Annotated in this window: 54 protein-coding genes (1 of these 54 running past the window's edge); 18 read left to right on the top strand and 36 right to left on the bottom strand. The window is 66.7% G+C overall.

Annotated features, from left to right (window positions below; all coding sequences use genetic code 11):
- From AC07R7_RS02555 to AC07R7_RS02510, 10 genes are all read left to right on the top strand, one after another.
- Nucleotides 1-1646, top strand: the 3' portion of a protein-coding gene (locus AC07R7_RS02555) for a beta strand repeat-containing protein (RefSeq protein ID WP_492883135.1). 1177 nt of this gene lie to the left of the window's left edge; 1646 of the gene's 2823 nt are visible here — the last part of the coding sequence; its start codon lies off the left edge, out of view; its stop codon occupies nucleotides 1644-1646.
- A gap of 135 nt (nucleotides 1647-1781) precedes the next feature.
- Nucleotides 1782-3314, top strand: coding sequence for a methyltransferase regulatory domain-containing protein (locus tag AC07R7_RS02550; RefSeq protein ID WP_494634023.1), 1533 nt, complete (start codon nucleotides 1782-1784; stop codon nucleotides 3312-3314).
- Between the two features lie 327 nt (nucleotides 3315-3641).
- Nucleotides 3642-5372 carry a type I secretion system permease/ATPase gene (locus AC07R7_RS02545; RefSeq protein WP_494634021.1) on the top strand — a complete coding sequence of 577 codons (1731 nt, stop codon included), beginning with the start codon at nucleotides 3642-3644 and terminating at the stop codon, nucleotides 5370-5372.
- A 62-nt stretch (nucleotides 5373-5434) separates the two neighbouring features.
- The gene (locus AC07R7_RS02540; RefSeq protein WP_492883141.1) at nucleotides 5435-6745 is read left to right on the top strand and encodes an HlyD family type I secretion periplasmic adaptor subunit; all 1311 of its coding nucleotides are present in this window, start codon (nucleotides 5435-5437) and stop codon (nucleotides 6743-6745) included.
- Nucleotides 6746-6884: 139 nt separating this feature from the next.
- A complete protein-coding gene (gene gmd, locus AC07R7_RS02535; protein ID WP_494634019.1) occupies nucleotides 6885-7862 on the top strand; it encodes a GDP-mannose 4,6-dehydratase in 978 nt (325 codons plus the stop codon).
- A complete protein-coding gene (locus AC07R7_RS02530) occupies nucleotides 7862-8494 on the top strand; it encodes an acetyltransferase (RefSeq protein WP_494634017.1) in 633 nt (210 codons plus the stop codon). The genes gmd and AC07R7_RS02530 overlap by 1 nt, the downstream gene beginning before the upstream one ends.
- Nucleotides 8491-9606, top strand: coding sequence for a DegT/DnrJ/EryC1/StrS family aminotransferase (locus AC07R7_RS02525; protein WP_494634016.1), 1116 nt, complete (start codon nucleotides 8491-8493; stop codon nucleotides 9604-9606). The genes AC07R7_RS02530 and AC07R7_RS02525 overlap by 4 nt, the downstream gene beginning before the upstream one ends.
- 3 nt (nucleotides 9607-9609) lie before the next feature.
- On the top strand, nucleotides 9610-10647 hold the full coding sequence (locus AC07R7_RS02520) for a glycosyltransferase family 4 protein (RefSeq protein ID WP_492883149.1): 1038 nt from the start codon (nucleotides 9610-9612) through the stop codon (nucleotides 10645-10647).
- Nucleotides 10648-10657: 10 nt separating this feature from the next.
- Complete coding sequence (locus AC07R7_RS02515) at nucleotides 10658-11695, top strand: glycosyltransferase family 4 protein (protein WP_494634014.1); 1038 nt, start codon at nucleotides 10658-10660, stop codon at nucleotides 11693-11695.
- A 116-nt stretch (nucleotides 11696-11811) separates the two neighbouring features.
- A complete protein-coding gene (locus AC07R7_RS02510) occupies nucleotides 11812-13341 on the top strand; it encodes a TolC family protein (protein WP_492883153.1) in 1530 nt (509 codons plus the stop codon).
- Here the strand turns inward: AC07R7_RS02510 and AC07R7_RS02505 are convergent.
- The 5 genes from AC07R7_RS02505 to AC07R7_RS02485 all read right to left on the bottom strand — a co-directional run bounded on the left by AC07R7_RS02505 (nucleotide 13338) and on the right by AC07R7_RS02485 (nucleotide 18322).
- Entirely contained in the window at nucleotides 13338-14627 is a 1290-nt protein-coding gene (locus AC07R7_RS02505; RefSeq protein WP_494634012.1) for a glycosyltransferase family protein, read from the bottom strand. The genes AC07R7_RS02510 and AC07R7_RS02505 overlap by 4 nt on opposite strands.
- 704 nt (nucleotides 14628-15331) lie before the next feature.
- Nucleotides 15332-16081 (bottom strand): DUF599 domain-containing protein, encoded by a 750-nt coding sequence (locus tag AC07R7_RS02500; RefSeq protein WP_492883157.1) that lies wholly within the window; start codon nucleotides 16079-16081, stop codon nucleotides 15332-15334.
- Nucleotides 16082-16122: 41 nt separating this feature from the next.
- Entirely contained in the window at nucleotides 16123-17565 is a 1443-nt protein-coding gene (locus AC07R7_RS02495; RefSeq protein WP_494634010.1) for an MFS transporter, read from the bottom strand.
- 100 nt (nucleotides 17566-17665) lie between these two features.
- Entirely contained in the window at nucleotides 17666-17821 is a 156-nt protein-coding gene (locus AC07R7_RS02490) for a DUF3309 family protein (RefSeq protein ID WP_099580360.1), read from the bottom strand.
- Between the two features lie 105 nt (nucleotides 17822-17926).
- Nucleotides 17927-18322, bottom strand: a complete 396-nt coding sequence (locus tag AC07R7_RS02485; protein ID WP_492883161.1) for a DUF983 domain-containing protein — start codon at nucleotides 18320-18322, stop codon at nucleotides 17927-17929.
- 289 nt (nucleotides 18323-18611) lie between these two features.
- Here AC07R7_RS02485 and AC07R7_RS02480 point away from each other — a divergent pair, with 289 nt between their 5' ends.
- Nucleotides 18612-18782 carry a hypothetical protein gene (locus AC07R7_RS02480; protein ID WP_492883163.1) on the top strand — a complete coding sequence of 57 codons (171 nt, stop codon included), beginning with the start codon at nucleotides 18612-18614 and terminating at the stop codon, nucleotides 18780-18782.
- A 3-nt stretch (nucleotides 18783-18785) separates the two neighbouring features.
- Here AC07R7_RS02480 and AC07R7_RS02475 read toward each other — a convergent pair whose 3' ends face one another.
- The 4 genes from AC07R7_RS02475 to AC07R7_RS02460 all read right to left on the bottom strand — a co-directional run bounded on the left by AC07R7_RS02475 (nucleotide 18786) and on the right by AC07R7_RS02460 (nucleotide 22253).
- Nucleotides 18786-18923: an entericidin A/B family lipoprotein gene (locus tag AC07R7_RS02475; protein WP_099580356.1), complete on the bottom strand. Its 138-nt coding sequence runs from the start codon at nucleotides 18921-18923 to the stop codon at nucleotides 18786-18788.
- A gap of 81 nt (nucleotides 18924-19004) precedes the next feature.
- Complete coding sequence (locus tag AC07R7_RS02470; protein ID WP_492883166.1) at nucleotides 19005-19415, bottom strand: beta/gamma crystallin-related protein; 411 nt, start codon at nucleotides 19413-19415, stop codon at nucleotides 19005-19007.
- A 12-nt stretch (nucleotides 19416-19427) separates the two neighbouring features.
- Complete coding sequence (locus AC07R7_RS02465) at nucleotides 19428-20057, bottom strand: beta/gamma-crystallin (protein WP_494634007.1); 630 nt, start codon at nucleotides 20055-20057, stop codon at nucleotides 19428-19430.
- A gap of 93 nt (nucleotides 20058-20150) precedes the next feature.
- Entirely contained in the window at nucleotides 20151-22253 is a 2103-nt protein-coding gene (locus AC07R7_RS02460) for an acylase (RefSeq protein WP_494634006.1), read from the bottom strand.
- Between the two features lie 164 nt (nucleotides 22254-22417).
- On the opposite strand from AC07R7_RS02460, the gene AC07R7_RS02455 reads away from it, so the two are divergent.
- The gene (locus AC07R7_RS02455) at nucleotides 22418-23179 is read left to right on the top strand and encodes a class I SAM-dependent methyltransferase (RefSeq protein ID WP_494634004.1); all 762 of its coding nucleotides are present in this window, start codon (nucleotides 22418-22420) and stop codon (nucleotides 23177-23179) included.
- 117 nt (nucleotides 23180-23296) lie between these two features.
- Here AC07R7_RS02455 and AC07R7_RS02450 read toward each other — a convergent pair whose 3' ends face one another.
- On the bottom strand, nucleotides 23297-24385 hold the full coding sequence (locus tag AC07R7_RS02450; RefSeq protein ID WP_494634003.1) for a L,D-transpeptidase family protein: 1089 nt from the start codon (nucleotides 24383-24385) through the stop codon (nucleotides 23297-23299).
- A 44-nt stretch (nucleotides 24386-24429) separates the two neighbouring features.
- Between AC07R7_RS02450 and AC07R7_RS02445 the strand changes: the two genes are divergently transcribed.
- On the top strand, nucleotides 24430-25557 hold the full coding sequence (locus tag AC07R7_RS02445) for a D-alanyl-D-alanine carboxypeptidase family protein (protein WP_494634001.1): 1128 nt from the start codon (nucleotides 24430-24432) through the stop codon (nucleotides 25555-25557).
- Here the strand turns inward: AC07R7_RS02445 and AC07R7_RS02440 are convergent.
- Together AC07R7_RS02440 and AC07R7_RS02435 are read right to left on the bottom strand one after the other, a co-directional pair.
- Nucleotides 25487-26107, bottom strand: coding sequence for a glutathione S-transferase family protein (locus tag AC07R7_RS02440; RefSeq protein WP_494633999.1), 621 nt, complete (start codon nucleotides 26105-26107; stop codon nucleotides 25487-25489). The two genes, AC07R7_RS02445 and AC07R7_RS02440, sit on opposite strands and share 71 nt — an antisense overlap.
- Nucleotides 26104-26277 carry a hypothetical protein gene (locus tag AC07R7_RS02435; RefSeq protein WP_492836079.1) on the bottom strand — a complete coding sequence of 58 codons (174 nt, stop codon included), beginning with the start codon at nucleotides 26275-26277 and terminating at the stop codon, nucleotides 26104-26106. Before AC07R7_RS02435 ends, AC07R7_RS02440 begins: the two co-directional genes overlap by 4 nt.
- Nucleotides 26278-26340: 63 nt before the next feature.
- Between AC07R7_RS02435 and AC07R7_RS02430 the strand changes: the two genes are divergently transcribed.
- The gene (locus tag AC07R7_RS02430; protein WP_494633997.1) at nucleotides 26341-26910 is read left to right on the top strand and encodes a hypothetical protein; all 570 of its coding nucleotides are present in this window, start codon (nucleotides 26341-26343) and stop codon (nucleotides 26908-26910) included.
- 39 nt (nucleotides 26911-26949) lie between these two features.
- Nucleotides 26950-27726 carry a protein NO VEIN domain-containing protein gene (locus tag AC07R7_RS02425; protein ID WP_494634271.1) on the top strand — a complete coding sequence of 259 codons (777 nt, stop codon included), beginning with the start codon at nucleotides 26950-26952 and terminating at the stop codon, nucleotides 27724-27726.
- Between the two features lie 22 nt (nucleotides 27727-27748).
- Here AC07R7_RS02425 and AC07R7_RS02420 read toward each other — a convergent pair whose 3' ends face one another.
- The 7 genes from AC07R7_RS02420 to lepA all read right to left on the bottom strand — a co-directional run bounded on the left by AC07R7_RS02420 (nucleotide 27749) and on the right by lepA (nucleotide 35012).
- Nucleotides 27749-28624, bottom strand: a complete 876-nt coding sequence (locus AC07R7_RS02420; protein WP_494633995.1) for a hypothetical protein — start codon at nucleotides 28622-28624, stop codon at nucleotides 27749-27751.
- A 114-nt stretch (nucleotides 28625-28738) separates the two neighbouring features.
- A complete protein-coding gene (locus AC07R7_RS02415; protein WP_492883183.1) occupies nucleotides 28739-29518 on the bottom strand; it encodes an Eco29kI family restriction endonuclease in 780 nt (259 codons plus the stop codon).
- Between the two features lie 47 nt (nucleotides 29519-29565).
- Nucleotides 29566-30729: a DNA cytosine methyltransferase gene (locus AC07R7_RS02410; RefSeq protein WP_494633993.1), complete on the bottom strand. Its 1164-nt coding sequence runs from the start codon at nucleotides 30727-30729 to the stop codon at nucleotides 29566-29568.
- Nucleotides 30726-31139 carry a very short patch repair endonuclease gene (locus AC07R7_RS02405; protein ID WP_494633992.1) on the bottom strand — a complete coding sequence of 138 codons (414 nt, stop codon included), beginning with the start codon at nucleotides 31137-31139 and terminating at the stop codon, nucleotides 30726-30728. The genes AC07R7_RS02410 and AC07R7_RS02405 overlap by 4 nt, the downstream gene beginning before the upstream one ends.
- 12 nt (nucleotides 31140-31151) lie before the next feature.
- The gene (locus tag AC07R7_RS02400; protein ID WP_494633990.1) at nucleotides 31152-32171 is read right to left on the bottom strand and encodes a DUF262 domain-containing protein; all 1020 of its coding nucleotides are present in this window, start codon (nucleotides 32169-32171) and stop codon (nucleotides 31152-31154) included.
- 68 nt (nucleotides 32172-32239) lie between these two features.
- Nucleotides 32240-32983: an FRG domain-containing protein gene (locus AC07R7_RS02395; RefSeq protein WP_494634270.1), complete on the bottom strand. Its 744-nt coding sequence runs from the start codon at nucleotides 32981-32983 to the stop codon at nucleotides 32240-32242.
- A gap of 220 nt (nucleotides 32984-33203) precedes the next feature.
- Nucleotides 33204-35012: a translation elongation factor 4 gene (lepA, locus tag AC07R7_RS02390; RefSeq protein ID WP_494633988.1), complete on the bottom strand. Its 1809-nt coding sequence runs from the start codon at nucleotides 35010-35012 to the stop codon at nucleotides 33204-33206.
- 162 nt (nucleotides 35013-35174) lie between these two features.
- Here lepA and AC07R7_RS02385 point away from each other — a divergent pair, with 162 nt between their 5' ends.
- A complete protein-coding gene (locus tag AC07R7_RS02385; RefSeq protein ID WP_494633986.1) occupies nucleotides 35175-35915 on the top strand; it encodes a DUF1134 domain-containing protein in 741 nt (246 codons plus the stop codon).
- Nucleotides 35916-35974: 59 nt separating this feature from the next.
- On the opposite strand, the gene AC07R7_RS02380 is transcribed toward AC07R7_RS02385, so the two are convergent.
- The 14 genes from AC07R7_RS02380 to infC all read right to left on the bottom strand — a co-directional run bounded on the left by AC07R7_RS02380 (nucleotide 35975) and on the right by infC (nucleotide 51239).
- Nucleotides 35975-37552, bottom strand: coding sequence for a DUF4139 domain-containing protein (locus tag AC07R7_RS02380; RefSeq protein WP_494634269.1), 1578 nt, complete (start codon nucleotides 37550-37552; stop codon nucleotides 35975-35977).
- A 2-nt stretch (nucleotides 37553-37554) separates the two neighbouring features.
- Nucleotides 37555-38949 carry a DUF4139 domain-containing protein gene (locus AC07R7_RS02375; protein ID WP_492883195.1) on the bottom strand — a complete coding sequence of 465 codons (1395 nt, stop codon included), beginning with the start codon at nucleotides 38947-38949 and terminating at the stop codon, nucleotides 37555-37557.
- Between the two features lie 76 nt (nucleotides 38950-39025).
- Entirely contained in the window at nucleotides 39026-39616 is a 591-nt protein-coding gene (msrA, locus tag AC07R7_RS02370) for a peptide-methionine (S)-S-oxide reductase MsrA (RefSeq protein WP_492883197.1), read from the bottom strand.
- Nucleotides 39617-39671: 55 nt separating this feature from the next.
- Nucleotides 39672-39959 carry a hypothetical protein gene (locus AC07R7_RS02365; protein WP_492835177.1) on the bottom strand — a complete coding sequence of 96 codons (288 nt, stop codon included), beginning with the start codon at nucleotides 39957-39959 and terminating at the stop codon, nucleotides 39672-39674.
- On the bottom strand, nucleotides 39944-40240 hold the full coding sequence (locus tag AC07R7_RS02360; protein ID WP_125156234.1) for a hypothetical protein: 297 nt from the start codon (nucleotides 40238-40240) through the stop codon (nucleotides 39944-39946). Before AC07R7_RS02360 ends, AC07R7_RS02365 begins: the two co-directional genes overlap by 16 nt.
- Nucleotides 40241-40363: 123 nt before the next feature.
- Nucleotides 40364-40510 carry a hypothetical protein gene (locus AC07R7_RS02355; protein ID WP_492883199.1) on the bottom strand — a complete coding sequence of 49 codons (147 nt, stop codon included), beginning with the start codon at nucleotides 40508-40510 and terminating at the stop codon, nucleotides 40364-40366.
- A gap of 287 nt (nucleotides 40511-40797) precedes the next feature.
- Complete coding sequence (pheT, locus tag AC07R7_RS02350; protein WP_492883201.1) at nucleotides 40798-43236, bottom strand: phenylalanine--tRNA ligase subunit beta; 2439 nt, start codon at nucleotides 43234-43236, stop codon at nucleotides 40798-40800.
- Nucleotides 43237-43359: 123 nt separating this feature from the next.
- Nucleotides 43360-44433, bottom strand: a complete 1074-nt coding sequence (gene pheS / locus AC07R7_RS02345) for a phenylalanine--tRNA ligase subunit alpha (protein ID WP_492883204.1) — start codon at nucleotides 44431-44433, stop codon at nucleotides 43360-43362.
- Between the two features lie 120 nt (nucleotides 44434-44553).
- Nucleotides 44554-44913 (bottom strand): 50S ribosomal protein L20, encoded by a 360-nt coding sequence (gene rplT / locus AC07R7_RS02340; RefSeq protein ID WP_099580311.1) that lies wholly within the window; start codon nucleotides 44911-44913, stop codon nucleotides 44554-44556.
- A 15-nt stretch (nucleotides 44914-44928) separates the two neighbouring features.
- On the bottom strand, nucleotides 44929-45129 hold the full coding sequence (gene rpmI / locus AC07R7_RS02335) for a 50S ribosomal protein L35 (RefSeq protein ID WP_018061454.1): 201 nt from the start codon (nucleotides 45127-45129) through the stop codon (nucleotides 44929-44931).
- A 130-nt stretch (nucleotides 45130-45259) separates the two neighbouring features.
- Entirely contained in the window at nucleotides 45260-46492 is a 1233-nt protein-coding gene (locus AC07R7_RS02330; protein WP_492884368.1) for an MFS transporter, read from the bottom strand.
- The gene (locus AC07R7_RS02325; RefSeq protein WP_492883207.1) at nucleotides 46489-48537 is read right to left on the bottom strand and encodes an alpha/beta hydrolase family protein; all 2049 of its coding nucleotides are present in this window, start codon (nucleotides 48535-48537) and stop codon (nucleotides 46489-46491) included. Before AC07R7_RS02325 ends, AC07R7_RS02330 begins: the two co-directional genes overlap by 4 nt.
- Nucleotides 48538-48647: 110 nt before the next feature.
- Nucleotides 48648-50579: an alpha/beta hydrolase family protein gene (locus AC07R7_RS02320; RefSeq protein WP_494633981.1), complete on the bottom strand. Its 1932-nt coding sequence runs from the start codon at nucleotides 50577-50579 to the stop codon at nucleotides 48648-48650.
- Nucleotides 50580-50717: 138 nt separating this feature from the next.
- Nucleotides 50718-51239 (bottom strand): translation initiation factor IF-3, encoded by a 522-nt coding sequence (gene infC, locus AC07R7_RS02315; RefSeq protein ID WP_099580303.1) that lies wholly within the window; start codon nucleotides 51237-51239, stop codon nucleotides 50718-50720.
- Nucleotides 51240-51492: 253 nt separating this feature from the next.
- Here infC and AC07R7_RS02310 point away from each other — a divergent pair, with 253 nt between their 5' ends.
- On the top strand, nucleotides 51493-52092 hold the full coding sequence (locus AC07R7_RS02310; RefSeq protein ID WP_494633979.1) for a YitT family protein: 600 nt from the start codon (nucleotides 51493-51495) through the stop codon (nucleotides 52090-52092).
- A gap of 8 nt (nucleotides 52093-52100) precedes the next feature.
- Here the strand turns inward: AC07R7_RS02310 and AC07R7_RS02305 are convergent, their stop codons facing one another.
- Together AC07R7_RS02305 and AC07R7_RS02300 are read right to left on the bottom strand one after the other, a co-directional pair.
- On the bottom strand, nucleotides 52101-53072 hold the full coding sequence (locus AC07R7_RS02305) for a glycosyltransferase family 9 protein (protein ID WP_494633977.1): 972 nt from the start codon (nucleotides 53070-53072) through the stop codon (nucleotides 52101-52103).
- On the bottom strand, nucleotides 53069-54241 hold the full coding sequence (locus AC07R7_RS02300; RefSeq protein ID WP_492883215.1) for a glycosyltransferase family 4 protein: 1173 nt from the start codon (nucleotides 54239-54241) through the stop codon (nucleotides 53069-53071). Before AC07R7_RS02300 ends, AC07R7_RS02305 begins: the two co-directional genes overlap by 4 nt.
- 54 nt (nucleotides 54242-54295) lie before the next feature.
- On the opposite strand from AC07R7_RS02300, the gene AC07R7_RS02295 reads away from it, so the two are divergent.
- Nucleotides 54296-55168, top strand: a complete 873-nt coding sequence (locus AC07R7_RS02295; protein ID WP_494633976.1) for an alpha/beta fold hydrolase — start codon at nucleotides 54296-54298, stop codon at nucleotides 55166-55168.
- A 4-nt stretch (nucleotides 55169-55172) separates the two neighbouring features.
- Here AC07R7_RS02295 and AC07R7_RS02290 read toward each other — a convergent pair whose 3' ends face one another.
- Nucleotides 55173-56033, bottom strand: a complete 861-nt coding sequence (locus tag AC07R7_RS02290; protein WP_492883219.1) for an SDR family oxidoreductase — start codon at nucleotides 56031-56033, stop codon at nucleotides 55173-55175.
- Nucleotides 56034-56196: the final 163 nt, after the last annotated feature.

Below are 56196 nucleotides of genomic sequence, written 5' to 3'. Positions count from 1 at the left end.
ACACCATCGTCACCCAGACGATCACGGGCGCTGGCGCCACCTCGGTCGACGTTTCGGGCAACACCCAGAACACGTTCGGCAACCTGGCGATCGACACCTCGGGCGGCACCGGCACCTCGCTGACGCTGCGCAACACCGGTTCGGCCGCTGCTACCGTCAGCACCTTGAAGGTCGGCTCGGCTGTCGCCACCCTGAACGTCGCCGCCACCAGCGCCATCACGCTGAACGGCACGTACTCGAACACCGTGTTCGCCAACAACGGCGCTTCGACCCGTGACGGCGTCGGCATCGTGGAAACGACCGCCAACACCCTGGCCACCGTGAACGTCACCGGCGTTGGCGCCGTGAGCCTCGGCACCATCGGCAGCACCGCGCTGAAGACCGTCGACGCTTCGGCTTCGACCGGCGGCCTGACGGCTACCCTGGCCAGCTCGGCTCTGACGAGCGTCAAGGGCAGCTCTGCCGCTGACACCCTGACCCTGACGGGCACCCTGGGCGCCACCGCCGTCGTCGACCTCGGCGCCGGCGCTGACACCCTGGTCCTGTCGAACGCTCCGACCGCCGGCGCCACGATCAACGGTGGTGACGGTACGGATACCCTGGGCCTCAACGCCGCGGGCATCGTGACTGCCGGCAACAAGGCTCAGTTCGTCAGCTTCGAAAATGCCGCCATCAACGGCGCCAACTACGACGTCGGCGTGCTGACCTCGTTCGCCAACATCAACGTCACGGGCGGCACTGTCGTTCTGACGGGCATCGGCGCCAACGCGACCTTCAACGCCACGACCGGTACGACCGCTCTGACCACCACCCTGACCACGGCCACGGGTACGTCGGACGTCATCAACCTGAACCTGGGCACCGCCGGCAAGGGCGGCGCCACCGTGACGGGTTACACCGCCGCGGGCGTTGAGACGGTCAACATCAACTCGCTGGCTGGCACCTCGACCTCGACCAACAGCCTGACCTTCGGCGCCGGCTCCGACGCTCTGAAGCAGGTCAATGTGACGGGTAACGGTACGGTCACCGTGAACGCCGCCGCCATCACCAGCGGCACGATCGGCATCGACGCCAGCGCCAACACCGGCGGTCTGACGGCGACGGGTTCGACCACGAAGATCACGAACATCATCGGCACCGCTGCGAACGACACGATCACGGCCGGTGGCGCTGGTGGCACGATCAACGCGGGCAAGGGCGGCGACGCGGTCACCCTCGGCGCCGGCAACGACATCGTGAACCTGAAGGCTGGCGACTCGACCTTCGACGCCACCAACGCCGCTGGCGTTGGCAACAAGGGCACGATGGACACGATCACCGGCTTCAACGGCGCTGGCGTCGACAAGCTCGACCTGACCCAGATCGCGGGCTTCGTCGGTTCGGCTCAGGGCGTTGCCAACGCCACGGTCGCTGACATCGCCGCGGTCGGCACCTACCTGACCAGCACTGCCAACCTGTTCAAGGACGGCGGCGGTCTGGTGCGCGGCGTGCTGGACATCCAGCTCACCGGCACCGCGACGACCCACTTCGTGGTTGTCGACGTCAACCACGATGGCGCCTACACCGCCGGCACCGACATGGTCGTCCAGCTGGTTACCGGCCCGGGCACCGCGCTGGTCGCCACCGACTTCAACTTCGGCAGCTAATCGCTTCCCAAGTTTGAGTTGAACTAAGGGAAAGGCCCCCGGAGCAATCCGGGGGCCTTTTTCGTTTTGGTGATCTTTGGGCTTTGGACCGTCGAAAACCCACGCTATGCGAGAGGCTCATCAAGGAATCCGCGCATGTCCTGGAACGCCGGCTACGTCACCGACGTCAACTACACCTTCGGCTACTATCCGGATTTCAACCCGGTTCGAACGAACTACGGCCTGGCGATGGCCGGGGCGGTGGCCCCGCCGCTGCGCAATGCGTGCGAACTGGGTTTCGGCCAAGGGCTGTCCGTCGCGATCCACGCCGCCGCCCAACCGGGCGTGCAATGGTGGGGCACCGACTTCAATCCGGCCCAGGCCGGTTACGCCCAGGAACTGGCGGCGCGCAGCGGTTCGAACGCGCGGCTCTATGACCAGGCGTTCGCGGAATTCTGTGGTCGCGACGACCTGCCGGAGTTCGAGTTCATCGCGCTGCACGGCATCTGGTCGTGGATCTCCGACGAGAACCGCCAGATCATCGTCGACTTCGTGCGCCGCAAGCTCGCCGTCGGCGGCGTTCTCTACATCAGCTACAATACCCTGCCGGGATGGTCCGCTGCCGCGCCGTTGCGCCACCTGATGAAGCAGCACGGCGACCAGAGGGGTTCGCCATCGACCAAGGTCACCCAACGCATCGATGAGGCCTTCGCCTTCATGGATCAACTTGTGGCCGCCGATCCGGCCTACATCCGGGGCAATCCGGGGCTAACCGACCGGTTCGACAAGCTGAAGGGGATGAATCGACAGTACCTAGCGCACGAGTACATGAACCGTGACTGGAAGCCGATGTACTTCTCGGAAATGTCCGAGTGGCTGGAGCCGGCCAAGGTTTCCTACGCGTGTTCGGCGAGTTTGCTCGACCAGCAGGACAGCATCAACCTGACCCCTGCGCAGATCCAGCTGGTCGCGGCGCAAGAGGATCCCGTCTTGCGCGAGACGGTGCGAGACTTCCTGACATCCCAGCAATTCCGACGCGATCTCTGGGTGCGCGGCGCCCGTGTCCTGTCCTCGCTGGAGCAGGCCGAGTTCATCCGAAGCCAGCGTTTCCTGCTCACCACGCCCCGCGCTGACGTCAAGCTGAGCCTGAGCGCCGCGCAGGGCGAGGTGAGCCTCCATCAGAACGTCTATGGTCCGCTGCTGGACTTCCTGGCCGACCACCAGATCAAGACCTTCATCCAGATCGAGGTGGCCGGGCAGGCGGCGGGCCTCAGCCTGCCGCAAGTCGCAGCCGCGATGGCCATCCTAACGGGCGCCGGAACGGTGACCGTGGTCCAGGACGACAAGACTATCTCTAAGGCCAAGTCCAACGTCGAGAAACTCAACGCCTTCCTGGCGCATCGGAGCCGGTCGCGATCGGAGACCGGTTATCTGGCCAGTCCCGTGACCGGCGGGGGCGTGGCTGTCGACCGCTTCGAGCAGCTGTTCCTCGTGATGCGCGGTCAAGGCCGCAAGACGCCGGCCGACTGGGCCAAGGGCGTACACGACCTCCTGGCCTCACAAGGGCAGCAGCTTCTGAAGGACGGGCGCACCCTGACGACGCCGGAGGAAAACCTCGCCGAGCTGTTCGAACGCGCGACCGCGATGGAGAAGCGTCTGCCGATCCTGCGCGCTCTCGGCGTCGCCTGAGGCGCGATCCGGCTTGGACGCGGCTTGAGGTTCGCCTATGACACCGGCCTTACCCGGCCACGCGGCGCGTGGCGGCGGACGGAGGTCAGGATGGTTTCTCCTCGCAGCCGTGTCCGGCAGGACGCAACGGACCCGCCGGGAGGCCAAGGCGACCTTCGCAAATCGTGGCGCCAAACCCATCCCGCCGCAGGTGACGCAAGGTCGGAGGTTGCGTTTTTGCTGTATGAGCCTGTAGTGCTTAGTTCGGCCGCATTTACATGATCATCCCGCGCCCAAGCGTTGTTTTCTGTTCCGACGCACGCCCGCGTTCACTCTTCAAGGCAAGCCATGGCCAGTAAAATCGTTGCAGCTCAGACGCCTCTAGACCGAGCTGTAGAAGTCGCCAAACCGGCGGTGATCACCGCCATGGTGTTCAGCTTCTTCATCAACATCCTGGCGCTGGTCAGCCCCTTGTACATGCTGCAGGTCTATGATCGCGTGCTCTCCAGCCGCAACGTCGCGACGCTGGTCGTGCTGACCTTGATCTGCATCTTCCTGTTCGTGATCTATGGCCTGCTTGAGGCGCTGCGCACCCAGGTGCTGGTGCGGGGCGGACTCAAGTTCGACGGCCTGGTGCGCGATCCGATCTTCCGGGCGGTGCTCGATTCGACACTGAATCGCCGCGGGCAGGGCGCCCAGGCGTTCCGCGACATGGACAGTGTGCGCGAGTTCATGACGGGCGGCCTGATCGCCTTCTGCGACGCGCCCTGGACCCCGGTGTTCATCATCGTGTCGTGGATGCTGCATCCCTTTTTCGGCGTCCTGGCCATCATCAGCTGCATCATCATCTTTGGCTTGGCCGTGATGAACGATCGCGCCACCAAGGAGCCGATCCAGATGGCCACCATGGCCTCGATCGCCGCCCAGAACGACGCCAGCTCCACCCTGCGCAACGCCGAGGTCATGAAGGCCATGGGCATGTGGGGCGGCCTGCAGGCGCGCTGGCGCATTCGCCGCGACGAGCAGGTGGCCTGGCAGGCTTCGGCCAGCGACGCCGGCGGCGCGGTGATGTCGGGCATCAAGGTGTTTCGCCAGGTGGTCCAGACCCTGATCCTGGGCGGCGGCGCCTATCTTGCCATCCAGGGCAAGATCTCGGCCGGTTCGATGATCGCCGGCTCGATCCTGGTCGGCCGCGCCCTGGCCCCGATCGAAGGCGCCGTGGGCCAGTGGAAGGGCCTGCTGGGCGCGCGCAGCTCGTGGGATCGCCTGCAAGCGATGCTGCGCGAGGAACGCGACACCAGCGATCACATGCCGCTGCCCGACCCGCGCGGCGTACTTTCGGCCGAAGCCGCGTCGATCCTGCCGCCCGGCGCGCAGACCCCGACCCTGCGCCAGGCCAGCTTCCGTATCGACGCCGGCACCTCGGTCGGCATTGTCGGTCCCAGCGGCGCGGGCAAGTCCTCGCTGCTGCGCGGCGTCGTCGGCGTCTGGCCCTGCACCGCGGGCGTCATCCGCCTCGACGGCTACGACATCAAGCAGTGGGACCCGGAAAAGCTCGGACGCCACATCGGCTATCTGCCGCAGGACATCGAGCTGTTCTCGGGCACGATCGCTCAGAACATCGCCCGCTTCACCGAGTTCCAGCCGCAGGAAGTCATCGAGGCGGCGACCCTGGCCGGCGTGCATGAACTGATCCAGACCCTGCCCAACGGCTACGACACGCCGATCGGCGAGGGCGGAGCGTCCCTGTCGGGCGGCCAGCGCCAGCGCGTGGCCCTGGCGCGCGCCCTGTTCCGGATGCCGGCCCTGATGGTCCTCGACGAACCGAACGCCAGTCTCGACCAGCTGGGTGAAATAGCGCTGGCCGAGGCGATGAACCGTCTCAAGGCCGCCAAGCGCACCGTGATCTTCGCGACGCACAAGGTGAACCTGCTGTCCCAGGCCGACTACATCATGGTGGTCAACCAGGGTGTCATCGCCGACTTCGGCGAGCGTGACGTGATGTTGGCCAAGCTGTCCGGCGCCGCGCCGCCCCAACCGCCGTCGCCGGCGCCCACGCCGATCCAGAGCGCCCACTAACCGTCGTTCGTCCTTTTCCCAGAGGCGCGCCAGCGGGCGCGCCCAGCAGGCCCAAGAACAAGATGAAGCTTCCCACGATCAAGCGTCCGACGGACAACTACAAAGGCGTGGCCAGGATCGGCTACGGCGTCATCCTGGTGACCTTCGTGGGTCTGCTGGGCTGGGCCGCCTTCGCGCCGCTGGACAGCGCGGTCATCGCCAACGGCGTGATCTCCGCCGAGGGCAATCGCAAGACCATCCAGCACCTTGAAGGTGGCATCCTCCGCAAGATCCTCGTTCGCGAGGGCGACAAGGTGAAGGCCGGCCAGGTGCTGTTCGAGCTGGATCCGACCCAGGCCAACGCCGCCGCCGGCATCACGCGCAGCCAGTACGTCGCGCTCAAGGCCATGGAAGCCCGGCTTCTGGCCGAGCGCGATCAGCGGGGCTCGATCGCGTTCCCCGCCGATTTGCTGGGTCAGCGCTCGGATCCGATCGTCGCGCGCGTGCTGGCCGACGAGCAGGCGCAATTCCAGGAGCGCCGTCAGACGCTTCAGGGCCAGGTCGACCTGATGAATTCGCAGCGGGACCAATACCGCAGCGAGATCGAGGGCATCGATCGCCAGACCCAGGGCCTCAAGGATCAGCTAGGTTTTATCCAGGACGAACTGGGCGACCTGCGCAAGATCTACGACAAGGGCTTGGTGCCGCGGCCGCGGCTGCTGGCGCTGGAGCGCGAGCAAGCCAACCTCTCCGGCTCGATCGGCCGCCTGGTGGCCGACCGCGCCAAGTCGGTGCAGGGCATGGCCGAGACCCAGCTGAAGATTCGGCAGATCAAGCAGACCTTCTATGAAGAGGTCAGCCAGAACATCGCCGAGACCCGCGTGAAGCTGGCCGAGGTGACGGAAAAGGAAGTGGTCGCATCTGATCAGCAGCGCCGGATCAATGTCGTCTCGCCGGTAAACGGCACGGCCCAGAACCTCCACTTCTTCACCGAAGGCGCCGTGGTTCGCCCGGCCGAGCCGCTGGTCGACATCGCCCCGAACGACGAAGGCTTCGTGATCCAGGCGCACTTCGCGCCGACCGACGTCGACAATGTGCATGCGGGCATGACCACCGAGGTGCGCCTGCCGGCATTCCACTCGCGCGAGATTCCGATCCTGAACGGCAAGATCGAGTCGATCTCCAGCGACCGGCTCTCCGATCCGGAAGGCAAGACGGTCTATTTCCTCGGGATCGTGCGCGTCGACGTCAAGCAACTGCCGCCGAAGTTCCGCAACAGGGTGACCGCCGGCATGCCGGCCCAGGTCATAGTGCCGACCGGCGAGCGGACGGTGCTGCAATACCTTTTCTCGCCGCTGCGCGAGACCCTGCGCACCACCATGCGCGAGGAGTAGGGCGCGGGTTTTTAACAACCTGATTCCGAACGTCTTTCGGAGGGCGGCGCGCGTCGACGGAAATGTCGCGCGCGCCGCTTTTCAATCGGCGCCAATAGTGTAGTCAGGACCCTTCGTTGTTACTGGAGTTTGCAAGAGCGTGGCGAAGACGGCGTTGATCACCGGCGTGACCGGTCAGGACGGGGCGTATCTCGCCAAGCTTCTTCTGGAGAAGGGCTACACCGTTCACGGCATGCTGCGCCGCTCGGCCTCGGCCGACGTGATCGGCGACCGTCTGCGCTGGATCGGCGTCTATGACGACGTTCGCCTGGAACTGGGCGACCTGCTGGACGCCGGCGGTCTGTCGCGCCTGATGCGCCGACTGCAGCCGGACGAGGTCTACAACCTGGCGGCCCAGAGCTTCGTCGGCGCCTCGTGGGACCAGCCGCACCTGACCGGCTCGGTCACGGGGCTCGGAACCACTAACATGCTCGAAGCCGTGCGCCTGGAGTGCCCGCAGGCCCGCTTCTACCAGGCCTCGTCGTCGGAGATGTACGGCCTAGTGCAGCATCCGGTGCAGTCGGAGAAGACGCCGTTCTATCCGCGCTCGCCCTACGCCGTGGCCAAGCTCTACGCCCACTGGATGACGGTGAACTATCGCGAGAGCTTCGGCCTGCACGCCTCGGCCGGAATTCTGTTCAACCACGAAAGCCCGCTGCGCGGCATCGAGTTCGTGACCCGCAAGGTCACCGACGCCGTGGCGGCCATCAAGCTGGGCCAGCAGAAGACGGTCGAGCTGGGCAACCTGGACGCCAAGCGCGACTGGGGCCACGCCCAGGACTATGTCGAGGCCATGTGGCTGATGCTGCAGCAGGAGACGCCGGACGACTATGTGGTCGCCACCGGCAAGACCTGGACGGTGCGCGAGATGTGCGAGGTGGCCTTCGCCGCCGCCGGCCTGAACTATCAGGATCACGTCACCATCAATCCGAAGTTCCTGCGACCCGCCGAGGTCGAGCTGTTGCTGGGCGATCCGGCCAAGGCCAAGGAAAAGCTGGGCTGGGAGCCCAAGATCACCATGCAGGCGCTGATCGCCGAAATGGTCGAGGCCGACATCGCCCGTCGGTCCAGGAACTGATGAGCGCCGGCGTCGTCCTCATCGGCGGCGGCGGCCACGCCAAGGTGGTCATCGAGAGCCTGCGCGCCTCTGGCAAGACCGTGGCGGTGATCGTTGACGCCGATTCGACGCCGCGCGAGGTGCTGGGTGTTCCGGTGGTCGGCGACGACCTCGCACTGCCCGGCCTGAAGGCGCAGGGCTTTTCCGAGTTGTTCGTGGCGCTGGGCTCCAACCGCCTGCGCCAGAAGCTTGGCGTCAAAGCGCGTGAGCTCGGCTTCACCCTGGTCAACGCCATCCACCCCTCGGCCGTGATCTCGCCGTCGGCGCGGATCGGCGAAGGCGTGGCGGTGATGGCCAGCGTGGCGATCAACGCCGACAGCCGGATCGGCGACCTGGCCATCATCAATACGGGCGCGGTCGTCGACCACGACTGCGACCTCGGCGCGGCCTGCCATCTGGGGCCCGCCTCGGCCCTGGCCGGCGGCGTCACCATCGGCGAGCGGGCCTTCCTTGGCGTGGGCGCGCGGGTGATCCCGGGCGTGCGCATCGGCGCCGACACGATCCTGGGCGCCGGCGGCGTCGTGGTGCGTGACCTTCCGGACGCGGTCGTGGCGATCGGCGTGCCTGCCCAGATCAAAGGAGAGCGTTCTTGACCAGCCTGCCGCGGATTTCCGTCGCCGCCCCCAGCCTCGACGGCAACGAGCGCGACTACGTGCTGGAGTGCATGGACTCGACGTGGATCTCGTCGGTCGGCCGCTTCATCACCGACTTCGAGAAGGCCTTCGCCGACTATTGCGGCGTCAAGCACGCCATCACCTGCAACAACGGCACGACGGCGCTGCACCTGGCCCTGGTGGCCATGGGCATCGGCCCAGGCGACGAGGTGATCATTCCCAGCCTGACCTACATCGCCTCCTGCAACGCCGTGACCTATTGCGGCGGCACGGTGGTGCTGGTCGACAACGACCCGCGCACCTTCAACGTCGATCCGGCCCTGATCGAGGCCAAGATCACGCCGCGCACCAAGGCGATCATGCCTGTCCACCTGTACGGCCAGGTGGCCGACATGGATCCGATCCTGGAGATCGCCCGCAAGCACAACCTGATGGTCATCGAGGACGCGGCGGAGGCGGTCGGGGCGACCTACAAGGGCAAGATGTCCGGCTCGCTGGGCGATTGCGCGACCTTCAGCTTCTTCGGCAACAAGATCATCACCACCGGCGAAGGCGGGATGATCACCACGGACGACGATGAACTGGCCGCCAAGATGCGCCTGCTGCGCGGCCAGGGCATGGATCCGAACCGCCGCTACTGGTTCCCCGTCGTTGGCTTCAACTACCGCATGACCAACATCCAGGCCGCGATCGGCCTGGCCCAGCTGGAGCGCGTCGAGCATCACCTGGCGGCCCGCGAGCGTGTCGTGGCCTGGTACGAGGAGAAGCTGGCCCGCCTGGGCAATCGGGTGATCAAGCCGTATGTCGCCGACACCGGCCGCCATGTGTTCTGGATGTACACCGTACGCCTGGGCGAGGGCCTCTCGACTTCGCGCGACCAGGTGATCAAGGATCTGGACGCCCTGGGCGTCGAGAGCCGGCCGGTGTTCCACCCGATGCACGTCATGCCGCCCTACGCCCATCTGGCGACCGGCGACCTGACGCAGGCCGAGGCCTGCGGCGCCGATGGCCTGAACCTGCCGACCCACGCGGGCCTCTCCGAAGCGGATATCGACCGCGTCGTGGCCGCCCTGGACCAGGTGCTGGTCTAGGCCATGCGCATCGTCCTGCTGTCCTCGATCGTGCCGTTCATCAACGGCGGGGCGCGCTTCATCGTCGAGTGGTTGGAGGAGAAGCTCCTCGAGGCCGGCCATGAGGTCGAGCGGTTCTATCTGCCGTTCGTCGATGATCCGAACGAGATCCTGCACCAGATCGCCACCTGGCGGATGATGGACCTGACGCAATGGTGCGACCGGGTGATCTGCTTCCGGCCGCCCGCCTATGTGGTCGATCACCCCAACAAGGTGCTGTGGTTCATCCACCACATCCGCACCTTCTACGACCTGTGGGACACGCCCTATCGCGGCATGCCCGACGACGCCCACCACCGCGCGATCCGTGACAACCTGCGGGCGCTCGACACCCGGGCGATCTCGGAAGCGCGGGCGGTGTTCACCAACTCCCAGGTGGTGGCCGACCGCCTGAAGACGTTCAACGGCCTGGACGCCACGCCGCTGTATCCGCCGATCTACCAGCCCGAGCGCTTCACCCACACGGGCTATGGTGACGAGATCGTCGCCATCTCGCGCCTGGAGCCGCACAAGCGCCAGGCGTTGATGATCGAGGCCATGCAGCACGTGAAGACGGGCGTGAAACTACGCCTGGCCGGCACGGCGTCGAGCGCCGAATACGGCCGCCAGCTCGTTCAGATGACCAAGGACCTCGGCGTCCAGGACCGCGTCATCCTCGAGGATCGCTGGATCAGCGAGGACGAGAAGGCGGAGATGCTGAAGGAAGCGCTGGCCATCGCCTACCTGCCCAAGGACGAGGACAGCTACGGCTACCCGTCGCTGGAAGGGGCCCACGCCCGCAAGCCGATCATCACGACGACCGATTCCGGCGGCGTGCTGGAACTGGTCGAGCACGGCCGCAACGGCCTGATCAGCGCGCCCGATCCTCGGGCCCTGGCCGAGCAGTTCGACCGCTTGCACGCGGACAAGCAGGGCGTCGCCAAGATGGGGACCGCTTCGCTGAACCGCCTGGCCGAGATGAAGATCGACTGGAGCACCGTCGTGGATCGGCTGACCGCATGAAGGTGCTCGCATGAAGGTCTTGGTCGTCAACAACGCCGCGCCCTTCCAGCGCGGCGGGGCCGAGGAGCTGGCCGACCATCTGGTCCGCCGCCTGAACGCCACGCCCGGCGTGCAGTCCGAGCTGGTGCGCGTACCGTTCACCTGGGAGCCCGCCGAGCGCCTGATCGAGGAGATGCTGATCTCCAAGGGCATGCGGCTCTACAATGTCGACCGCGTGATCGGCCTGAAATTCCCGGCCTATCTGATCCCGCACCAGGACAAGGTGCTGTGGCTGCTGCACCAGTTCCGCCAGGCCTATGACCTGTCCGAAGCCGGCCAGAGCCACCTCGACTTCGACGACACGGGCAGGGCGGTGAAGGCGGCGATCCGCCAGGCCGACAACGCCTGTTTTGCTGAGTGCAAGAAGATCTACTGCAACTCGCCGGTCACCCAGAACCGCCTGATGAAGTTCAACGGCGTGTCCAGCGAGGTTCTGTACCCGCCGCTGAACGACGGTGAGCTGTTCACCGGCGGCGACTACGGCGACTACATCTTCGCCGGCGGCCGGGTGGCGGCGGGTAAGCGTCAGCATCTGCTGATCGAGGCCCTGGCCCTGCTGCCGAACGGCCCACGCCTGGTCATCGCCGGTCCGCCGGAGAACCAGGCCTATGCCGACCGGCTGACCAAGCTGGTCGAGGACCTGGACCTGAAGGCCCGCGTCGATCTGCGCTTCGGCTTCCATCCGCGCGCCGATATCGCGCGGTGGGCCAACGACGCCCTGGCCTGCGCCTACCTGCCCTTCGACGAGGACAGTGTCGGCTACGTCACGATGGAGGCCTTCGCTTCGGGCAAGGCCGTCCTGACCGTCACCGACTCCGGCGGCCTGCTGGAAATCGTCAGCGAAGCCACGGGCGCGGTCGCCGAACCGACGCCCCAGGCTTTGGCGCAGGCGCTTGATCGCATGACGTCGGACAAGGTTCGGGCTAAGTCACTGGGGAGCGCCGCGCGCGATCTCTGGCGCGATAAGAATGTCACATGGGAGGAGACGGTCCGCCGTCTTCTTGATTAAGCCACAAATTTTGGGTTGAAGGCCGGGTTACGGTGAGTTCCGCCCAAGTCTAGGAAACGCGAGTGCTGTCGAAAGTCCTGTCCGTTCGTTCGTCCGTCATTGCCCTGGCCATCGCCATGGCCGTGAGCGGTCGCGCCGAACTCGCCCACGCCGAGACCCTGGCCGACGCGATCACCGCCGCCTACCAGAGCAATCCGAACATCCAGGCCCAGCGCGCCGCCATGCGCGCCCTGGACGAGAACTACACCCAGGCGCGCGCGGCCTATGGCCTGCAGGCCAGCGCCTCGGTGTCGGAGAACTATACCCGGCAGAAGTTGGCGCGGTTGCCGAATGACACCGCCAATGAGGGGGCGGCCCAGACCAACCAGCTCTCGGTCAGCCAGGCCCTCTATACGAACGGTCGCTATGCGGCGCGTCTCGGCGGCATCGAAGCCCAGATCAAGTCTTCGCGCGAGAGCCTGCGTCGCCTGGAGATGGATCTGCTGGTCCGGGTGACCAGCGCCTACGTATCGGTTCACCGCGACCGCGAAGTTCTGCGGATCAGTAGCGGCGCCGAGTCCTGGCTGGCCAAGCAGTTACAGGACACCCAGGACAAATATTCGGTGCGCCTGGTCACTCTGACCGACGTTGAGCAGGCCAAGGCCCGTCTCGCGGCCGCCAGCACCCAGGTCGCCAACGCCCAGGCTCAGCTGAACGTCAGCGTCGCCAACTACGCGTCACTGGTGGGCCACGTGCCCGAGCAACTGGAGCCGGAGCCTGACATCGACGGCCTGCCCGCCACGCTGGACGAAGCGTTCGACACGGCCGAAAAGAACAATCCGTCGCTGATGGCCGCGCTCTACACCGAGGAGTCGTCGCGACTGGGCGTCGCCGAAGCGCGCGCGCAACGCCTGTTCTCTGTCACCGCGCGTGCCGACTATTCAAATAGCCCTTACAATTCCCTAAACGTTGGCCCCTCCCTTCGCACCGACACGCTCACCGCGGGCATTACCCTGACCCAGCCGCTGTTCAGCAGTGGCCAGCTGAATTCCTCCGTTCGCCAGTCGCTGGAGGAGAACAACCGCGACAAGCTGCTGATCGAGGACGCGCGCCGCAACATGGTGCTCAGCGTCTCGCAGTATTGGGACAATCTGGTCGCCGCGCGGAGGACCCTGGTGACGATCGAGGCTGAGATGAAGGCCGACACGGTCGCCTTTTACGGTGTCCGCGAGGAAGAGCGTTTCGCCCTGCGCAGCACGATCGAGGTGCTGAACGCCCAGGCCGAACTGCTGAACGCTCAACTGAACTTCGTGCGCAGCCGCGCGATCGAATATACCGGTCGCGTCCAGTTGTTGGCCCAACTCGGCACGCTCGAGGTCGGTGACTTGGCGCCGGGCGTCCAGTCGTACGATCCGAAGCGGAACTTCAGGAAGGTTCGATACAAGGGCATGCTGCCGACTGAGCTGATCATCCAGACGCTCGACCATGTCTCCCTGCCGATGGCGGCGAAGAAGCCCAAGGCTGGCGATACGACGCCGATCCGGCCGCCGGCCTCCGATCTGCCGGCCCCGCCGGTATCGGCCGACAAGGTGAAGCCGCCGGAGTCGATCAACGACCTGAAGTCCTTGAGCGACGACGCGCCGGTCGCGACCGCGCCCAAGGGCTAGGCGAGCGGCAAAAGCCCAGCGGTCATCGCCAGCCAGGCGTCACGATCGAACGAGACATGGCCGTTGCGCGCCGTCGCGGCGGCGAGCTCTGAGCGCCAGGCGTCGTCACGGAGCATGCGCGCCAGCTTTTCGGCCGCGTCGGTCTCGTCCGCGGCGGCCCAGCGGCCCGTTCGATAGATCGCGCCGTCGCCCTCGACCGGGATCAGTTCGAAGTCGACCAGGCGGCTGGAGGCCGGGTCCATGAACTCGACGTTGGCCGACCAGCCCGTCGCCAGGGTCGGCCTGCCCAACCAGATGGCCTCGGCCAGCAGCAGGCCGTAGCCCTCGGACCTGTGCAGGGACAACACGATGTCACTGCTGCGCGTCAGTATCGCCATGTCTCGCGTCGACAGGTTTTCGGTCATCAGCCGGATCGAAGGATCGTCGGCGACCTGTAGCCGCAACGTTTCGAAGGTCTCGGCGTAGAGATCCGCCCCGACCACCTTGCAGACCAGCAGGGCGGGCCTGTTGGCCGCCCTGACGGCCTCCTGGAAGGCTCGCAGCGCGCCTGGCGGGTTCTTGCGCTGGGCGGTCGAGCGCAGGTCGAAGGCCATGAGCACCACCACACGGTCGTTCGGCAGGCCAAAGCGGGCGCGGTCGGCCGGTGGACGCGGGTTCAGATAGAGGGGGTAGGGGACGGGCGTGACCTTGACGCGCGGTGGCGCGATCTTGCGGATGGCGTTCGCGGCGAAGGCCGAGGGAGTCCAGACCTCGTCGACCAGATCGAAGGCGGGTATCCAGTCCTGCGGGGCGTCTTCCAGCTCCCAGGCCCAGTAGCCGATGTGGCGGCGGCCTTCGAGCGGTCGGCCTTCGGTGTCGCGGGTCCAGCGCAGCAGCTCGGGCGGATTGATGTGCGAGATGACCACGCCCGTCTCGCCGTCTGCGGGCGGGGGGAAGGCGGCGGGCAGCTCAACCGGGAAACCGACCTGGGCCGAGAGGTCCACGGCCCGGGTTGGCAGGCCGGCGTCGTCGAACCCGCGCGCCAGCATGCGGGCGCCTTCGCCCAGGCCGTGGACGGCGCCATGGAAGCCGATGATGGTCACGGGCAGCGTCGCGGGCAGGTCGCGCCGCAGGGCGCGTCGTCGGGCGCGCGCCTCGGCGCGGCGCTCGGCGGCCGCTTCCATTTCCTTCTCGATCGCCTCGGTCGCGGCCCTCGTCAGAGCTCCGGGCGCCTGCACCGTCGCGTGGGCCGCGTGGCGGAGCGGGGCCGGAAGGTTTCGCCAAAGCGCGAGCAGGTGGGATTTCATGGGCAACGGCGAAAGGACGGTCCGCAAAGATCAGGTCGCGAAATCTATACCGCGTCGCCCGCACGCGAGACCACAAACAGCGCCATAGCGACGCCGTTCCTCAAATTCACGCGCTATGCGGGAGTCGGGCGTTATTGGATCCGCGATGGACCGCTCGCTCCGGCGAGAAACCGCAACGGGCTTCGCCTGGCCGGGGAATGATCGTTAAATTTCGCCCGGCTTTGGGTGTAATCAATGTTTAGAAAAGCGTGCTGCATTGATCTTATTTAGCGGGGTATGGAAAGTAGAGTTTCATAGTTTTGCTTTTGATTGTCGCCTTAAGAATTAATGCTGTTTCAGGTAACTCTGTAAAACGAAAATCCGGATTTCTTTCGTTGGCTGGTGGAGGTTTTGGTTCGATATTACCAACCGCCGGGTGGGAAACTCAGTCTCGCCTTACAATATCGTAAGTTGCGTACCGAATTCACAACGAAATGTCAGATTCCCGCCGCAGGGCGGTTGCGAAGCCGCCCAAGTTAAGGTAAGAATGTCTTGTCTACCCACAAGACTTCCCATTAGCCCCGCCGGTGATCGATTCGCCGGCGGGGCTTATTGCATCTGGGCTGCCGATTGAGGAGCTTGGCTGAGGTCTTTGGAGGCGCGGCCAGGAGAACGCCGCGCGGGTGTCAGCGGCCTTCCGGCCCCGCTTGCCGAACGCGATCTTCCTAAATTCGATCTTCCGGCGGCGCGTCGTCGAGATGGGCCAGATGCGGGCCGTGGACGACGGGCTGGCGCTCCAGGATCTGGCGAACCTTGTGCACGGCGATCGAGGCGCGGCTGCGGCGTTGGCGCCAGAGCAGCAGGCTCATGGCTCCGACGGTGGCGACCAGGAAGGGCGCGGGCCCCAGCAGCCACACGGCCGCCGCCAGGGCGAAGTAGTAGGCGCGAACGCCAGCGTTGAAGGCCGACAGGGCGGGGTTGAGGATGCCGCCGGCGGCTTCGGCGTATTCGGCCAGCACGGCGGCCGGCGCCCACATCGGCGCGGCGCCGATGGCGGCCAGGCAGTAGTTCATTTGCCGGATCGCCCAGATGAAGTCGAGCAGGCCACGCGCCAGGGCCACCAGCACCAGGCCCAGCTTGATCTGAAACATCATCGGCGAGGTCTTGGCCAGCACGGCCAGGCCCTCGACGCTCTTCCAGGCGCTGTCGCCGCCGAATAGCACCCCGGCGGCGGCGGCGATCAGGATAAGGTTCGACGAGGCGAAGAAGCTGGCCGAATTGATCGCGTGGCCCAACAGCTGTCCGTCCAGCAGGGCCACCTCGCGCACCGCCATCTCCTGCATCCACCGGCGGCGGATGACGGTCATGTCGGTGTTGAGCACGCCGCCGCCTTCGCCCAACCGCTTGAGCAGAGGCTCGTACAGCAGCCAGCAGGCGGCGAAGACGGTCAGGACGATAATGTCGAGCAACGGCATGACGCCAACCTAACTGGACGCGGAGAGTCGGAAAACGCCGATCAATCCTCGTGGATCAGACTATGGCGCATCGTGTCTTTCAGGAGGAGCGAGCAGACGAGGCCGACCGTCATCACCGCCGCGACATAGAGATAGAAGGTGCTCTCCATCTTCTCGTGCTTGAAGGCCAGGGCGACCATCTCGGCCGTGCCGCCGAACAAGACGTTGGCCAGGGCGTAGGGCAGGGCCACGCCCAGGGCGCGGATCTCGGCCGGGAACATCTCGGCCTTCACCACGGCGCTGATCGAGGTGTAGCAGGACTGGAAGGCCATGCCGGCCAGGATCAGCGCCAGGGCGCTCGACACCGAGGTCGCGTGGCTGATGCCGGTCATGATCGGCCAGATGGTCAGGGCGCCGCCGCCGAAGGCCAGGATCAACATCGGCTTGCGGCCCAAACGGTCCGACAGCCAGCCGGCCAGGGGCTGGGCCAGCATGAAGCCGATCATGCTGAGCGCGCTGATCTCCGAGGCCTGCCCCTTGCTGAAGCCGGCCGTGTTGACCAGGAACTTCTGCATGTAGGTGGTGTAGACATAGAAGGTCAGCGAACCGCCCGCCGTCAGGCCCATGATCAGCAGGCTCTCGCGCGGATGGCGGCGCACGAGCGGCACGATCAGCGACACGAAGAACGCCAGCAGGAACAACGCGCCCAGATACTGGCCGGGCTTGGCCAGCGGGCCAGTCGTGACGCCCATGACGCCGGCGATCACCGTCAGCGCCAGGAAGACCGCCGCGCTGGCTACCTGACCGCGTGACAGGCTCTCGCGCTGAGCGGAGCGCTTGAAGGCGATGCTCTCCTCCAGGCCTCGACGGATCCAGAACACCACCACGGCCAGGATCGCGCCGATGACGAACGGGATGCGCCAGCCCCAGGCCTTCAGCTCGGCCTCGGCCAGGGTCCGTTGCAGCACGATCAGCACGCCCAGCGCGATAAGCTGCCCGGCGATCAGGGTCACGTAGTGGAAGCTGGACCAGAAGCCGCGGCGGGTCTTGCCGGCCATCTCGCTCATATAGGTGGCGCTGGCGCCATACTCGCCGCCGACCGACAGGCCCTGCAGCACGCGCGCGAACAGGAGGATGGCTGGGGCCCACAGGCCGATGGTCCCGAAGTCGGGGGTGACGGCGATGATCAGCGCCCCGCCGCACATCAGGGCCACGGACGCCGACAGCGCGGCGCGACGGCCGGCATGGTCGGCGTACATCCCCATCAGCCAGGCGCCGATGGGCCGGGCCACGAAACCCAGGAAGAAGACCGCCGCCGCCTGCAGCAGCTGCACGGTCTGGTCGCCCTTGGGAAAGAAGGCGGGCGCGAAATAGAGGGTGAAGGCGGCGTAGGCGAACCAGTCGTACCATTCGACGAGATTGCCGGCCGAGCCGCCCAGGATGGCCTTGGCGCGGGCCACGGGCGACAGGCGCGCTCCGGATGTCGCGTCGGCGGTCGCCGTCATGTGAACTCCCCTCCCATTTGGGAGGGGAGCTTAGGCGAACGGCGTTCCGGAGCAACCACCGGGTCATCAGAATGGATGACCCGGCTCTCCGAAAGAGGCGCTAGATGCGGCCGAGCAGAACCAGGATGATGAGAATGATCAGGATCAGGCCCAGACCGCCCGAGGGGAAATAGCCCCACGAACGACTATGCCCCCAGGTCGGCAGCGCGCCGATCAGAGCCAGGATCAGGATGATGATGAGGATCGTGCCGAGCATGGTCCGAAAGTCCTTGAAGCCTGCGTCCGCCACCACGGCGACGCTAGGGTCTTGCTTTCGGGAATTCTCGGCGGCGCTTGTCGGTTCCGCGCCGTTTGGTTCCGCCTAGGCTGGGGTGTCCTCGGCCTTGCGCAGGCGGATGGCCCACAGCGCCCCGATCACCGCGCCCTTGACGCGCGGCAGCAGCAGCAGGGTCAGGGTGGCCAGCGTCGTCAGGCAGACGGGCACGACGATCAGCGGCGGCCCCTCCCAGATCACCGGAAACAACAGCAGTGGGGCCACGACAAGATGGCCGACCAGCAGGATGGTGAAATAGGCTGGGCCGTCGTCGGCCGGATAGCTGCCCAGTTCGTGGCCGCAGGCCTCGCACACCGGCTCGACCTTCAGGTAGCCACGATACAGACGGCCCTCGCCGCAGTTGGGGCAGTGATGCCGCACGCCGCGCGTAAGGCCGACGAGCATGGGCGGTGCGGAGGACTGGAACTCTGACATGCCGCTCATATGCGCTTTCGGATCCGGCGGGAAAAGGGCGACTAGCCGTCGCACGGCGACGTTATGTCCAAACTTGCTGTAAGATCTTGTAGATTTTTGCCGCCGGTAGAACGTGGCGTTCCGTAAAATCTGTCTCGATCAAACGATGCAAACGATATCCGGACGGCTCGTACACTGGTTCTGGTCAACGCCCGTTATTTCAGAAGCTGCGTTCGGGACCGTGAGTCCTTGATCGGACGTCTCTGGAACAGTTGTCGGGAGGCGGCGTTAATCGTCTGGATTGCAGACGAGACGCGCCATGACGCCAGAACGCCCAACCGAACCCGATCCCGGCCCGGAAACGCCGCCACGCGAGGGCGTTGGCGCTTCCAAGGCCGAACACGCCGTCCGTCACGCGTCGGACAGCGCCGTCGCGCCGCATGAGAAGCAGGCGATCGGCGCGGAGACCTCGCGCGAGGAAGACGCTTAGCGGCTAGTGCTTGGCGTCGCGAGCGGCGCCGGCGACGGCCTTGCCGGCCGACGAGACGTCGCGACCTGCGCCTTCGATGGTGTTGCAGGCCGAGACCAGCAGGGCGGCCGCGGCGGCGGCGAGGACGACGAACTTACGCATAGATCAGAGCTCCAGCTTGGAAGGCGGCGGACCTTAACCGTGGGCCGCGCCGAGCTTCAAGAGCCCAACGCGGCTTAAGGATCAGCGCACCCGGCGGACCGAGCTGTAACGGTCGTTCTGCTTCCTGGGCAGGCTGGCCATATCGTAGTCGTATCGCCAGCACTTGCCCTGATAGTAGGCGTGCTCGCAGAACTCCCACGATCCGCGCCGGATGCGCATGGACGAGACGCGGTCGTTGAAACCGAGGCGCGACAGGTCCGGCACGTCGCCGCGCAGCGGGCGGGCCTCGCCGCGGAAGCCGTCGTGCTCGAACAGCACCACCTCGCCGCCAGGACCCCAGCGGCCGTCACGGCGATCGTCCCAACGGTCATGGCGACGGTCGTCGCGGTGATCATAGCGGTCGTCGCGGTCCTGGTAGCGGTCCTGGGCGACGGCGCCCGTGGCCGCCAGGGCGATGGCCCCGCAGACGATCAGAAAGGCGATCTTGCGCATGATGGCGACCTCCTAGCGGACGCGACGGATCGAGCTGATCGCGTCGTTCCATTCGCGGGGCAGGATGGCCTGGTCGGCGTCCAGGCGGCTGCAGCGGCCCTGATAGTTGGCGTGTTCGCAGATCTCCCATCGGCCGCCGGCGCGGCCGATCTGGATCGACGAGGCCTTGTCATTGAACTTGACGGCGCCGAGGTCGGGCATGTCGCCGTTCACCTCGAAGGCGCGCCCCTGGTAGTTCGGGTCCTCGAACAGCACGACGCCGTCGCGCGAGCCGCCGGGACGACCGCCGCCGCCGTTGTTCCAGCCGCCGCCATTATTCCAGCCGCCGCCGTTGTTGCCGCCCCAGCCGCCGCCGCCTTGCCCCGGACCGTTGAAGCCCGCGCATTCCAGGCGACCGTCGCGGTTCTCCAGACCCTGGCCGCCGCAGTCGCGCGCGCGGGCGCTGGTCCACTCCCAGCCGCCGCGGCTGGTTTGGCAACGGGCCCAGACCTGGCCGTTGAAGGCCGTGATCTCGCGGCAGGACTGGGTGTAGGAGCCGCGCGGCGGATCGTCGTAGCGGCCGTTCCAATTCGGCGCCTGGGCCGAGGCCGCGCCCGCGAACGCGACAACGGAAAGGGCCATCAGGCCAAGGGTCTTGCGCATGTCTCTGTTTCCCCACCAAGGAAGGCTTCGTCGTGTGAAGCCCAGCTAACCGTCCCCCAACTGAACGGCGCCTGAACGGTCTAGCTCTGAAAGTTAACGCTCGCCCGGGCGATAGTCGACCTTAACGTGTCCTTTCAGCTGTTCCTCGGTGAACCAGACCGGCTTGGTCTTCATCGCCACGAAAAGCGGCGTCTGGTCAGCATAGTGCGGCGAGGCGGCGTCGAGGGTGGCCGAGCCGAACTGGTGGATGCTCTCCGAGCGCAGCGTCCCGGCTTTGTCCCAGGTGACGAACATGATGAAGGTGTCGCCGCCGTCGGCCGTGGTCGTGCCGTCCGTCTCCGGCTTGCCCCAGACCGAGCGATAGGTGTCGGCCGCCCCGTCGATCGGCAGGTCCACGCTTCCGCGCCGGATACGATTGACCTCGCCCCACTCGGGATCGAGGCGACCGAAGTGGGTCTTCAGCCTCTTGATCGCCGCCTGGAGGCTGGCCAGCGGCGTCGGGGCCGGATCACCGTTCGAGCGGGCGAACAGGATCGGCTGTGTCATCAGCGCCGCCAGGGCCGCGCCGCGATCATGGACGTCGGCCTTCTTGTCCCAGGCGCGCAGGATGGCCTGGGCCTTGGCGAGATCGGCGTCGCCCTTCGGATCGATGGCGGTGACCTCGCGGACCATCTCCATCACCGACGAGCGGTCGCTGAACGCCACGTCGAACTTGTGGGCGCGGAAGCTCGTGTCGGTGATCGCGTGGTCGGTCCCGAAGGTCTCCAGCGCCCGCCAGGCGCGGTTGGTCATGTTGGTCTGCAGGCCCATCGAGGCGGGGAAGGCCTCGGGCCTGAGATTGTCGGCCGCCTCGCTGGCCTGGAACGGGCTGTTGTTGGAGTTGAACACCAGACCCGACTTCGGATTCCACAGCTGCGGCGTCTGCTCAGGCGAGCGGTAGCCCCGCCAGATCAGGTCCGAGCGATCGCCGGGCAGGATCCCCTTCCAGTCGGCGTCGACGGTGCGGTTCGGGTACTGGCCGTTGTGGACGAAGCCGATGTTCCCGGCCTTGTCGGCATAGACGTAGTTCAGGCTGGGGATGGCGTGGGTGGCGATGGCGGCGCGCCATTCCTCGACGGTGCGGGCGCGGTTCAGCCGCCAGTACTGCAACGGCTGGCGCCATTCGCCCATGCCGGCGTAGCGGAAGGCGAAGACGCCGTGATCGGTCTCCAGCACCGGTCCGTGGACCGAGCGCAGCACGGCCTTCCTCACCGGCAGCACGATCGGGCCCAGGAGCTTCACACGCAGGGTCACGTAGCGCTTGTCGAAGTCCTTCCACTGGCCGTCCAGCCTGTACTGGTTCTTGTTCGCCGGGTTGAGGGTCAGGCGGTAGATGTCCACCAGGTCGGGCTTGGACACCGTATTGGCCCAGCCCAAGTCGGCGTTGTGGCCGTGCAGCATGAACGGCGCGCCGGGGAAGAAGCCGCCGGCCACGTGCCAGCCTTCGCCGCTCTCGACCACGGCCTCGTACCAGGCGACCGGGCCGGTATAGGGCTGGTGCGAATTGACCAGCAGCCGCGTGGCCCCATCGGCGCTGCGCGAAGGCGCGGTCGCCAGGCCGTTCGATCCCTTGGCCGGCGGCGGCGGGGCATCCGGCGCCGTCAGGCGCTTCAGCTCCCCGTCCAGGCCGTAGAAGAACGGCTGCTTGAAGACGAAGCCGGCTTCGATGTCGTGGCCGGTCAGAGGCAGCAGGCCCGCCTTGACCTTCTCCGGGTGCCTGGCGGCGTAGACGCTGACCCCGTCGGCATAGGCCTCCATGATCTTGCGCAGCTCGGCCGGCAGCTCGCCGTAGTGAGCGTTGGTGGTCGGCCAGACGTCGAGCAGGGCGGTGACATAGTCGGTCGGCGCGGCGGCCTTGCCCTTGTCGCGGGCCAGCACGCCCCGGGTGGCCAGCACCACGTCCTGCAGGGTGGCGAAGTCGTCCTCGCTCTGGGCGTAGCCGAGACCGAAGGCGGCGTCGGCGTCGGTCTTGCCCAGCACGTGCGGCACGCCCCAGTCGTCGCGACGGATGCGGACGTCGTAGGCCTTGGCCTTGTCGAGCAAGGCCTGGCGGGCAGGGGCCTTGGGCAGGCTGGCCTGGTCGATGACGATCAAGCCCGCCGCCGCCAGCGCCACGAGCGCCGGCAAGGCGCCGATCCCGCGCAGGATCCACTTCATCCGAGCCTCCCCAGCCCATTATTTGTTACCGACGATCATGCGGGGCGCGCTTGGTCGTGCCTAGGACCGGTTTCGACGAAAGCTGGCTGAAACGTCGCGAGAACGTCGTTCGCCATCCCTAACTGGGCTGCTAGGTTCGATTTAAGCAAAGAGGGAGGCGGCCCATGGCTCGCAAGCACTTGGTTTCGGTACTCGCCGGCGTTCTGGCTTTCGGGGCGCTCAGCGTCGGCGGCGGCGCGTTCGCCCAGGTTCCGGCCAATATCGAGAAGGCCCTGGCTGATCCGTCGCGTCCCGCCGCCCATACGGCCCGCGACGCCGCCCGCCACCCCGGCGAGGTCCTGGCCCTGGCCGAGGTCAAGCCCAGCGACACGGTCATCGATTACATCATGGGCGGCGGCTATTTCACCCGCATCCTGTCGGCCGCCGTCGGTCCCAAGGGCGTGGTCTATGCCTATCAGCCGGCCGAGTTCATCAAGTTCAAGGCTCAGTACGGCGAGGACCAGAAGACGGTCGCGGCCGCTCTCGCCAACGTCAAGCCGCTGAACGGGCCGATGACCGCGCTGGACCTGCCGGACGGCGCCGACGTGGCGATCACGGTCCAGAACTATCACGACCAACACCTGAAACCGTTCCCGGTCGACACCGCGGCCAAGGCCAATGCCGAGATCTTCAAGTCGCTGAAGCCGGGCGGCGTCTTCCTGGTCATCGACCACGCGGCCCTGCCCGGCGCGACCACGGCGCCGGACGCCCTGCACCGCATCGACATCGCCCAGGTGAAGAGCGAGGTCGAGGCGGCCGGCTTCAAGCTGGAAGCCGAGAGCCCGCTGCTGGCGAGCGCGGCGGATCCGCATACGGCGAGCGTGTTCGACCCGAGCATTCGCGGGAAGACGGATCAGTTCATCCTGAAGTTCCGCAAGCCGAAATAAAGCTAACCACTGGGGAGCCGTCCTCGCCCTTCGACGGGCTCAGGGTGAGGACTACTCTGTCGCCGCGTGTCAGTAGAAACCTCACCCTGAGCTTGTCGAAGGGCGGGGTTTCGGGTCCTAGCTCGCCCGCGCCTCCGCGCCCATGAACACCACCTTGGCGCCCTTGTTCACGGCCGAGCCCAGCTCGGCAGCGTCCCAGTTGGTCAGGCGCACGCAGCCGTGCGAGGCGCGCTTGTTGACCAGCTTGGGATCGGGCGTGCCGTGGATGCCGTAGGTGTCCTTGGTCAGGTCGATCCAGGTCGAGCCGACTGGGTTGTTCGGCCCCGCCTTGATGGTCAGCTTGCCCTTGGGCTTGCCGAACGTCAGGCGCGACGGGTCGTAGGTGTAGGTCGGCCTGGGCGCCAGGGTGCGCACGGCCCATTCGCCGGTCGGCGCGGGACGCTCGGTGCTGCCGACCGTCGCCGGATAGGTCGCCAGCAGGGCCCCGTCCTTGTCGAAGGCGCGGACCTGGCCCAGGGCCTTGTCGATCTCGATGCGGTCGACCTTGCGATCCAGAGTATCGGCGCCGGCCGCCGTCACCACGATCGTCGTCCCCGCGACGCCGAAGTCGACGCCGGGGTTCAGCGCCTGCAGCAGCGCCTCGTCCATGTGGAAGCGTTCGGCCAGCATTTCGAGCGGGGTCATGTAGTCGAGGGCCGGCAGCTTGGCCATCGCCTCGTAGTCGTCCTTGGGGATCGGCGGCGAGAACGGGCCGGCCTCGTCCTGGGCGGTGATCGTGTAGTCGACCAGCACCGGCCCGGCGTCTCCGGCGGTCAGGGTGTCGATCAGTTGTTGCGTGATCTGACCGTCGGCCGTCTGGCTGCGCGAGGTCTGGAAGGCCTTGATCGCCAGGGTCAGGTTCGTACCATCGCGGCCGTCGATGACGCCCGGCGAGAAGTGGGCGCGGTCCAGCAGGGTCTGGACGCGGACCAGCAGATTGCGGCGCGCCTCGGGATCGGTGGCGGCGGGATCGAAGGTCGCGGCGTTGATCGTCTGGGCCAGCGGCGAGCTGGCCGCGACAGCCGCCGGCGCGGCGACGACCGGTGGCTGAGCGGGCGCGGACTTCTGGACCGTCTTGGCCGGCGCGGGCTTGGCCGGTGGCTTGTCGTCGCAGGCCGACAGGGCCAGCACGGCGATCAGGGCGAAACGGGAAACCAGGACGGTCATAAGAACTCCAGACGGAACGACTGCCCCGTCTCAAGGCTTGAGCCATGGCGAAGTTCCGTGGGATCGCGAGGCCAAATGCGGGGATCGACTTGAGGGCGCTGCGACGATGGCTTTGGGGCCTTGGCCTTCTGTTGCTGGCGGGCGGCGGGTTCTGGCTATGGGTGACGTGGCCCAGCGGCGGAGCCCCTCCAAGACCCGCTCAGCCGCGCGACGAGAGCGCCTACGCGACGCCGGCGGAACAGCACTTCACCTCCATCGACCCGCCGTCGGCCCCAACGCCGCTGGCTGGCGCGGCGGAGACCTGCGATGGGACCGACGCCCCCGACACCGCCGCCGCCGTCAACGCCGCCTCGCTGTCGACCCTGGCCTGGTCCCCGTTCGGCAAGCCAGAGACCGGATGGGAGATCTACGCCCCACGGATCGCCGCCGAGATCGGCACGACCTGCGGCCCAGGCTCGAACGGCTTCGCTTCGGCCCTGGCGCGCTGGCAGGGCGCGCATGGCCTGCGGCAGACCGGTGTCGTCGACCCCGCGGTGTTCGGCGTCATGCTGGTCCGCTGGCATCTGGCGCGGCCGTTCGTGCGCGTGAACCGCGAGGGCATGTGCCCCGGCGCGCCGCCCGAGGCCAGTCTCGCCCAGGCCGGTCCCAAGGAGAGCTATGGCGGCAAGGCCATCCGCCTGACGCCCGGCGCGCTGGAGGCCTATCGGAAGATGGTCGCCGAGGCGCGGTCGGCGGGCGTCTTGCCTCGGCCGGAGTCGCTGACGATCTTCTCGGGCTTCCGCGCCCCGGACGCCGACGCCCAGCGGTGCGCGCGAGACAACAACTGCCAGGGCTTGAGGCGCACCATCTGCTCGGCCCACCGCACCGGCCTGGCCGTGGACCTGGTCATCGACGCCGCGCCGGGCTCGAGACCCGACAGCTCAGCCGACGCCAACCGGCTCGTCATGGCGCGCTCGTCGGTCTATCGCTGGATGATCGTGAACGCGCCGCGGTTCGGCTTCGTCAACTACGCCTACGAGCCCTGGCACTGGGAGTGGACGGGCGAGCCGCTGCTGCCGGGCATGCCGATCTCCAGCCTGCCCCAGGAAGGCTCCGAGCCGATCACGGAACCCGCGGATCAGCCCACGTCCGGAACGCCGGCCTCTGGCTCAGCCGCTCGTAATAGGCGGTGAGCGTCGGCCAGTCCTCGCGCTCGATCGGGCTGAACAGCCAGCGGTGGACCGAGAGGCCCAGCACGATATCCGCGAGCGTGAACGTGTCGCCCGCGACATAGGCGCCGGTGTCCACCAGCCGCGCGCTGAGCAGGCCCATGGCCGTGTTCCACGCCGCGACGCTGGCCGCGATCTGCTTGGGATCGTCGAAGCCGGGCGTCTTGCGGACCAGGCCGGCGAAGGCGTAGCGCCAGGCGGTGTTCAGCTCGGTGCACTGCCAGTCCATCCACTGATCGACCAGCGCGCGTTGGCGGCGGTCGGCCGGGAACAGCGGCGTGTCGGCCGCCACGTAGCGGCAGATCGCGTTGCTCTCCCAGACCGGGCCGTGCTCATCGATCAGCACCGGCACCAGGGCGTTGGGGTTCAGCGCGACGAACCTCGGGTCGCTGGTGGGCGCGAAGCCCTGGCCCCAGTCCTCGCGCTCATAGGCCAGGCCCAGCTCGTCCAGGGTCCAGAGGACCTTGCGGACGTTGATGGACGAGACGCGGCCGAGGACCTTGGGGATCGTCACCGGGTCATCCAGGGTCTGGACTTGCCGGTCGGGGCCGCGACGCTGGAGCGTTCGATCTTGCCGGTCGAGGCCTTGGCTCCGTGGCCGTGTTTGCCCTGGGCGGCCTTCTTCAGGCGCAGGGCGCGCTGCATCGGCGTTTCATCGGCCGGGACTTCGGGTTTGTCGGTCATGAAGGCGATGTAGGCCTGTAAAGACGCCTTGAGAAGGCCGCGCTTGAGGGTCACTTTGGAAAGATGTCGCGCCGCCGTTCGGTTCCCGTCCTGATCGCTTTCGCCGTGCTCGCCGCCGTGGGCGCGCACGCCCAGACGAAGCCGGCTCCGGAAACCCCCAACACCGTCTCGCCCGTCCTGATCCTGCCGCCGACCTCGCCGCCGAACCTGGTCTCGACCTATCCGGCCCAGGACCAGACCGTGCCGCCGGGCGTGCTGATCCTCAAGGCCGCCTTCGACCAGCAGATGTCGCCGAGCGCCTGGAACTACGCCGCCGCGCCGGGCGCCGAGCCGATGGACTGCGTGAAGACGCCCCGGCTGCTGGGCGACCAGAAGACCTTCGTCCTGCTGTGCCGGGTGCTGGCCAACCGCACCTACGGCGTGACCTTCAACGCCGAGCGGACCGGCGGCTTCGCCAATCTCGGCGAGAACCCGGCCCATACCGCCGTGCTGACCTTCAAGGTCGACGCCGACACGCCGGTGACCACCGTGCGCCGCGCCATGGAGGCCGCCAAGCTGCAGGCCGACCAGATGCCGGTGCAGGACGCGCCCATGGCCGTGGCGGGCGCGATGAAACAGCCAAGTTTACCCTAGCTTGTGGCGTAACACTCCGTCGTGACGCATCATCGTCCGATGACGGGGGAATCGGGGCGCGAGTGGACGGGGGCTGACCTCGCCGTGGTGGTGGGCGACTATGTCGCCCAGCTGGAGAAGACGCTCGCCGGCAAGCCGGTCGATCGCGGCGCCCACGATCGCACCGTCCGCTTCGTCACCGGCAAGTCCGACATGCCGATCACCTGGAAGCAGGGCGAGATCTCGGCGGTGCTGTCGCTGATCGGCCTGCCGATCCTGCGCGACCAGCCGCCGCGCTGGTCGTACGACACCGCGTTGCTGGAGGCGGTCGAGGAGCAGCTGGCCGCCAAGCCGGCCCTGCTCAGCGCCGCGGTGCGCCCGGCTTCGCTGTTCACCGCCCCGCCGGCCGTGCCGCTGATCGAGGCCGCGCCGCCCCGGCCGATGCCGATGGACGAGCGCCTGATCCGGGTGATCCAGCGCTTCGACATGGGCGGGCGCGAGGCCGACGACCGGTTTCTGAAGGGCCTGGGCGTCTCCAGCATCATCGCCTTCGAGGCCCGCCGCCTGTCCGATCGCGGTCGCCCCGACCTGGCGGCGAAGATCCGACCGTCCCGCGACGGCGATCCGGACGGCTGCGACGTGATCGGCTTTGGCCTGGACGAGACCCCGCGCCTGATCGTGGTCAAGACCACCCTCTCGGGCGAGGTCTCTCCCTTCGGCCTCAGCCAGGCCGAGTTCGACCTCGCCGAGGCCCGCCCCGAAGTCTTCCGCATCCGCCGCGTCTACGACCTGCTAGGCGAGGCGCGCTTCTACCGGATGAAGCCGCCGTTCGGGTGAGGCCTTCCGGACTCCGGAGCGGCTAGGACACGGCCAGGCGCCGCCGGCTCGGATAGGGCGGACGGGACGGCGGCCAGGTGCGCGCCGGGACCTTGCGCGCCGGGCGCGGCTCGGGCCCGTTGAAGTCCATGATCGTGACGTCCAGCTCCTTCAACGCGTAGGCGGTCGTGCGTTCGGCCGCCTCCAGGGCGTCGGCGTCGTCCTCGCCCAGATAGTCGCGGCGAAAGCGCATCACCCGCCGCTTGAACAGCGCCGGCACGCTTTCGGGCTTCAGCAGCATGGCCAGGGCCAGCAGGTAGATGCTGCGGAACATCAGGTCGGTCTCGTGCTCGACCGCCGCCTTGGTCGGCCGCCAGTCGACGAAGCCCGTCATCAGCAGCTTGGCGCGCTCGCCGTCGAAGCCGTCGGCCGTCGCTCCGGCCAGGGCGGCCTCCGACGGCGGCTGCGGCGCGGTCAGCCGCGCCAGCCGATCGGCCAGGGTGGTCAGCCGCAGCGCCTCGTGGTCGCGCCCGTCCTGGATCGCCGCCGCCAGCCGGGCCATCGCGGCGTTGCGCAGGGCGGACGGGTCGGTCGACAGCGGCGCGGCGTTGAAAGCCTCCACCGCGTCGTCATCCGTCAGCCAGACCTCGCCCGGCAGGGGCGTCGGCCGCCGGAGGCGCGCGGCCGTCTCCGCCTCGGTCTGGGCGTCGGCGTGGGCGCGCGCGACGGCGTCGCTGTTGGCCTTCTTGGTCCAGCCCTTGGCGCCGGCGCGATTATAGATGCTGCGCGTCGAGACTTTCCATTTGGCGGACAGCTCGGCGGCGGTCGCGCCGTTCTTGTATTCCGCGGCGATCTTGGCCCAGGAATCCTCCGAGAGGCGGAACCAAGTCGGGCGGGCGTCGGGATGTGTCTTTGTCATGGCCGCCAGTCTGCGGCCGCGCGAGACGGCGGGGACAGAACGGCGTCGAAAATCGACAAGGCGTTGAAAAGGCGGGGTCTCAAGCGCTCGCACTAGGAGTGTATCGGCGGGCGTTCAGCTTTGCCGAAGCTCCGTGAAGAAGTCCTCGAGCAAGGTCGCGCGTTCGCGGTAGGGAGTATGTCGGCTGAAATGAGCCGTGACGTCGGCGACGATTTGCTCCGGCGCGCGCGCGTCTTCCGTCGAATTGGCGGCCCACGCCCGACCAGGGTGCAGGGTGTCCCAAGGAGAGCGCTTGTTCGCCCGCGTGGTGGCGCTGTCGCCGTGTTTACCCAAGCCGTAGAGCAGGTTCGTCTCGTTGTTCCAGATCGGCTTGAACAGATGGATCAGATAGTCCTCGGCGGCCGTTTCCCAGCCCGATTGAACGACGAGAAAGCGCGCGTCGAAGTCGGCGACATCCAAGGTCGAGACAGCCTTGCCGATATTCTTTCGGTGCTCGTTCAAGCGAGCCGCGAGCCGGGGGCCTTGATCCCGGGCGCTATGAGCGCCCTGCTGAGCGGGCGCGGCCTGGCCGACATAGATCGGCGTCTCCGTCCCGGATAGCGGAGCGTAGAGCGGGTAAGCGCCCCGATAGTAGATCGCGTAAACGCCCGATCCGTAGAACTGGCCGATCGTACTCAGGGGCGCGCGTTCCTGCGCCACCATCGCCAGGGCCGTGAACCGCCCGATCACCTTGGGATTGCTGGGGTCGAAGACCGAGCGCGGCATGGCGATCGGGTCCAGTCGCCGCAGCGCGGCTTCCAGAGTCTCTATGACGTCGCGAAGCTCGTGATCGACCTTGCGGCGCGCGACCGGTGAAAAAGGCGCGGTATCAGCTAGGCTGGTCAGGGCGGCCACGCGCTCGCGCAGCGCGGCGATCTCGGCGTCGAGGGAATTGGTTCTGCTCACGCCGCGTAGCGTAGCTTCCTCGCGACGTCCTTGCCAATCACCTCCGCCAAACGAACCGGCACGGCGTTGCCCAGCTGGCGCATGACCTCGCTCCAGGCCCCGTGGAAGATGAAGCTGTCGGGGAAGGTCTGCAGGCGCGCGCTTTCCCGGATCGAGAAATAGCGCACCGTGCCATCGGGGCGGGCCAGCATGTTCTCGCCGCCGGGCACGCCGTGGACGCCGGCCTTCAGGGTCTTGGCGGGCTCGTCCAGTGGACTGCCGGTATGGCCGGGATAGGACCGCGCGCCAGGCTGGAAGCGGTGATAGGCGACCTTGGCCGCGCGTTTCGGGTCCAGCTCGGGATCGGGCAGGTCGGCGATCGCGTCGCGCACCGTGCGCCAGGCGACCTCGCTCGGCTTGTCGCGCAGGGCCAGGGCGCGGGCGGGGGCGTCGGACGGATCCGGGCGCTGCGCCTTGGCGACCTGGTGCGCGTCCCAATAGTCGCCCGAGCGATGTTGCGCCCATAGCAGCGCGTCGGACGAGTGGGTGGCGACCGGGAACGACCATTCCAGGTCCAGGTCGTCGCGGAAGCCGACGAAGATCACCCGCTCGCGCTTTTGCGGCACGCCATAGTCGGCGGCGTTCAGCACCCGGGCCACGACCCGATAGGCCAGGCCGTCGCGCGCGCCGCGCAGATGATGCTCCTCCAGCCGCGCCAGGTGCTCGGACCAGTCCTCGTCCGGGCGGGCGACCACCTCCGGATGCTCCAGCTGCAGGCGGATATATTCGAAGTAGTTGCGGAAGCTGGCCCGCGTCAGGCCCTTGACGTTCTCGAACACGAAGGCCCGCGGCCGGGTCTCGCGCACGGCGCGGATGGCGTGGGGGAACATGTCGCGGGTGTCGTCATAGGCCCGGTGCTTGCCGCCCAGCGAGAAGGGCTGGCAGGGCGGACCGCCCGACACCAGATCGACCTGGCCCTCCAGGCCCTTGAAGTCGACATGGCGCACGTCGCCCTCGACCTCGGGCCAGCCGGCCATGGGCGAGGCCGCGCTCTGGCGGTTCTCGGCGATGGTCTCGCGGCAATAGCGGTTCCACTCGACCACCTTGGCCGGTTTGAACCCGGCCTGGCACAGGCCGATGCCCAGGCCCCCGGCCCCCGCGAACAGTTCGATCGACTTCATGAGTCCAAGAATGTTCTAATTTCGTTCTCAAGGGAAGCCTCGTCCTTGAGCCCACATTCCCAGAGGGTCAGCGCGCTCCAGCCCAGGGCTTCAAGCTCCGCCAGCTTGCGAAGATCGCGGGCGCGATTCCCCTCCAGCTTCGGGATCCAGAACTCGTGCCGTGATTTGGGCAGCCGCGCCAGCTTGCAGTCCGGATCGGGGTGGCGATGCCAGAAACACCCGTGGACGAAGATCACCTTCTTGCGGCCGGGGAACACCAGGTCCGGCCGCCCGGGCAGCTTCGCGCCGTGCAGGCGGTAGCGGTAGCCCATCCGGTGGACCAGCCGCCGGACCAGCATCTCGGCGCTGGATCCCTTGCCCTTGACGCGGGCCATGCGGGCGCTGCGTTCGGCGGGGGAGAGGGTGTCCATGGGATGCCGAAATTAAGCAATTCCGTCCTTGAATGAACTAAACCGCCTTTCAAGAAGTTCGGATCGAAAGCGGATGCTGGCGGCATCGTTCACCGTTCGCGCCGCTATCTCGTACCGCTGCAGTACGGGGTCTCCCGCATCATTCGAAGCAACTGACCTTCTATTGGCAAGTCGATCGCTATCGAATTTTACCAAAAAGGATCTAAATATCCTCAAGTCACGAACTTCCATCTTTCTAATGGCCATATAATAGGCGGGAATTTCTCCCTGAGATTTTAGCAATGGGTCCATTGTTGAGAATACAGATGACATCTTGTCGAGGTTAGCTGCTACCTTATCGACGACAACACTGATGTCTTGCATTTTGTCGATGAGCTGAAGTCCTGTTATATTGCTAGCTCTTCCAACGTGCTCATTCACAAGTTTATCTAAATCTGTCTTCTTTGTATCGGTGAAGTCGTCCTTAGCCTCTAACAGAAGAAGCTTGGCGGCGACGTTATATTCCTGCATGCGTCCGGTGTTGAAATTGATACGATCTGTAAAAAAATCATGCTCAACAAGTTTGCGGATCATTTGGGGTACCACTCCGCCCATCGCGTTGCGGAGTTCGGCGCCGGTAAGTCTCATGCTCGCATTAAGTCGAACAAATAGTTCGTTGATTAAGCCCGGTTCATTCGTAATGACGCGCATAACGCTTAAGTTGTAGTTGTCAAACTCGTAGCTTATCTCCCTGTGAAGAGATTTTAGATCGTTGTAGTTCATGCCGCCCACATTCGAATTTGGGTGGTTTCTCAAATTAATATTTCGTGGAAGTGTCAATCTTCCTTCGAGAAAGTCGAATATTGCCTCAAGTCTTTGACGTCCATCTATAACGGCGTACTTTGTAGATATTTCGTTGAGGGGGCTTTCTACTCTAACGAAATCCGCAAAGTACAATTTTGGTATGTCAAATCCGTTCAGAATTGTATCTATAAGGTATTGCTTCTGGTGGTTGTTCCATATGCCGCCCTTTCTTTGGTAGGTTGGCGACATATTTATGCTTTTCTGTTGGGAGTGCCACCAGGTCAAAGTCTTAGATTCGAACTGTCCAATTTCAAACATCACTCAAAACCTTCAAGGAGTCTGAGCTCTTTGGATACGCTATCCAAATCCGGGAAAACAGCTGTAGCGCTATATCCAATTCGTGCCAGATTTTCTCTAATGAGATTTACATATTGCGGCGGGATATTTATCCGACAGGCGGTCCAGCCAGCTTGCTGCCGCCTAAAGTATTCAGATTGGTCGAGGGGCGTGCGATCGGCCCCAAATAGAACAAAGGTTCCTCTTTGGGACACGATCCGACGTGTATTGTGCATTGCTGTGATCGCAACCGGGCCGCGCCTTCGCGGAGTTTCTCCTGGTCTGTAGCCGTCTATAAACTCGCTGCGAGTGTCCAAGATCCCTCCTGGGAAGGAAACGTCACGTAAACTCAGTCGGTTAAGTGCGGTGGGGTTAAGAACCCAAACTGTTGCGGGTTCGGATTCTGTTGGTTTTCTATAATTCAAAGCAAAATATAGTGACATTAACGGGTCGGTACTCCAATCTAGAAGTCTAGTTGGGGCACCATGATGTTGCATTACCAAGAGTAATTCGATTTGATCTCTTGGTAAGTCTACCGAGAACGGGATGCCTCGGTCGTAAAATCCGCCCAGCAACCTAGCTTCGAGAGCCAGAAATAGATCGTCGTCGTCAAGGGTAGGGTGCCGATAAAGAGATGGCGCAAGGTGATGTGAACGACCTCGGCCAACCCCTCTGAACCAAATGGGCTCTGCCGTTTCCCCAAGAAGACTTTCTATGCGCTGCATGAAGGTAGAGAGCGAGTCTACCTCGTACGAAATGTGGTTAGGTCCACGCGCCATATCGGGTCGCCCGAATCAATAATTCGGATCAGCCTAACAGAGATTTTTAAGGTCGCTCAACGAAGACCTGTTGAGGTGAGCCAAGCCGAGTATACGTAGGGTAATATTATGATTGGAACGGTGTATTTATAACGCCCGATCAATCGTCGTTCATCTTCCTCGCCAATCAATCCTCGTCCATCTTCAGCGCCGCGATGAACGCTTCTTGCGGGATCTCGACCTTGCCGAACTGGCGCATGCGCTTCTTGCCGGCCTTCTGCTTGTCCAGCAGCTTGCGCTTGCGCGAGGCGTCGCCGCCGTAGCACTTCGCCGTGACGTCCTTGCGCAAAGCTCTAACCGTTTCGCGGGCGATGATGCGGCCGCCGATGGCCGCCTGGATCGGGATGACGAACATGTGCTGGGGGATGAGCTCCTTCATCTTCTCGCACATGCCCCGGCCGCGGCTCTCGGCGCGGTCGCGGTGGACCAGCATGGAGAGGGCGTCGACCGGTTCGGCGTTGACCAGGATCGACATCTTCACCAAGTCGCCGACGCGGTAGTCCTCGACCTGATAGTCGAAGCTAGCATAGCCCTTCGAGATCGACTTCAGGCGGTCGTAGAAGTCGAACACCACCTCGTTCAGCGGCAGGTCGTAGACGACCATGGCGCGGTTGCCGACATAGCTGAGCTCGCGCTGCATGCCGCGACGGTCCTGGCACAGCTTGATCACGCCGCCGAGATATTCGTCGGGGGTGAAGATGGTGGCCTTGATCCAGGGCTCGCTGATGCTCTCGATCTGCATCACGTCGGGCAGGTCGGCGGGGTTGTGGAGTTCCCGCTCCGTGCCATCGCGCATGTGGATCTTGTAGACGACCGAGGGCGCCGTCGCGATCAGGTCGAGGTCGAACTCGCGGGACAGGCGCTCCTGGATGATCTCCAGGTGGAGGAGGCCGAGGAAGCCGCAGCGGAAGCCGAAGCCCAGGGCGGCGCTGGATTCCATCTCGTAGGTGAAGCTGCCGTCGTTGAGGCGCAGCTTGCCGACGGCGGCGCGCAGGTCCTCGAAGTCGGCGGCGTCGACGGGGAAGAGGCCGCAGAATACGACCGGCTGGACTTCCTTGAAGCCCGGCAGGGCCTGGGCGGTCTGCTTTTTCTCGTCGGTAATGGTGTCGCCGACGGCGGCGTCGGCGACTTCCTTGATCGAGGCGGTGAAGAAGCCGACCTCGCCCGGGCCCAGCTCGGCGACGTCGGTGGCCTTGGGCGTGAACACCCCGACCTTGTCGATGCGGTGGGTGGCGCCGGTCTGCATCATGCGGACCTGCTGGCCGGCCTTCAGCGCGCCATCGAAGATCCTGACGAGGACGACCACGCCCAGATAGGCGTCGTACCAGGCGTCGACCAGCAGGGCCTTCAGCGGCGCGTCGCGCTCGCCCTTGGGGGGCGGCAGGCGCTTGACGATGGCTTCCAGCACGTCGTGGATGCCCAGGCCCGACTTGGCGCTGGCCAGCACGGCGTCGCTGGCGTCCAGGCCGATCAGGTCCTCGATCTGGGCGCGCACGCGCTCGGGCTCGGCGGCGGGCAAGTCGATCTTGTTGAGGACCGGGACGATCTCGTGATTGTTGTCGATGGCCGAATAGACGTTGGCCAGGGTCTGGGCTTCCACGCCCTGCGAAGCGTCGACGACCAGGATCGAGCCCTCGCAGGCGGCCAGGCTGCGGCTGACCTCGTAGGCGAAGTCGACGTGGCCGGGCGTGTCCATCAGGTTGAGGATGTAGTCCTCGCCGTCGTCGGCGTGGTACTTCAGGCGCACGGTCTGCGCCTTGATGGTGATGCCGCGCTCCTTCTCGATGTCCATGTTGTCGAGAACCTGGGCGCTCATCTCGCGCGCGGTCAGGCCGCCGGTCTCCTGGATCAGACGGTCGGAGAGGGTGCTCTTCCCATGGTCGATGTGGGCGACGATTGAAAAGTTGCGGATCTTGTCGAGAGGCGTCGAAGTCATGGCCGTGCGCATATCACATTTGGCCCGCTTCGCGAGGGCCTGAACATGTCCCGTCCGCGGCGACGCTTTGGGCATGCTTAACCGGTCGTTAAGTTTGGAGCCGCAAACCGGTCTCAATGGCTTGCAACAGTGTTGCAATGAAACTGATCCAGAGGGCCTGACATGGACCGTCGCAAGCTGATCCTCTCGGGCGCCGCCGTCGGTCTGAGCACCGTGGCGACCGAGGCCCTGGCCCGCCAAAGCCGCTACAGCGAACAACTGCCGCCGCCGCAGCCGATCGGTCCGGCGAGCCCCGCTCCAGCCGACCCGTACGCGTCCTCGTCGCCGCGGCCCGTCGCGGGGGACGCCTATGCCTCCCCGCCGCCGTCTCCGGCGCCGGCCTCGAACGGCAATACGCCGGCCTACGACACCGGCCGCGCCCAGACCTATTCTGCCGACGAGATGATCCGCGCCACGTCCGACTTCCTCGGCGTGACGGCCGAGAGCGCCGGCGCGGCGATCGAGAAGGTCTTCAAGGAAAAGGGCCAGCCCACCGCCTATATCGCCGGCGAGGAGGGTTCGGGCGCCTTCGTGGCCGGTCTGCGCTACGGCCGCGGCCTGCTCTACATGAAGGGGCGTCCGACCCTCGAGACCTTCTGGCAGGGGCCGACCATCGGCTGGGACTGGGGCGGCAACGCCAGCCGGGTCTTCACCCTCTGCTATAATCTCCAGTACCCCGACGCCATCTTCCGTCGTTTCCCCGGCGTGGAGGGCAGCGCCTATCTGATCGGCGGCCTGGGCGTGAACTACCAGAAGGCCGACGACATCACCCTGGCCCCGATCCGCGCCGGCGTCGGCCTGCGCCTGGGGGCCAATGTCGGCTACCTCGGCTACAGCCGCAAACGCCGCTGGATGCCGCTCTAGCGTTCTGATTTGACGCATGTTCCGACGACGAACCGGCATCCACGTCGTCGGAAAATGCTCTAGCCGTCGTACTCGATCGCGTAGCGGAAGCCGCGGGACTGGTTGGGGGCCAGCGTCACGCGCCAGGCGACCATGCCCTGGCGGATGTCGTGCTTCTGCGGCTCGGCGACGACCCTGAAGCTGGTCAGGTTCGGGTTCTGCCGCACCTCGACGGTCACCGGGATAGTCTTGGCGTTCGAGAGATCGACCTCGTAGGTCCGGCGCACGCGACCCTTCCTCAGCGTCTGTTCGGCGACCAGGCGCGGGCGGGCCAGGATGTCGACGGCCTGGCCGATGACCAGATCCAGCGGTTCGCCGACGGCGATGTCGCGCACGGCCTGCTCGCCGGCGAAGGTCGGGCGGCCGTCAATCGTCTCCATGGCCGAGAGCGCGCCGGAGGGCAGGGGCTTGCCCAGGCCGTTTCGTACCGTGTTGTCCAGGCGCAGGGTCACGGCCGGCGCGCGGAAACCTTCATCCTCACGACCGCTGTCCCACGGATTGATGGTCACGACGTAGAGCCGCTGGAAGGCGACGTCCTTCTGGTCGAGGAAGGTCACCTGCTTGGTCTGGCGCGGGTTCAGGGTGACCGGCGCGGGCAGGGTGTAGAGCTTGTAGTCGCCCAGGTTCGATTGCTCGGCCAGCGGGGCGCGCGCGCCGGTGACGGTCGGAACCGGCGGCGCGGCGGAGATGACCGGCGGAATGGGCAGGGGCGGCGGCCCAAAGTCCGCGCGCGCCTGGACCTGGACGCCCGCGTCACTCTCGATCCGGTGCGTGGTGTCCATCGGCCAGCAGTTGCGGCTGATCGACAGGGGCCGGCCCCTGTCGACGCGCACATACTGCCGCGACAACCGCCCGGCCACGGCCTGCGTTCTGGCGTCGGCGAACTGGCTGCCGCCGCTATTGACCAGGGTCAGCCAGCCGGTCAGGTCCAGCCGCTTGCCGTCCGGATGGATGCGCGCGACGTAGTCGGCTTGCCAGTTCACGCCCAGCGCCAAGTAAGACAGCGTCAGCTTCACGCGGGCGCGCGCGGGGACATCGACGATGGTCGACAGGCTGGGCTTGTCGGTCAGGCCGTCGGGAACCGCCGACAGCACCAGGCGCTCGGGCCCGCCGGAGCAGCCCAGGGCCTCGACGCCTTCGGCCGTCCGCACCATCAGGCCATTGGGACCTTGCAGCAGTGTTGCGGCGACCGCTTGTTGGCGGCCGGTCTTGCGGTTGGTGCGGACCACCTGGATCGGCTGGCCCAGCGACCGTTCGACCAGGGTCCCGGGGCTGAGCAGAGCGTAGTCGTAGTTGCGCTCGACAGCCTTGCCCGGCAGCCCCTCGACCGCCGCGCTCTGCGGGATCAGGCCCTCGGCCACGCCGTCGAAGCGGATCGTGTGGCGGCCGGCGGGCAGGTCGACGGTGCGCGTTTCGGTGACAAGGATCAGGCCCTTTTCAGCGGCCTGGGCGCGCTGCCAGGCGTTCAGCGCCTGGAACGGTCCGTCGCCGTCGCGATAGAGCGTGACGGCCACCGTCTCGGGCGCGCGGGAGGCGATGGTGTCTGCATGGGCTGGGAGCGCGGCGGCGAAAGCGAGCGCGCCCGCCAGGGCGCGCATCCTCACCACCCAGTCTCCACGGTGAAGGTCAGGGTCGTCTCGCCGTTGGCCGGGACCGGCACACTCCAGCCCAGGGTGCGGGCGTCGATGACGCGGCTCTTCAGGCTCTCGGCCTTGACCTCGCCATCGCGCCACAGGCCGCCCTGGCGCAGCTCGACGGTCACCGGCTGGTCCTTGGCGTTGCGCAGCAGGTACTTCATCTCGTAGCGGGTGCGGGTCTTGGAGACCCGCGTTTCGGCCACAAGGGTCGCCTGGCTGGAGACGTCGAACGCCTCGCCGGTCTTGATCGACAGCTCCGAGCCGGCCGGCGTGTGGCCGATGGCGTTCTCGCCGACGAACTTCGGATCGCCCGCCGCGTCGCGCATGTAGACCCGCATGACCCCGGCCGGCAGCTGGCTGCCCAGGCCGCCCAGCCTGCCGTTGCTGAACTGGATGGCGACCACGGCCTTGACCGGCTCGGCCTGGGTGGAGAACCAGCCTTCGCGCACCTCGTAGACCTTCCTGGCCGCGACGCCCTGGGCCGACAGGAAGCCGACCTGCTTGTTCTGGTTGGAGGCGATCGTGGTCCGCTCGGGCAGGGGGTAGACATAGTAGTCCGCGATCCGCGCGCCGGTCCCGTTCTCCGCGCCGGCGCGCACCACGCCGGGAACGCCGCCGGGGGTGACTCGACGGGGCTGGCGATAGGTGTTGGTCGAGGTCAGCTGGTTGACGTCGCCGGCCACCAACTGGGTCTTGGCGTTCTCGAACGGCGTGCCGGAGGTGTTGGACAGGGTGATCCAGCCTTGCAGGTCCAAGGCGTTCCTGGCCTCGTCGAACAGGGCGACATAGTCGGCCTTCCACGACAGGCCCGAGGTCAGGTAGCTCAGCTTGGCCTGGCGCGGGCCGGCGTTGGCGGCCTCGATGCTGACCGACAGGGTCGGGCGGGCGCGCAGGGTCTCGGGCACCTTGTCGAAGATCACCCGCGTGGGAACGCCGTCGTCGCGCAGCACCTCGATGCGGTCGCCAATCTTCAGCACAACGCCCTGGTTGGCGGCCAGCACGGTGGCGACCTCGGTGGTCTCCTTGCCGTCGCCGGGATTGGTGCGGACGATCTTCACCTGCTGGCCGACCGCCTTTTCCATCAGCTTGTCGGGAGTCAGCAGGTCGTAGTCGAAGTTCTGCTCCAGGATGCTGACGCCCGGGACCGAAAGGCTGACGGTCTCGGGACGGATCTGGGCCGAGACGTCCTTGAACTCCAGCTTCTGGCGGCCGGCCCTCAGGTCCAGCGGGCGGGCGTCCTCGACCAGCGCCAGGTCGGAGTTGTAGATGGTGATCGAGACTTCTCGCGCCTGAGCGCGGGCCGCGTCGAGAGGAACCAGCAGCAGGCCAGCCGAAGCCAGCAGAGCGCGACGATGCATCGACGTCCTCCCGTGTGTTTACAAAAGTAAAACAGCACGGGATTACGGCGGAGTCTAGGCTAGGTTGAGCTTAAACCTAACCGCCCCACACCTGCTTCAGGCGCGCATCCCGCCCGCAGCCCGCGCGGTAGAGGTTGTAGTCCAGCGCGTGCCGCTTGGCGTAGTCGCGGTGATATTCCTCGGCGGGATAGAAGACCTGCAGCGGCAGGATCTGGGCCTTCATCGTGCCGGACTTCAGGCGCTTGGCGGCTTCGGCCTGGGATTTTTCGGCGATAGGACGCTGGGCGGGGGTGACGAAGACGGCGGGGCGGTAGGACGGGCCGCGATCGCAGAACTGGCCGCCGTCGTCGGTCGGGTCGACCAGCTTCCAGTAGCGATACAGCAGGAAGCCGTAGTCCAGCTTGGCCGGGTCATAGGTGACGCGCACCGACTCGTAGTGGCCGCTGCGCTCGCTGGTGACGTCGCGATAGGTCGGGTTCTTGACGTGGCCGCCGGTGTAGCCGCTCTCGACCTTCAAGACGCCGGGGATGCCGCCCATGTCGTGCTCCATGCACCAGAAGCAGCCGCCGGCGAACACGGCGGTCTCGGTCTTAAGCGTCGCGGCGGCGGATGCGCCGACGCCGGTGAGGGCGAAGAGGGTGGCGAGGAGGGCGAGCAGGCGGCGCATCGAAGTCTCTCCAGAAGCGGACTTGATCCTAGATACGCAGGGAAGCGCCGAAAGGTTACGCCCGCCAGCCGAAACCGACGCCACGCACGCTGGGACAGGCCGCCAGGCGCGAGGCCAGCACCTCGGCCCGGGCGTCGCCCTGGTCGTCGATCTCGAGGCGAATGGCCATGTGCTGACCTTCGGGAGCGGCGGACAGGGCGCGCAGGCGGGTCTGCTGCACCGAGGCCACGCCCAGCACCCGCATCAGGGCGTCGGGCGTGTCGTCGGTGGTGACGAGGAAGAGGCGGCGTTTCTCTTCGTCCGGTTTGGGAGGGTCTACGAGGTCGCTCACGGTCGGAACCACTGGTGCTCTACCGAGGCCGAGTTGACGCCGGGCCAGGCGGCCAGGTCGCGGGCCAGCAGGCGGGCGGCCTGGTCGCCCAGATGGCGGACGCGCAGGCTGGCTTCGACGATCTGGCCAACCGGCTTCATCGTCAGGCCGCACAGCTCGGCGCCGCTGTCGCTCAGGCCCTGGCGGACGGCCTCAAGGGCGCTGGGCGCGTCCTGGGCGGCCAGCAGCAGTTGGTGGACGGTGACGCCTTCCTGGTCGCTATGGAAGGATGGTGGGGAGGGCAGGTAGCTCATTGGAGTTGGTCCTGTGCATGAGAGACTTGGAGGACCGAGGAACCGCGCAACAAAAAACCCCGCTCGTGGGAGCGGGGCTTTTGGAGATCTTGCGATCCTTCGGCTGTGTGGAGGGTAGGTTTCCTACCGCTTGCGCCGATTTTGCCCCGTTCGAATTCGCACGGTTTTAATCTGGTTGTTAATCATGCTCCACATCGCCACGCACGACATCGCACCCACGGCGGCGAGGCCGGTGGTCACGAAGGCGGCGAAGGCGAAGGTCGATTGCATGTGGAAGCTATGAGTCCAGTTAGCGCTTGTTACAGGTAGCGTGACGTTGGCCATCGCGCAAGGTCTTGCCTGCGAGATGGGCGATCGGTCGCGGGAGGGGCGCGTTTTGCCCTGTTCGAGGCGACGTGCCCGGAAACTCAGCACAGGCCCCCACCTGACCTGCTGGCGCAGGTCTGTCCGCCCCCAAGCGGGGCGGAGAAGGGCAGGGCGCATCTCCTCCTCCCATTGGGGAGGGGGACCGCCGAACGGCGGTGGAGGGGGCCAGCGCCAAGCCGGCCCCCAAAGCACTACGACCGCAGCTTGCCGCCGGCCTTCTCGGCCGCCGTCACGATCTTGGCCGACAGGGCCTCGATCTCGACTTCGGTCAGGGTCGCTTCACGCGGTTGCACGACGATCTCGATCGCGATCGACTTGAAGCCCTCCGGCACGCCGGGGCCTTCATAGACGTCGAACACGCGCGCGGCGGTGATCAGCGCCTTGTCGGCGCCGGCCGCGGCCTTGACCAGATCGCCCGCCGCCTTGGTCTTCTCGACCAGGAAGGCGAAGTCGCGGGTCAACGGCATCAGGGCCGAGGGCGAGAAGGCCGGGCGGGACTTGATCGACTTCTTCTTGGGTTCGGGGATCGCTTCCAGGGTGATCTCGAAGCCGTAGACCGGGCCGGCGACGTCCAGAGCCTTCAGCATCGCCGGGTGGATCTCGCCGAACTCGGCCATTACCGCCTTGGGACCCAGCTGCAGGCGCGCCGAGCGGCCGGGGTGCCACCAGGACGAGGCCGAGCCCTGCGCCGTCTGCAGCGAGGCCACCGGCGCGCCCAGCTCTTCCAGCAGGGCCAGCAGGTCGGCCTTCACCGTGAACACGTCGTCTTGCGCCGCCTTGTCCCAGCCGCGCGGAGCCTTGGGGACCAGGATGGCCGAGATCACGGTGCGCTGGTCGTTGGGGCGCTCGCCGTGGAAGGTCGGGCCGATCTCGAACAGGGCCGCGTCGGGGAAGCCCTGGCGCGCGTTGCGGCCGGCCGCGTCGATCAGGTTGGGCAGCAGCGACGGACGCATGCAGTCCAGTTCCGAGGCGATCGGATTGGCCAGCAGCATCTCCGGCTGGCCGCCGCCGAACAGCCGCGCGGTCTCGTGGCTGGTGAAGCTGAAGGTCACGGCTTCCGAATAGCCGGCCGCCGCCAGGGCGCGACGGGCGGTGCGGGCGCGGGCCTGCTTGGCGGTCAGGATGCCGCCGACGGCGCGCGGAACTTCCGGCAGCGGCGTCGAGGGCAGGGCGCCGTAGCCGGCGATGCGGGCGACTTCTTCCACCAGATCGGCCTTGCCCTCCACGTCGCGGCGGAAGGTGGGCGGGGTCACGCAGACCACGCTTTCGGCGTGCATCGCGAACTCGGTCGTCGAGACGTCCTTGGGCGCTTCGATCTTGAAACCGAGGTCGGCCAGGATCTTCAGGCTACGCTCGGGCTCGATCTCAAGGCCCGACAGCTGGCCGACATAGGCCGGGTCGAACAGTACGGGCTTGGGCGCGGCCGGGGCCTCGCCGACCAGCAGCACTTCCGACGGCTCGCCGCCGCACAGCTCCAGGATCAGCTTGGTGGCCAGCTCGATGCCCGGGACCAGAGAGCCGGTGTCGACCGTGCGGGCGAAGCGGTACTGGGCGTCGCTGGCGATGCCGGTGGCGCGGCCGGTCTGGGCCGTGCGGATCGGGTCGAACCAGGCGCTCTCGACGAAGACGTCCGTGGTCTCTTCCGAGCAGCCGGTGCTCTCGCCGCCCATGACGCCGCCCAGACCGATCGGGCGCTCGCCGGACGCATCGGCGATCACCGACATCTCGGGCGTCAGCTCGTAGGTCTTGCCGTCCAGGGCGATCAGGTGCTCGTCGCCGTGGACGCCATGGCGGCCCAGGCGCGTCGAGATCTCGGTCCCCGACAGCTTGTGCGCGTCATAGACGTGCAGCGGGCGGGCGCGGTCGTAGGTGATCAGGTTGGTGACGTCCACGAGGGCGTTGATCGGACGCAGCCCGATGGCGGTCAGGCGATCCTGCAGCCACTTGGGCGAGGGGCCGTTCTTGACGCCGCGGATGTAACGGCCGGCGAAGACCGGGCAGGCCTCGCCGTCGACCTTGACGGTGATCGGCGACGGGAAGGTCCCGGGGATCGACGCGATCGACACGTCCTTCAGCTTGCCCACGCCGGCGGCGGCGAGATCGCGGGCGATGCCCACGACGCCCAGCCAGTCGGGACGGTTTGGGGTCACTTCGAAGTCGATGACGGCTTCCAGGCCCAGGGCGTCGACGGCCGGCGTGCCGACAGGCAAGGCGTCGGGCAGCTCCATGATGCCGGCGCTCTCGGTGGCGTATTCCAGCTCGGCGGCCGAGCAGAGCATGCCGTTGGAGATGACGCCGCGCACCGGCTTCTCGACCAGGGTCACGTCCAGGCCGGGCACATAGGCGCCGATCGGGGCGTAGATCGTGGTCAGACCCGCGCGGGCGTTCGGCGCGCCGCAGACGATCTCCTTGCGGCCGTCGACGGTGTCGACCTGGCAGACCTGCAGGCGATCGGCGTTGGGGTGGCGCGCGGCCTCGACGATCTTGCAGACCGTGAAGGGCTTCAGCTTGGTCGCCGGGTCGATGACGTGCTCGACCTCGAGCCCGGCCATGGTCATGGCCGCGACGATCTCGGGGACGGTGGCGGTGGTCTCAAGGTGATCCTTGAGCCAGGAGAGGGTGAATTTCATTTTCGGTCTCCAAGCCCCTCCCCCTTGCGGGGAGGGGTTGGGGTGGGGGTGCGTGCTCGGAGATGGCGGTGTTTCACCCCCACCCCCGGCCCCTCCCCGCAAGGGGGAGGGGAGGGTTCAGGTCTAGCTCAATCCCGACGCCGGGTTCGGCGCGGCGAACGCGCTAAAGCCGTAGTGCGCCAGCCAGCGGACGTCGGACGACCACATGTCGCGCAGGTCCGGCATGCCGTACTTCAGCATCCCAAGACGGTCGACGCCCATGCCGAAGGCGAAGCCCTGGTACTCGTCCGGATCGATGCCGCACGCGCGCAGCACGTTCGGGTGAACCATGCCGCAGCCCAGGATCTCGAGCCACGACGTGCCCTGGCCGATCTTGATCTCGCCGCCCGAGCGGTCGCACTGCACGTCCATCTCGGCCGACGGCTCGGTGAACGGGAAGTGGTGCGGCCGGAACTGGGTCGTGACCGCGTCGGTCTCGAAGAACCGCGCCAGGAAGGTCTCCAGGGTCCACTTCAGGTGGCCCATGTGGATGCCCTTGTCGATCACCAGGCCCTCGACCTGGTGGAACACCGGCGTGTGGGTGGCGTCGTTGTCCACGCGATAGGTGCGGCCCGGCGCGATGATGCGGATCGGAGGTTTCTGCGACACCATGGTCCGCACCTGCACGGGGCTGGTGTGGGTGCGCAGCAGCATACGTTCGCCGTCTTCCTTCGTATTGAAGAAGAAGGTGTCGTGCATCTCGCGGGCCGGGTGCTTCGGCGGGAAGTTCAGGGCCGTGAAATTGTGGAAGTCGTCCTCGATGTCCGGACCTTCGGCGACCGCGAAGCCCATCTCGGCGAAGATCGAGATCATCTCGTCCATGGTCTGCATGGTCGGGTGGACGCTGCCCTTGCGGCGGTAGGGCGCCGGCAGGGTGAGGTCCAGGGTCTCGCTGGCCAGGCGCGCGTCGAGTTCGGCGGCCTCGAGGGCGGCCTTCTTTTCGGCGACGGCGGCGGCGACGGCGTCGCGCAGGGCGTTGATCGCGGCGCCTTGCGTCTTGCGCTCCTCGGGGTTCATCGCCCCCAGGGTTTTCAGCAGGCCGGAGATCGAGCCGGTCTTGCCGAGGGCGGCGACGCGCACCGCATCGAGAGCGGCGAGGTCCGTCGCGCCGGCCACCTGGGCCAGGACGTCGGATTCGAGGGTGTTGAGATCGGTCATGACGGGCATCCGTCTAGAGCATTCGGGCGGGGCGGAGTAGGGGAGCGCGCAGCAAAAAGCCCTCCGGTTCGCACCGGAGGGCTTTTCTAGATCGCAATCGGGACGGACCCGAGAAAGACCTTAGGCGGCCAGGGCGGTGCGGACCTTGTCAGCAATAGCCTTGAACGCAGCCGGGTCGTTGCCCGCGATGTCGGCGAGGACCTTACGGTCGATCACCACACCCGCCACGTCCAGGCCGTGGATAAACTGCGAGTAGGTGAAGCCCTCGATGCGGGCGCCGGCGTTGATGCGTTGGATCCACAGCGAGCGGAAGGCGCGCTTGCGCACCTTGCGGTCGCGGTACGCGTATTGACCGGCCTTATCGACGGCGGCCTTGGCGGTGCGGATGGTGTTCTTGCGGCGGCCGTAGAAGCCCTTCGCCTGTTCAAGAACCTTCTTGTGCTTGGCGTGGGCGGTGACGCCACGTTTGACGCGAGCCATGTGTCAGCGCTCCTCTTAAAGGCCGTAGGGCAGGTACGAACGGATGGTCTTGGCGTCAGCCTCGCTCATCACCTTCGTTCCGCGGTTTTGGCGGATGTACTTGCCGTTGTGGCCGATCAGACGGTGGCGCTTGCCGGCGACGCCGGCTTTCAGCTTACCCGTGGCCGTGATCTTGAAGCGCTTCTTAGCGCCCGACTTCGTCTTCAACTTAGGCATTTCGCGTCGGAGCTTTCGCCCCGTCCTCTGGGATAGCAAGACGAACCGCCATGGCATGCCAATTGGCCAGGCGGTTCCGGAAAGGGGGCGTTACTAAGGGAAAGACTCGCCGAAGGCAAGCGCTTAGGCCTCAGGCCGCCGCTTTCGCGCGGTGGACGATCGTCACGGCGAGGAAGATAGCCGGAACCATCAGGGCCGCGCCGAACCAGTAGGGGCCGCCGATGGCGAGGCCGAACAGCGGACCGGCCAGCAGCGGACCGCCGATGCGGGCCAGCGAGCCGGCGGCCATGTTCAGACCCAGCATCTGGCCCTGGCGGTCCGGCGGGCTGGCGCGGGAGATCAGGGCCGCCACGCAGGGGAAGACCAGCGACTGGCCAAAAGCGGTGCAGCCGACGGCGACGATGGCCAGGACGGGATGGGTCACGAACGGCGAGACGAACAGGCTGGCGCAGATGATGACGAGGCCCACGGTCAGCACGCTGCCTTCGCCAAAGCGACGGGCCAGGCGTCCGGTCAGCAGGCCCTGGCCCAGCGAGGCGATGACGCCGATGACCGCGAAACACAGGCCGACCTCGCGCGGACCCCAGTCGAAGCGGGCGTTGGCCCACAGGCCGAAGATCGATTCCATGCCCGCGAAGGCGCCGGTCGAGACCAGGGTGACCAGCAGCACGCGCGACAGGATCGGGTGGGCCGAGGCCGCGCTCAAGGCCTCGCGCCGGCCGGGCTGCTTGACGCCCGGAGCGGAGGGCGCGCGGCTCTCGGCCACGAACAGCAGGACGCCGACCGTCGCCAGCGCCGCCATGCCGGCGGCCACGAACAGCGGGATCTGAAAGCCTAGCCTGCCGGCGCTGGGATGGGCCAGCAGGCCGCCCAGCGACGGGCCGATCACGAAGCCGGCCCCGAAGGCCGAGCCCAGCAGGCCCATGCGCCCGGCGCGCTTCTCGGGCGGCGTGACGTCGGCCATGTAGCCCTGGATGGTCGAGATGTTGCCGCTGCCAAAACCGCCGACCAGGCGGATGGCCATGGCGATCCAGATGTTCGGCGCGAAGGCCAGGGCCAGGTAGGCGATGGCGTTGGCGATGATGGTGACGATCAGCACCGGCCGCCGGCCGATGCGGTCGGACATCCGCCCCCAGAACGGCTCGCCGAAGAACTGGCCCAGGCTGTAGGCGGCGAACATGGTCGTCACCTGCCACGGGGCGGCGTGCATCGCCTTGGCGTAGAAGGGCAGCAGCGGAATGACCACGCCGAAGCCCACCAGGTTGATGAAGACAACCAGGAGCAGGACGGCCAGGGCGCGGGGACTATGGGCGGGTTCGGACATAGGGACGCGCGGTTTACGCCCGAACCTCGGCCTTGTCAGTCGGGCGGGTTGTTCTTTTCGACGAAGGCGACGGCCTCGGTCAGCATCTTCACGCGCGCCTCGCCGCGCGAGAACCAGTGGTCCTCGCCCTCCAGAGGCACCAGCGTGACCGGCTTGCCCGCCTTCTTCAGCGCGTCGGCCATGGCCTGACTCTGCTCGAAGCGCACGATGGTGTCGTCCGTACCGTGGATCAGCAGCACTGGGACATCCACGCGGTCAGCCAGCTTGACCGGCGAAATGGCGTCGAGGTCGGTTTTCTTGTCCGATCCCATGAAACGCAGCCAGTAGCGCGGAGAGGTCGAGCTGCGGGCGCCATGATCATCGAGGTTCGTCGACAGCATGCGGCCTGGATTGACCGGGCCGGCGCCCGACTTCGGGCACGGGGTTCCCAACCCGGTCCACATGCAGACCTCCTTGGGCGAGATGACCTCCTTGCGAACTAGGTTGAGGTCCGACGGGCCGTTGACCGAGACCGCACAGCGATAGACGCCCTTGTCCAGGGTGGGGCCCGCCAGGGCCGAGTAGCCGCCGTAGGAGGCGCCCATAATGCAGACGCGTTTGGGATCGATGACGCCTTGGCGCGCCAGGTCGCGGACGCCGTCCGAAAGGTCGGTCTGCATCTTGCGGCCCCACTCGCCGTAACCGGCCTTCACGAAGTCCTTTCCAAAGCCCGCCGAGCCCCGGAAGTTGGCCTGCAGCACGGCGTAGCCGCGCGAGGCCAGGGCCTGGCTCCACCAGTCGAAACCCGGCGCGTCGCGGCCTTCGGGGCCACCGTGCGCGAGGACGATCAGGGGCAGGTTCGTAGGCGGGCGTTCACGCGGCAGGGTGAGGTAGCCGCTGATCTCCAGGCCGTCGGCGGCCTTGTACTTGATCGAGCGCACCGGCGAGATCGCCTCGGGTTTGACATCCTCGTACACCCGGCTCTGGAACCAGCCTTTCCCGGTCCGCAGATCGATCAGGTAGTAGGCCGGGCCTTCGGTGGGCGTATCCACCTGCACGATCACGCGACTCCAGTCCCTGGACCACGACTTGAGGCTGACGCGCGCATCCTTGAACGGCTTGATGGCGGCGTACCAGGCGCTCTGCACGGCCGGATTGAAGAAGGTGTAGCGCAGCGCGTCGCCGTCCAGGGTGTAGCCGCCGAGCAGGCGGGCGCTGTACGGATCGTGGATCAGGCCGTCGAAATCAAGATCGTCCGGCAACGCCTCGCGCCCGCCGCCTCTGCTGTATTCGCGCAGGACGTCGTCGTCGCCGCGCCGCCAGACCAGCACCGACCTGCCGTCGCGGCCGAGGCCGGAGATCCCATACGTGCCGGCTGGCGAGTCGGCTTCGTCGACTTTCTTCCAGTTGCCGCCGGCCTTGATCAGCAGAGCGCCTCGGCCGCTCTTGATGTCGTAGGTGGATTGGGCGACCGACTTTCCATCGACGTCGACCAGCCAGCCGTCCGTGCTGTAGCGTGGCGTGTTCTCGGCTTGGCGCTGCGTCCCCGTCCGCAGGTTCACGGCGAACAGGGTGTCGGCTGCGGTTCCGCGCAGGTATTGGACCCCTTCCAGGAACACCACCGGGTCGCCCTTGATCATGCGCACCTGAGGCGGACCGACGATGACGTTGAAGGTCTGCTCCACGCCGATCTTGGTGCTGGTCTTCTTCGAGCCGTCCAGCAGCGGCCGGAGTATGTTGGTGGTGATGTTGAAGTCGCTGGCCATGAAATATTCGCGGGGCGGGCCCGCCAGGCTCATGCCCTGGGAGGCCTGCGAGACGACCAGCACGACGTGTTCTTCGCCCGCCCACATGACGCTGCGCAGCTTGTTGGCCTTCAGCGCGACGCCGGCGATGCCGCCGCCTTCGGTCTTGCGCACCGTCAGGTAGCGTTGCTCACCGTCAGTGGTGACCACCGCCAGCTTCGTGCCGTCCGGCGAGATGACCACCTCTTCGATCTTGGGAAGGGCGCCGTAGAGGGCGAGGTCGGGCTTGTCCGCCGCGACGGCGGGGGCCGCCAGGCTCAGAACGGCGGCTACGCTCGCCGCCACGATGATCCTCAGCATCACAAACTCCTCGGCCCATGAACTCGAGTGAAGAGTGCCGCGAAATGGCTAGATCTGTAAATCTTAAGTTGATCTCGCCGGCCGCGAGGTGAGCGCCTTGTCCGTGGGGATCAGTCGGGCGGGTTGTTCTTTTCGACGAAGGCGACGGTCTCGGTCAGCATCCTCAGGCGCGTGGCGCCGCGCGACAGCCAGTGGTCCTCGCCGTCCAGGGTGATGAAACTGACCGGCTTGCCGGCCTTCTTCAGGGCGGCGGCCATGGCCTGGCTCTGGTCGTAGCGCACCACGGTGTCGTCCTTGCCATGGATCAGCAGGACGGGGATGTCGACCTTGGCGGCCTGCTGGGCGGGAGAGATGGCGGCCAGGTCGGGATCCCTTATCCCGTCGGCCCCCATGAACCGTAGCCAGTAGCGCTGGGAGGGGCCCGTTTCGCCGTTGTTGGCGTCGCGAACGGACAGCAGCATCTTCCTCAGGTCCGACGGCCCGGCCACCGAGACAGCGCAGCGATAGACGCCGCGATCCAGCGTCGCCCCGGCCAGGGCCGCGTAGCCGCCGTAGCTGGCGCCGACGATGCAGACGCGTTTAGGATCCACGACGCCCCGTTTCGTCAGGTCGCGGACGCCATCGGACAGGTCCGTCTGCATCTTCTTGCCCCACTCGCCAAAGCCCGCCTTGACGAAGTCCCAGCCAAAGCCTTCGGAGCCTCGGAAATTGGGCTGAAGCACGGCATAGCCGCGTGAGGCCAGGGCCTGGCTCCACCAGTCGAAACCGGGTGTGTCGCGGCCCTCCGGGCCGCCGTGCGGCAGCACGATCAGCGGCAGGTTCTTCGGATCGCGACCCTTGGGCAGGGTCAGATAGCCGGTAATCTCCAGGCCGTCGGCGGCCTTGTACTTGATCGCGCGGACCGGCGAGATCGCCGCAGGGGTAAGGCTCTCGTAGACGTCGCCCAGCCAAACGGCCCGCTTGGCGTTGAGATCGACCAGGGCATAGGCCTGCCCGGCCTCGGGCGAGTCGACCAGCACCACCACGTGCTTGCGGTCCTTTGACCAGGAGGCGAGCGAGACGCGGTCGCCCTTGAAGGCCTTGATCACCGCGTTCCAAGCCTTCTGGCTGGTCTCGTCGAAGAAGGTGTAGGTCAGGTCATCGCCCTTGAGCGTGACGCCGCCCAGCAGGGCCAGGGTGGCTGGATCGTGGATCAGGCTGCTGAGGTCGAGGTCGTTGGGCAGGTCGACATGCTTGTCGCCGCCGTATTCGCGCAGGAAGTCCTTGTTCTTGTCGTCGGTCCGCCAGACCAGCACCGATTTGCCGTCGCGGCCGAAGCCGGCGATGCCGTACGAGCCCATCGGCGTGTCGGCCTCGTCGACCGTGCGCCAGGCGTTGTTCAACTTCATGCGCAGCGACCAGTGGCCGCGCTTGCTGTCGTACAGGGTTTGGGCCACCGGCTCGCCCTGCGTGTCGACCAGCCAGCCGTCGGTGTCGATGCGCGCGCCTCGATCCAGCGCCCGTGTCACGTTTGTGCGCAGGTTGACGCGGTACAGCATGTCCACGCCCTGATTGTCGATGAACTGGATGCCCTCCAGGAAAACGAACGGCTCGTTGTCGATGATGCGCGGCATCGGCGGACCGATGATCACGTTCATGGCCGACGGCTGGTTGCGCAGCAGAGGTGTCTGCTTCTTGGTCTTCAGATTGAAGTCCGTGGCCATGTAGTACTCACGCGCCGGACCCGAGAGGCCCATCACGTCGGCGGTCTGGGAGGCCACCATCAGCAGATGGTCCTCACCGACCCAGGTGACCCCGCGCAACTTGGTGGGGCCGGCATTGATGCCGGCGAGGATACCGCCGCCGACCTGGCGGACGACCAGGGAGCGCTGCTCGCCATTGGTCAGGATAACCGCCAGCTTCGTGCCGTCGGGCGAGATTTCGACCCCTTCGATGGTCGGTAGTTGGCCGTAGACAGCAAGACCGGGTTTGTCGGCGGCGTGCGCCGGACCCGACAGCAGAACGAAACAGGCCGCACCGGCGGCCAGGATGGACTTCAACACGCGACAACTCCCCCAACTGAGCCAAACTCTACCAGAGGCTGCGGGTGTGTCGAGGCGCGCGAAGAGCGACAAGCGCCCAAAACAAAACGCCCCGGCCGCAGTGGCCGGGGCGCTTCGATGTCTACCCGTGATCGGATCCTAGCGCGGGGCCAGGATCATGATCATCTGACGGCCTTCCATGCGCGGCTCGTACTCGACCTTGGCGACTTCGTCGAAGTCGGCCTTGACCTTGTGGAGCAGCTTCATGCCCAGCTCGGGGTGCGCCATTTCACGACCGCGGAAGCGCAGGGTGACCTTCACCTTGTCGCCTTCCTCGAAGAAACGGGTCATGGCCTTGGCCTTGACCTCGTAATCGTGGATGTCGATGTTCGGCCGGAGCTTGATCTCCTTGAGCTCGACCACCTTCTGCCGCTTGCGCGCCTCGTTCTTCTTCTTCTGCTCCTGGAACTTGAACTTGCCGTAGTCCAGGATCTTGCAGACGGGCGGATTGGCGTTCGGAACGATTTCCACCAGGTCCAGGCCAGCTTCCTCGGCCGCTTCCATAGCGGACGCGGTCGGCATCTCGCCTTGCTTCTCGCCGTTTTGGTCGATCAGCAGGACGCGGGGGACGCGGATGTCTTCGTTGATACGCGGTCCGTCTTTAACGGGCGGCGTTTGCATAGGACGGCGAATAGGGGCGGCTCCGGGACTGTTGATGTGAAGCGTGAGTAGTAAGGGTATAGCTGAACGCGCGCGCACCGCGCTGGGCGCGCCGCGAGAAAGTGATATATGACGCGCCGGCCGCGCTCTATCAAGCGAAGGCGGTCAAAGAGACGTCGGGCGGGTCCAGTTTTTTCTGATCCCAGCGTGCGCAGGGGTGGAAACGGCGAGACGGGGACGTGTTTTCCCTCTTCAAGACGCCCGCCCGAGCTCCATGAATCAGCATCGTCACACCGCCTTGGAGGACGTCCACGCCCTCCTGATCGGCTCCAGCTTCATCGCCGTGGGCCTGACCCTGCTCAAGGCCGCGGGCCTCGTGACGGGCGGCGTGGCCGGGGTGGCGCTGATCCTCTCGTATCTGGGCGGCTGGCCGGTGGGGACGGTGTTCTTCCTGCTGAACCTGCCGTTCTACGTCCTGGCTCAACGGACCATGGGCTGGGTCTTCACCTTCAAGACCTTGGCGACGAACCTGCTGCTGGCTGGCCTGGCTTTCGCCATGCCGTACTGGCTGAAGGTCAGCTACATCGATCCGATCTTCTCGGCCGTGTTCGGCGGCACGATCATCGGCATGGGCATCCTGGCCCTGGCCCGTCACCGCTCCAGCGTCGGCGGGATCGGGGTGCTGGCGCTCTATCTGCACGAGCGCCGGGGCGTCAGCGCCGGCAAGGTCCAGTTGGCCGCCGATTGCCTGGTCGTCCTGGCGGCCTTCTTCACGATCCCGTTCGACAAGCTGTTGCTGTCGATCGCCAGCGCCGTGGCGCTGAGCGCGGTGATCATCGCCAACCACAAGCCGGGCCGGTACGCGGGGTACTGACCCGCGAATCAGTGGGGCAGCAGCGCCATCGCCGCGCTGGCCACGGTGCTGACCGGCAGGGCCTTCAGGTCGGGCGAGCGGATCACCGCCACGTGGCCCCGCGGGCCGCACAGCTCGGGATCCGAGGCGTCGGAAAACAGGGCGATGGTCGGGGCGCCGGCGGCGGCCAGCAGGTGGGTCGGACCCGTGTCGTTGCCGACGGCCAGGGCGGCCTTGGCTCCCAGCACGGCCAACTGAGCGAAGTCGGTGCGGCCGGTCAGATCGCGGGCCCCGCCGACGGCCTTCTGGATGTGGCGGGCCATGGCGCTTTCCTGCGGGCCACCGATGATGACAATGTCCAGGCCCCGCGCCTTCAGCAGCGAACCCAGTTGGGCGTAGTTCTCGACCGGCCAGCGTTTCTCCGGCCGGTGGGCGGAGCCGCCCGGCACGAACAGGACGTAGGGGCGCGGCGCCGCGGCGCCGGCGACAGGGCGCGGCTCCTTTTGCTTGCGCAGGATCCACGACAGGTCCGGCGGCGGGGCGCTGCCCGGGGCGGTTGGGGCGTCGGGCCAGATGCCGGCGGCGCGAAGTTGGTCGGCCTGGCGCTCCAGGGTGTGCATGCGCAGCCGCGCCGACCCCTTCTGCGGCAGCGACGCGCTGAAGGCGACGCCGCTCCATTGCGGCGGGAAGGGACGCAGCAGCTGGAAGTACCAGTTGGTGCGGCTGTTGGTCTGCAGGTCGTAGATCCGGTCGTAGCGCGCCTTGCGGATACGACCGATCATGGCCAGGGTCTCGCCCAGGTCGCTGGGCCGGCCATCGGTGTCGACGGTGTTGAAGTATGGGCTGAGCTTGGCCAGGGCTTCGTAAGGCGGCGTGGTCAGGAGCGTGATCTTGGCCTTGGGGTGGGCCTCGCGGATCTTCTTCATCGCCGCGAGCGACAGGACGAAGTCGCCCAGGGCTCCCAGCTTGATCACCAGAACCTTCTTGATCTCCTTGCTCAAGACGAACGCTCCGAACTCAATATGCGTGCATAGACCTTGAGGGTCGCTTCGCACATAGCGTCCACCGAATACAACCGCCGCGCACGAAGACGTGCGGCCTGGCCCAGGGCCTGTCGTCCGGCCGCGCCGATCTCGCAGGCTTCGAGCAGGGCGTCGGCCCAGGCCTCGGCGTCGCCGGGCGCGACGAGCCAGCCGGTCTCGCCGGGGATGATGGTCTCGCGCGTCGCTCCGTGGTCCGAGGCCATGGCCGGGCGGCCCATGACTTGCGGCTCGACCGCGGTGCGGCCGAAGGCTTCCGGCTCCAGCGACGGGGCGATGGCGATGTCGGCCAGCAGGTAGGCGGCCGGCATGTCGTCGCAGTGTCCGACCAGCTTGACCGCGGCCTGCAGTCCGGCGGCGGCGATGGCGGCCTCAAGCTCGGCGCGATAGCCCTTGCGGCCCTGGTCGTCGCCGGCCAGCAGCAGCAGCACCCGATCCTCGCCGCGCGCCTTCAGCAGGGTCATGGCCTCGATCATCAGGGCCTGGCCCTTCCAGCGGGTCAGGCGACCGGCCAGCAGCACCTTCAGCCGGCGCTCGCCATCGGCCACGTCCCAGGCCTTGCGCAGGGCCGCGATGCGGTCGGCGCCGACCACGCCCGGCTCGAAGCGGGTGAGGTCGACGCCGCGCGGGATGGCCACGACCTTCTCGGGCGCGATGTTGTGTTCTCGAATGATGTGGTCGCGCGTGTACTCGGAATTGGCGATGACCAGGTCGCCCTTGGTCATGACCGCGTTGTACCAGCGTTTCAGATTGGACCTGGCGTTGTAGACGCCATGATAGGTGGCCACGAACGGGACCTTGGTCGCGTGGGCGGCCCATAGGGCGCTGAAGGCCGGAGCGCGCGAGCGGGCGTGGACCAGACTGACTTTCTCGCGCCGGATCAGGTCGATCAGCCGCGCGGCGTTGCCCAGCATGATCAGCGGGTTCTTCGACTGGGCGGGCATCTGGGCCAGACGGCCGCCATCGGCCTCCAGGCGCGAGGCCATGCGCCCGCCCTTCGTCGCGACCAGGGCCTTGCCGCCTTGCGCCACGACGGCGTGGGCGACATCAATCGTCGTCTGCTCGGCCCCGCCTGTTTCCAGCTCAGGCGTGACTTGCAGCAGGGTGAAGCCGGCGGGTAGGTCGGGCACGCGACTCTCGATGAAACGAACGCGTTTAGTTAACGAAAGGATCAAGGCGACGCCATGACCGAATCCCCAGGCGCTGTGACGCGCGAAGACGGTTCGAAGATCGCTTTCCGCCGTATCGAGGGCGAAGGCCCCACGGTCGTCTGGCTGGGCGGCTTCCATAGTGACATGAGCGGGACCAAGGCCGAGGTCCTGGCCGAGCAGGCCAAGGCGACGGGCGGGTCCTATATCCGCTTCGACTATTTCGGCCACGGCCATTCCGACGGCGCGTTCAAGGACGGCACGATCAGCCGCTGGCGCGAGGACGCCCTGGCGGTGATCGACCAGTTGACCGACGGGCCGCTGGTGCTGGTCGGCTCGTCCATGGGCGGCTGGCTGTCGTGCCTGGCCGCCATCGCCCGGCCTGATCGGGTGAAGGCCATGGTGCTGATCGCGCCCGCGCCGGACTTCACCGAGAAGCTGATGGAGCCCGAGCTGTCGGCCGAGGCCAAGGCGGCCATCGCCCGCGACGGCTTCTGGATCCGGCCGTCCGAGTACGACGACGGCGGTTACGCCATTACCCGCGAACTTCTGGAAGATGGGGCGCGGTGGTCGATTCTGCCGGGACCGGTCCCGATCGACGTCCCCGTGCGGGTGCTGCAGGGCGGCGCCGACCCGGACGTGCCTTGGACCCACGCCCTGGAGCTGGCCAACGCTCTCAACAGCCAGGACGTCGTCTTCAGTCTGATCAAGGACGGCGATCACCGGCTCTCGCGTCCTCAGGATCTGCAACGCATCGTCGCCGCTGTCGCCGAAGCCAAGGGCTTGGCCGAACCGGAAGAGGGCGATCTCGTCTCTCGCCGCTTGGCGCGGGCCGCGCGGCTGCGCAACGCGGCGGGTCTGGATGCGGTGGGGATCGCTCCGAGGCCGCCGGCTATCGACGACGAGTAGGTCTCTAACCGCCCGCCTTCAGGATCGCCGCCAGGCCCTCGCGGTAGGTCGGATAGGCCGGCCGCCAGCCCAGCTCCGCCTTGGCCAGAGCGTTCGAGACGCGCTTGTTCTCGGCATAGAAGCGGCGGGTGGCGGGGGACATGCCCAGTGCGTTGAACGGCAGGTCCGGCGGGACCGGGACGCCCAACAGCTTGGCGGCATGCTCCATGACGTCCTGCGGCGGGGCCGGCGCGTCGTCGACCAGGTTGTAGACGCCGCCCGCCCTAGGTCGGTCGAGCGAGGCCAGCAGGCCCGAGACGATGTCGTCGAGATGGATGCGGCTGAACACCTGGCCCGGCTTGACGATGCGACGGCCTTCGCCGGCGCGCAGGCGATCCAGGGCGCTTCTGCCCGGGCCATAGATGCCGGGCAGGCGGAAGGCGGTTACGGTCAGGCCCATGCCGCGTCCGACCTGGCGCCAGTCGCGTTCGGCCCCGACCCGGCGGGCGCCCTCGACCGACTGGGCCTTCAGCGGCGTGGTCTCGAACACCCAGCGGCCGTCGTAGTCGCCATAGACGCCGGTCGTTGACAGATAGCCGATCCAGTCGGGGAAGGCCTGAGCCTGGGCGAGCGCGGGAACCAGCGATTCAAGGGCCGGACAGCCGTCGGGGCCGGGCGGGGCGGTGACGAGCACGGCGCTCACCCCCAGGAGCGCGGCGGCGATGGCCTCGCGGTCGTCCGGATGGGCGGGCGTGATCGCCTGGGCGCGCAGCCTGTCGGCCTGGTCCGCGTCCCGGGCCGTGGCGGCGATCTCCCACCCTCGGGCTCGCAAGGCGCGCGAAAAGGCCGCGCCGACATAGCCCATACCGAACACAAACAGACGCAACGCCTAGAACTCCGCCCCTGGAAAAACCCAGCCTAAACCCGTCCGGATCAAGCCTCCGAAAAAAGGCTGTCGGCAACCCCTCAAAGGGCGCTTGCCAAGCGCGAAGGCCTCTGCCATAAGCCGCCTCCTCGTCGCGGGGCGCTCTTTTGAGCCTCGCCGATGC

This window comes from Caulobacter sp. GW821-FHT05F04, from assembly GCF_059419665.1.
Note: the sequence above shows the minus strand (reverse complement) of the source record. Positions and strands in the feature narration are given on the sequence as shown.

Coding starts and splice junctions, on each gene's coding strand:
- AC07R7_RS02550 (WP_494634023.1), top strand. CDS start 1,782: ATGTCCTGGAACGCCGGCTACGTCACCGACGTCAACTACACCTTCGGC.
- AC07R7_RS02545 (WP_494634021.1), top strand. CDS start 3,642: ATGGCCAGTAAAATCGTTGCAGCTCAGACGCCTCTAGACCGAGCTGTA.
- AC07R7_RS02540 (WP_492883141.1), top strand. CDS start 5,435: ATGAAGCTTCCCACGATCAAGCGTCCGACGGACAACTACAAAGGCGTG.
- AC07R7_RS02530 (WP_494634017.1), top strand. CDS start 7,862: ATGAGCGCCGGCGTCGTCCTCATCGGCGGCGGCGGCCACGCCAAGGTG.
- AC07R7_RS02520 (WP_492883149.1), top strand. CDS start 9,610: ATGCGCATCGTCCTGCTGTCCTCGATCGTGCCGTTCATCAACGGCGGG.
- AC07R7_RS02515 (WP_494634014.1), top strand. CDS start 10,658: ATGAAGGTCTTGGTCGTCAACAACGCCGCGCCCTTCCAGCGCGGCGGG.
- AC07R7_RS02510 (WP_492883153.1), top strand. CDS start 11,812: ATGGCCGTGAGCGGTCGCGCCGAACTCGCCCACGCCGAGACCCTGGCC.
- AC07R7_RS02505 (WP_494634012.1), bottom strand. CDS start 14,627: ATGAAATCCCACCTGCTCGCGCTTTGGCGAAACCTTCCGGCCCCGCTC.
- AC07R7_RS02500 (WP_492883157.1), bottom strand. CDS start 16,081: ATGCCGTTGCTCGACATTATCGTCCTGACCGTCTTCGCCGCCTGCTGG.
- AC07R7_RS02495 (WP_494634010.1), bottom strand. CDS start 17,565: ATGACGGCGACCGCCGACGCGACATCCGGAGCGCGCCTGTCGCCCGTG.
- AC07R7_RS02490 (WP_099580360.1), bottom strand. CDS start 17,821: ATGCTCGGCACGATCCTCATCATCATCCTGATCCTGGCTCTGATCGGC.
- AC07R7_RS02485 (WP_492883161.1), bottom strand. CDS start 18,322: ATGAGCGGCATGTCAGAGTTCCAGTCCTCCGCACCGCCCATGCTCGTC.
- AC07R7_RS02480 (WP_492883163.1), top strand. CDS start 18,612: ATGACGCCAGAACGCCCAACCGAACCCGATCCCGGCCCGGAAACGCCG.
- AC07R7_RS02475 (WP_099580356.1), bottom strand. CDS start 18,923: ATGCGTAAGTTCGTCGTCCTCGCCGCCGCCGCGGCCGCCCTGCTGGTC.
- AC07R7_RS02470 (WP_492883166.1), bottom strand. CDS start 19,415: ATGCGCAAGATCGCCTTTCTGATCGTCTGCGGGGCCATCGCCCTGGCG.
- AC07R7_RS02465 (WP_494634007.1), bottom strand. CDS start 20,057: ATGCGCAAGACCCTTGGCCTGATGGCCCTTTCCGTTGTCGCGTTCGCG.
- AC07R7_RS02460 (WP_494634006.1), bottom strand. CDS start 22,253: ATGAAGTGGATCCTGCGCGGGATCGGCGCCTTGCCGGCGCTCGTGGCG.
- AC07R7_RS02455 (WP_494634004.1), top strand. CDS start 22,418: ATGGCTCGCAAGCACTTGGTTTCGGTACTCGCCGGCGTTCTGGCTTTC.
- AC07R7_RS02450 (WP_494634003.1), bottom strand. CDS start 24,385: ATGACCGTCCTGGTTTCCCGTTTCGCCCTGATCGCCGTGCTGGCCCTG.
- AC07R7_RS02445 (WP_494634001.1), top strand. CDS start 24,430: ATGGCGAAGTTCCGTGGGATCGCGAGGCCAAATGCGGGGATCGACTTG.
- AC07R7_RS02435 (WP_492836079.1), bottom strand. CDS start 26,277: ATGACCGACAAACCCGAAGTCCCGGCCGATGAAACGCCGATGCAGCGC.
- AC07R7_RS02430 (WP_494633997.1), top strand. CDS start 26,341: ATGTCGCGCCGCCGTTCGGTTCCCGTCCTGATCGCTTTCGCCGTGCTC.
- AC07R7_RS02425 (WP_494634271.1), top strand. CDS start 26,950: ATGACGGGGGAATCGGGGCGCGAGTGGACGGGGGCTGACCTCGCCGTG.
- AC07R7_RS02420 (WP_494633995.1), bottom strand. CDS start 28,624: ATGACAAAGACACATCCCGACGCCCGCCCGACTTGGTTCCGCCTCTCG.
- AC07R7_RS02410 (WP_494633993.1), bottom strand. CDS start 30,729: ATGAAGTCGATCGAACTGTTCGCGGGGGCCGGGGGCCTGGGCATCGGC.
- AC07R7_RS02405 (WP_494633992.1), bottom strand. CDS start 31,139: ATGGACACCCTCTCCCCCGCCGAACGCAGCGCCCGCATGGCCCGCGTC.
- AC07R7_RS02400 (WP_494633990.1), bottom strand. CDS start 32,171: ATGTCGCCAACCTACCAAAGAAAGGGCGGCATATGGAACAACCACCAG.
- AC07R7_RS02395 (WP_494634270.1), bottom strand. CDS start 32,983: ATGCAGCGCATAGAAAGTCTTCTTGGGGAAACGGCAGAGCCCATTTGG.
- lepA (WP_494633988.1), bottom strand. CDS start 35,012: ATGACTTCGACGCCTCTCGACAAGATCCGCAACTTTTCAATCGTCGCC.
- AC07R7_RS02385 (WP_494633986.1), top strand. CDS start 35,175: ATGGACCGTCGCAAGCTGATCCTCTCGGGCGCCGCCGTCGGTCTGAGC.
- AC07R7_RS02380 (WP_494634269.1), bottom strand. CDS start 37,552: ATGCGCGCCCTGGCGGGCGCGCTCGCTTTCGCCGCCGCGCTCCCAGCC.
- AC07R7_RS02375 (WP_492883195.1), bottom strand. CDS start 38,949: ATGCATCGTCGCGCTCTGCTGGCTTCGGCTGGCCTGCTGCTGGTTCCT.
- msrA (WP_492883197.1), bottom strand. CDS start 39,616: ATGCGCCGCCTGCTCGCCCTCCTCGCCACCCTCTTCGCCCTCACCGGC.
- AC07R7_RS02360 (WP_125156234.1), bottom strand. CDS start 40,240: ATGAGCTACCTGCCCTCCCCACCATCCTTCCATAGCGACCAGGAAGGC.
- AC07R7_RS02355 (WP_492883199.1), bottom strand. CDS start 40,510: ATGCAATCGACCTTCGCCTTCGCCGCCTTCGTGACCACCGGCCTCGCC.
- pheT (WP_492883201.1), bottom strand. CDS start 43,236: ATGAAATTCACCCTCTCCTGGCTCAAGGATCACCTTGAGACCACCGCC.
- pheS (WP_492883204.1), bottom strand. CDS start 44,433: ATGACCGATCTCAACACCCTCGAATCCGACGTCCTGGCCCAGGTGGCC.
- rplT (WP_099580311.1), bottom strand. CDS start 44,913: ATGGCTCGCGTCAAACGTGGCGTCACCGCCCACGCCAAGCACAAGAAG.
- rpmI (WP_018061454.1), bottom strand. CDS start 45,129: ATGCCTAAGTTGAAGACGAAGTCGGGCGCTAAGAAGCGCTTCAAGATC.
- AC07R7_RS02325 (WP_492883207.1), bottom strand. CDS start 48,537: ATGCTGAGGATCATCGTGGCGGCGAGCGTAGCCGCCGTTCTGAGCCTG.
- infC (WP_099580303.1), bottom strand. CDS start 51,239: ATGCAAACGCCGCCCGTTAAAGACGGACCGCGTATCAACGAAGACATC.
- AC07R7_RS02310 (WP_494633979.1), top strand. CDS start 51,493: ATGAATCAGCATCGTCACACCGCCTTGGAGGACGTCCACGCCCTCCTG.
- AC07R7_RS02295 (WP_494633976.1), top strand. CDS start 54,296: ATGACCGAATCCCCAGGCGCTGTGACGCGCGAAGACGGTTCGAAGATC.